Origin of the sequence: Bradyrhizobium zhengyangense (genome assembly GCF_022012435.1) — a bacterium.
Taxonomy (GTDB): domain Bacteria; phylum Pseudomonadota; class Alphaproteobacteria; order Rhizobiales; family Xanthobacteraceae; genus Bradyrhizobium; species Bradyrhizobium zhengyangense.
In genome coordinates this window covers 509726-566511 of the sequence record NZ_JAKLUA010000001.1, presented here as the reverse complement: position 1 = coordinate 566511, position 56786 = coordinate 509726, and the positions used below count along the sequence as shown (strand labels likewise).

Here is a 56786-nt window from a genome sequence, read left to right as displayed (position 1 = left end):
GCGCAAGTGTGCCTGTGTATTGAGATGCAGACAAATAAAGCACCGCGGTTGCCTCTTCCTCGCAAGACCCCGCGCAACGACGGGTGCTGAGAGAACATTGCGTCACACTTCGGGCAGGTGCTCCAGGTCGCAATCGGCTTTCCATAAAATTGCAACCCGCACGTGCAAGAAGTCTTGATCGTCGGTGATTTAGGAGTGATGGCACACCTTGAACGCGGCCGCAGGCGACAGCGACTAATCCAAAGAGTGCATCAGGATCAGTGGAACGTGATCGAGCTCCCCCCTTGTAAAGCACCAAAATGGTGCTTTAGTGCTTTTCATGAGCCCGTCGCCCCGAAACGCGCCATCGGCGCTTCGATACAGGCTTGCCCCTGACCCGGCCGCCAAGGCCGCGATGGAGGCGACGTTTAGGGCCTATGACCGCATGATGGAGATCCTGGATGAGGTCGCCCGGACCCACAATGTGGGCTCCAACGTCGTGCTGCTGCATGCCCATGCCTATGAGCCGATCCGGAAAGAGACCGCGCTGCCGTCACGGCTGGTGACGCTGGGCCTGCGCGACCGCACCGAGTATCGCGCCGCGCAAGGTCGCCGCCTGCCGCTCGACGACAAGCTCGCCAAGATCAAGGGGCCGGCCACCATTTCGATTTCAACCGTTCAAGGGCGCTTCAGCGTGCCCTTCGACTATGTCGGCTACGCGGATGGCTGGGGGCAGAGCGTGCCCGCGCATCTCATCCGCACCGACGACGGTTTCGAGGTTCACTACGGCGTCACGCCGAACAGTCTGCCAGAGGAGGAGAACGCTATGGATACCATCGCAGCCGCTCCCGAGAATTTCCTGTCGCGGGTCGGACGTCTGATCGCCGGCATCGCCTATGACGCGATCGAGCAGGCGGAAGGCAAGAACAAGCTTGGCGTGGTGGGACAGGCCATCCGCGAGATTGAGCGCGCCGAAGGCGAGGCGCGCGATGCGCTCGCGTCTGCGCGGGCCGAGGAATACCGCCTCAACGCCCGGCGAACCGAGATCGAGCGCGAGATGACCGATCTGACTGCGAAGATCGAGGGGGTGATCGCGGACGGGCGCGATGATCTCGCCCGCGCCGGCATCGCGCGGCAGATGGATCTGGAGGCACAGTTCGAGGTGCTCTCCCGCGCCATCGACGAGAACAATGAGAAGATCGAGCAATGCGTGACGTCGCTGCGCGCGGTGCTCTCGGCGCTCCAGGATGCCGAGCAGCGCCGCGCCGATCTCGCAAAGAGCGAGGCGGCTGCGAGCCATCAGGCCGCGACGTCGCCCCGCAAACAGGGCGGCACCTCGGCGGCGGCGAAGGCTCTGCGCGCGGGCAGGGCGGTGGCGCGCGCCACCGGCGTGCCGGCTGCCATCCCGTATTCAAGCGACATTGACGAGCTCAGCACGTTGCATCGCGACAAGGAGATTGCAGCGAGGCTGGCGCGGTTGAAGTCGCGCTCCTGAAGAGTATCGTGTCATGAGCGCATTGCTCGAACACGTCATGGCGCCGGAGGTCAGGCCGTTCGCGATCGCGGCAGCCATGATCCTCATCGTCGGCACGCTCGAAGTGGTCACCATGCTGGTCGGGGCCTCCTTGAGCGAGATGCTCGGCACCAGCATCGATTTCAGCCATCCCAGCGACAATGGCGTGATCAACGCCATCTCCTGGATCAATGTCGGCGGCGTGCCGCTCTTGATCTTCCTGCTGCTGGCGCTGGGCGCCTTCTCGATCACCGGCTTCCTGATCCAGGACGTCGCCCGAATGGTGGCCGGGCCCTTGCCGGCCAGTCTCGCCTCGCTTGCGGCCGTCGTCGTCTCGGTCCCGCTGGTCCGCGGCGCGAGCCGGGGCATCGCGCGGATCATTCCGAAGGATGAAAGCTACGCGATCGGCCTCGGCGATCTCGTCGGCCGCGTTGGCGAGGTCGTCGTCGGCCCGCTCGACCAGGGTCCGCCCGGCCGTGTCAGCGTCGCCGATATCCACGGCAACCGCCACTTCGTCTCGGCGGTGGCCGCTCCCAGCTCAGCGCCTTTGCCGCAGGGCACGCTGGTGCTGCTGGTCGACCGCGTCGATACCCGCTTCGTGGCTGTCAGGGCCGACGATGAACTGAAACCGACCAAACCCGCTCTAAGCAGCAGCTAAGTCATTTTTGGAGAAAGTCATGTTCGACATCGCAGTCCCGGCCATGATCGGCGTCACGCTGATCATCGTCCTCGGGATCATCTTCACCATCCTCTACAAGCGCGCCACCCGCGACGAGGCCTTCGTACGCACCGGCCTTGGCGGCAAGAAGGTCGTGCTCGACGGCGGCGCCATGATCCTGCCGATCTTTCACTCCTATGCCAGCGTCAACCTCAAGACGCTCAGGCTCACGGTCGAGCGCAAGGAGCGGGAGTCGCTCATCACCAAGGACCGGCTGCGCGTCGATATCGTCGCCGAATTCTACGTCCGCGTTCGCCCCGATGACGAGAGCATTGCGCTCGCAAGCCAGACCTTGGGCGCGCTGACCAATGACGCCGAAGCTCTGCGCAACCAGGTCGAGGCGAAATTCGTCGACGGCCTGCGCTCGGTGGCGGCGACCATGACCATCCTGGAATTGCAGGAAAAGCGCAGCGATTTCGTCAAGCACGTGCAGGCGACCGTCGAATCCGATGTGAAGTCCAACGGTCTCGAGCTGGAGTCGGTGTCGCTCACCAAGCTCGACCAGACCGACGTCAAGTTCTTCAACCCCGAGAACTTCTTCGACGCCGAAGGCCTGACCCAGCTCAAGACCATCACCGAGACCCGCCGCCGCGACCGCAACGCGATCGTGCGCGACAACGAGGTCGCTATCGCCCAGAAGGACCTCGAGGCGCGGCAGCAGACCCTGACCATCGAACGCACCAAGAAGGAAGCTGAACTCTCGCAAGAGCGCGACATCGCCAACAAGACCGCGAGCACCCGCGCCGAAGTCGCAACCGCCACGCAGACCGCCCGCCTGACCGAGGAGAACGCGCGCATCGACACCGACCGGGCGGTTGCCGAGAAGGAGGCTGGCGCCAAGCAGGTCAAGGAAACTGCGGTCATCGAGTCCGACCTCGCCATCAACAAGCGCAAGACCGACGCGCAGCGCGAGATCCAGATCGCGACGCAGGAGAACGAGATCCAGATCGCATCCAAGAGCAAACAGACCTCGGAAGCCGTGGCCAACGCCAAGGCGGCCGAAGCACTTGCCGTTTCCGCAGAAGAAAAGGTGGTCACCGCGCGCGCGGTCGAGGTCGCGGATCGCGCCCGTCTGACCCAGGTGCTCGCCGCGCGCACGGAGGCCGAGCGCAAATCGACCGAGCTGATCGTCGCGGCCGAAGCCGAGAAGAAGGCCTCGCTCGACCGCGCCGAGGCCGTCAAGACACTGGCGACCGCCGAGGCTGAATCCAACAAGATCAAGGCGGTTGGTGTCCGCAATATCGGTGAGGCCGAGGCGGCCGTCATCACCATGAAGAACGAAGCGCAGAACAAGCTCGGCGCCAACGTCATCGATTTCGAGATTGCAAAGAAGCGGATCGAGACGATGCCCTCGGCGCTGGCGGAGATGGTCAGGCCGATCGCCAACCTCAAGGACGTCCGCATCCTGCATACCGGCGGCGCGTTCGGCGGCAACGGCGTCGGCGGCGGCAATGTCGGCTTCGGCGAGGGGCTCGCCGGCGAGCTCCTCAAGGTGCACGCCCTGCGGCCGATGATCGACGAGATCCTGCGCCAGAGCGGCTTTGCGACGGGCGACGATCCGGTGAAGACGCTGGTCGGCGCCGTGACCGGCAAGGCCAATGGTGCGGCGGTAACGCCGGCAGCGGTGCCTGCCCCGGAGAAAACAAACTCCGCCGATCTGTGAATGCCGGTTCATTGCTGCTGAGAAATCGAAACGATAAGAAATTGCCCGTGCGCGTCTCGCGTCGCGCACGGCTCCGGAGTGCAGTTCGATCGTGTGTCGAACCTTTCGACTGCGCTCCGGACGAATTTCTCGAGGCAACGCCATTTGTTGCCGCGGCGCCTGCGCCGATCGACGTCAGGCGCTGAGGCCTGTTTCTATCAGGGGATTTTCATATGAAGTATTTTCTCTCCGGACTGATCGCCGTCGGCCTGTCTCTCGCCGCCACGGCGGCCTTCGCCGCCGATTCCCGCAACGTCACCGTCGTCAACGAGACCGGCTACGCCATCAAATTCCTGGGCTTCAATGCCCCTGATGATGGCCTGGACGAATGGGACAACGAACTTGACAAGGTGTTGCAGAACCAGGCGAGCACCTATGTCGAGTTCGACGATGACGACGAGGGGTGCGTTTGGAACATCCGCGTTGACTGGCAGAACTATGACGAGTCCGTCCTGTGGAAGAACGTCAACCTCTGCAAGTTCACAGCGCTGCGGCTGCGCTACGACCCCGGCACCAAGACCACCTCGTTCGTCGCCGAGTAACCCGGCCTGACCCAAGCCCGAGGAAGGGCTGGATCAGCCCTTCCTCGATGCTTTGCGGATGATGACGAATTCGTCCTTTGCAAGCGCAATCGGCTTTGTTATACGCAGCGCGCGCGAACGAACGGTTCGCCCTTTTCCTCGGTAGCTCAGCGGTAGAGCATCCGACTGTTAATCGGATGGTCGCTGGTTCGAATCCAGCCCGGGGAGCCAAATTCCGCTTTATTTTCAGTTGTTTGTAGGCGTGCATTGATGTCGCACGCGATCTAGCTCGATCAATCCCTCAGCGCCGCCACGCCGGTATCCCCCGCAGAATCGCGTTCAAGCGGACGTGTACGCCGAGACGCACACCGCAAAGCAAGCGGCACCAAATCGACTTAATTCACATCGAGCGTTGCTGGGCCGGACTCTTACGGAGCTGATTCCCATGCCCGACATCCAGATCGACCGTGCCCGCCGGGCCCCCTCGATTCTACCGGCCGACGTCCCTGAATTGAGCGACGATGAATGCCTTGCTTGTCTTGCCCGCGCGGTCGAGACCCCCGATTCGGCGCGGCTGGACGAAGTGGCCGCCCTCATTGGCCGTCTGGCAGTTGCGATCGAATAAGCCGTCGCACCTCCATGCTCTAACGTTGCGCAACCGTTGGCTGACCGGCCAACGGACGTGTTGCGTTTTCGCGGAGCCTGTTCCAAAGATGCCGCAAATTCATCTCCGCGGCATCGTCCGCCTTGCAGGGTCCGCAAATGTCCGGTTTCTCGACCGCGCGCCAAAAAATGGTCGATGGCCAGGTGCGCACCAATGATGTCACCGATCGCCGCATTCTCGATGCCATGTTCACGGTTCCCCGCGAGGCCTTCGTGCCGGCGAGCCGACAGGCGCTGGCCTACCTCGACCTCGATCTCGACGTCAGCGAAGGCGCTGCCAAGCGTTATCTGATCAAGCCGCAGCTGACCGGCAAGCTGCTCCAAGCCGCTGAGATCGGCGAGGGCGACAACGTGCTGGTCGTCGGCTGCGCGACCGGCTACCTCGCCGCGCTGACCGCGAAGCTCGCGCGCCAGGTTACGGCCACGGAAGGCGATTCGGCTCTGGTTGCCAAAGCCAAGGACGCGTTTGCCAACCTCGGGCTCACAAACGTGACCTGCAAGGCCGCCGCCTGCGCCGAGGGCGACCCGGCCGCCGCGCCCTATGACGTGATCGTCCTCAACGGCGCGACCGAGGTGACGCCGGATGCTCTGTTTGGTCAGCTCAAAGAAGGCGGACGCCTGGTGGGGGTCTCGGCCGAATCCAGGCCGTCGCGAGCCATGATCGTTACCCGCTCGCACGGCGAATTCGGCTATCGGCCGCTGTTCGATGCGGCTGCCCCGGTGCTGCCCGGCCTGGAACGGGCCGCCGCCTTCGTCTTCTGACGGCTGAAATCCCGTTAAAATCCCGTTCTGAATCAGAAGTGTGGCCGGGATGCTGCACGTGAAGAGTTTCCGCTGGGAACTACTCGGGGGTAGTTCCGTCGCGCTTGACCGCGTCCTATGTTGCTGCGGGGCAACGACTCCACTCGGATACGGTAACCAGGCTCGCGGGCACGAGCTTGGCGTGAGAATGAACGGAATTTCAGGGATGCATAGGGTGAAGCTTTTCACCGGAGCAGCGGTTTCGGTCCTGCTGACGGCGCTTGCCGGGCCGACGCCTGCATTGGCGGATACGATCGAGGCTGCGCTGGTGCGCGCCTATCAGAACAATCCGCAGCTCAACGCACAGCGCGCCCAGGTGCGCTCGACCGACGAAGGAGTGCCTCAAGCTCTGTCGGGCTATCGCCCCACCGTCAAACTGAACCTTAGCAGCGGGTATCAATATCAGGACGTCCAGGCGACGCAGAAGGGCCTCGCCATCCATAGCGATCCGCCCCTTCAGCCCAACGCCGCCAGCGTGACCGTTAGTCAGACGCTCTACAATGGCAATCAGACCGCCAACAAGACGCGGGCAGCGGAGAGCCAGGTCTCCGGTACGCGCGAAGCACTGCGCAGCATGGATCAAAGCGTGCTTCTGAGTGCCGCTACGACCTATATGGACTATCTGCGCGACTCCGCGACCCTTGAAGTCCAGCGCAGCAACGTGCGTGTCCTCGAACAGACGCTGAAGCAGACGCGTGATCGCTTCAACGTGGGCGAGGTGACACGCACCGACGTCGCGCAATCCGAAGCGCAGCTGGCTGCCGGCAAGACTCAAGCGCTGACAGCGGAATCGACTCTCACGACGACGCGCGCGAATTTCCGCCGGGTCATCGGCAACGAGCCGTCGAATCTCGCACCCGGATCCCCGGTCGACCGGTTCCTGCCGCCAACGCTTGCCTCGGCAGTCGAGCTCAGTCTGACGGAACATCCCGATGTCACGGCTGCGATGTATGGCATCGACGTCAACTATCTCCAGGTCAAGGTCAACGAAGGCGCATTGCTGCCGACGGTCACCCTCAATGCGACTGCCAGCACAGCCTACCAGCAGCAGCTGACGGTTTTCCGAACGAATACCGCATCCGCCGTCGCGACGGCCTCCGTGCCGATCTATCAGGGCGGTGCAGAATATTCGCTGATCCGCCAATCCAAGGAAAACCTGGCGCAGCAGCGTCTGAACCTCGAGAAGACTCGTGACACTGTCCGCGCGAACGTGGTGCAGTTCTGGGGGGCTTTGCAGGCCGGCAAGGCGCAGGTGCAGTCCGCGCAGGCGCAGGTCACCGCGTCCGAGATCGCGCTGAACGGTGTGCGCGAGGAAGCCAAGGCCGGTCAGCGCACGACCCTCGACGTCCTCAACGCCCAGCAAGCGCTGGTCAATGCGCGCGTCGCGCTGGTCACCGCACAGCACGATCGGGTCGTTGCGTCCTACAACGTGCTCGCAGCCGTCGGTCGCCTTGCACCGCAGGTGCTCGGCCTAAACACCACCGTCTACGATCCGAGCGTGCACTACCACCAGGTCCGCGACAGCTGGGTCGGCGTGCGTACGCCCGACGGACGCTGATTGCCGTAGTTCTCCGGTCGGCCTCGCAAACTTGCAGAGACCGACCGGCGCTTTGCTTGCAATCGTCAAAAGCCCTGACATAGCCTTGCCAAGAAGCTGCTGGTCGATTCGGCCCGCATCCAATGTTGCGTGCGTAATGCTTGAGTGACGGGGCAGGGGCGCGCCGCCTCACTTTGAGCCGTGATCTGGGGACAAGTCTGGCTGTCGCGACGAAAATGTCGGACGACCCATCCGGAACCGGCCAATGCCGTCGTGCTTGGTGTAAAACAGCGCATGCGAGGGCGTTGATGATGTGGAGTCGGAGATGACGCAGCCTGCAAAGGTCACAGAACCCTCCATGGAGGAGATTCTGGCCTCGATCCGGCGCATCATTGCTGATGACGAGGCGAAGCCGCCGCCGGCAGAGGCTGCAAAGCCCGCACCTGCACCCGCGGCAAAGCCGATGGCCGACATCCCTCCGTCCAAAATCGCGCCTGCAAAACCTGCCGCCGAAAAGCCCGCGCCGCCGCCGGCTGCGAAGCCCGCGCCGCCTCCGTCGCCCGCGCCCGCCGCCGATGCCGGCCCCAACAACCAGGACGACATCGACGCGCTGCTGGCGGGGCTGGACGAGGCCACGTCTGCGCCTGAGGTGCGAGCTCCGGAGCCAGAACCCGAGCCTGAGCCAGAGCCAGAGCCCGACGTGCTCGAGCTGACCGACGAGATGGCGTTGGATCCCGAGCCGACACCGGCGCCGCCCCCGCCGAGCTTCCACAGGGTCGAGCCGCGCGACGATCTCGAATTCGCCGAGGCACCGCCGCCGCGTCCAACGCCTCCGCCGTCCTACGCGCCGGTCGATTACGACGCGCCGCCGCTGCCGCCGCAGCAGCCGATTCTGGCCCAGTCGACCGTCTCGGCGGTCGAATCCGCCTTCAATTCGCTGGCTCACACGGTGCTCAGCAGCAACGCGCGGACGCTGGAGGACCTGGTCAAGGAGATGCTGCGCCCGATGCTGAAATCCTGGCTCGACGACAATCTGCCGGGCCTGGTCGAACGCATTGTGAAGGCCGAAATCGAGCGGGTCTCACGCGGCGGTCGGTGACGGCCGAAGCCAAGCCCTCATAAAGCCCCGCTTGAGCGCCATATTCGGCCTGCCGAACGGGCCGGAAAGCCCTTTTGCCGCTGAGCTTTCCGTTGACTTGAGCCCCGCGCGCGGCTTTCTAGCAGCCCCATGATCGAGAAAAATTACCAGCCCGCCGATATCGAAGCTCGCATGTCCGTGGTGTGGGAGGACAGCCTTGCCTTCAAGGCTGGCCGTCCCGACCGCCGCGACGCAGTGCCCTTTACCATCGTGATCCCGCCGCCGAACGTGACGGGCTCGCTGCACATGGGCCACGCCCTCAACAACACGCTCCAGGACATCCTGTGCCGGTTCGAGCGCATGCGCGGCCGCGACGTGCTGTGGCAGCCCGGTACCGACCATGCCGGCATCGCCACCCAGATGGTGGTCGAGCGGCAGCTGATGGAGCGCCAGCAGCCCGGGCGCCGCGAGATGGGTCGCGAGAAGTTCCTGGAGCGGGTCTGGCAGTGGAAGGCCGAGAGCGGCGACACCATCATCAACCAGCTCAAGCGTCTCGGCGCCTCCTGCGACTGGTCGCGCGAGCGCTTCACTATGGACGAGGGCCTGTCCAAGGCCGTCATCAAGGTGTTCGTTGAACTGCACCGCGACGGCCTAATCTACAAGGACAAGCGGCTGGTGAACTGGGACACCAAGCTGCTCACCGCGATCTCCGATCTCGAAGTGCAGCAGACCGAGGTGAAGGGTCACCTTTGGTACCTGCGCTATCCGATCGAGGGCAAGACCTTCGATCCGGAGGATCGCTCGACCTTCATCGTGGTTGCCACCACGCGGCCCGAGACCATGCTCGGCGATACCGGCGTAGCCGTGCATCCCGAGGACGAGCGCTATCAGAAGCTGATCGGCAAGAACGTGGTCCTGCCGCTGGTCGGCCGCAAGATCAGGATCGTCGCCGACGAATATTCCGATCCGGAAAAGGGCTCGGGCGCGGTGAAGGTGACGCCGGCGCACGACTTCAACGATTTCGAGGTCGGCAATCGCCACGGCCTGCGCCGCATCAGCGTGCTGGACAAGGAAGGATGCCTCGACCTCGTCGACAACGAGGATTATCTGAAAGGCCTGCCGGAAGGCGCCGCGCAATTCGCCGAGGAGTTCAACAAGGTCGACCGCTTCGCGGCGCGCAAGCGCATCGTCGAGCGGCTGGAATCGTTCGGCTTCGTCGAGCGCATCGAGCCGCACACCCACATGGTCCCGCACGGTGATCGGTCCAACAGCGTGATCGAGCCGTATCTCACCGATCAGTGGTATGTCGACGCCAAAACGCTGGCAAAGCCTGCGATTGCGGCGGTGCGTTCGGGCGAGACGACCTTCGTGCCGAAGAATTGGGAGAAGACCTATTACGAGTGGATGGAGAACATCCAGCCCTGGTGCATTTCGCGCCAGCTCTGGTGGGGCCATCAGATCCCGGCTTGGTACGGCCCAGACGGCAAGGTGTTCGTCGCAGAGACCGAGGAGGAGGCGATCAGCCATGCGCTCGGCTATTATGTCGAGCAGGAAGTCATCACGGTCGAACAGGGCCGCGAAATGGCGCTCGACCGCAACAAGCGCGAAGGCTTCATCACGCGCGATGAGGACGTGCTCGACACCTGGTTCTCCTCAGCGCTGTGGCCGTTCTCGACGCTCGGCTGGCCTGAAGATGCGCCCGAGGTGCAGCGCTACTACCCGACCAACGCGCTGGTGACCGGCTTCGACATCATCTTCTTCTGGGTCGCCCGAATGATGATGATGGGCCTTCACTTCATGAAGGAGATCCCGTTCTCGACGATCTACATCCACGCCCTCGTCCGCGACGAGAAGGGCGCCAAGATGTCGAAGTCCAAAGGCAACGTCATCGATCCCCTCAACCTGATCGACGAATATGGCGCCGACGCGTTGCGCTTCACGTTGGCTGCGATGGCCGCGCAAGGGCGCGACATCAAGCTCGCCACCAGCCGCGTCGAAGGCTACCGCAATTTCGCGACCAAGCTCTGGAACGCCTCGCGCTTCGCCGAGATGAACCATTGCGCCGTGCCCGAAGGTTTCGAGCCGGCCAAGGCCAAGGAAACGCTGAACCGCTGGATCGCCCATGAAAGCGCGCACACCACGCGCGAGGTGACCGAAGCCATCGAGGCCTATCGCTTCAACGATGCCGCCGGCGCGATCTACCGCTTCGTCTGGAACGTCTATTGCGATTGGTATGTTGAACTCGCCAAGCCCGTCCTGCTCGGTCCCGATAGCCCCGCCAAGGACGAGACCCGCGCCATGGTCGCCTGGGCGCGCGACGAGATCCTGAAGCTGCTGCACCCCTTCATGCCCTTCATCACCGAAGAGCTGTGGGAGGTAACGGCCAAGCGCGATGGCCTGCTCGCGCTGGCACCATGGCCGCTGAAGCGGGCTGAGCCGACACCGGAGCAGCTTGCGATGCTCGCGGCTGCAGCCGGGCCGACCGATCCGCTGGTCTCGCCGGCGTTCGTGATGCCGATCTTCGACCACGCCGACTTCACCGATCCCAAGGCGGAGGCGGAGATCGGCTGGGTGATCGACCTGATCACGCAGATCCGCTCGGTGCGCGCCGAGATGAATATTGCACCGGCGACGCTGACGGCCCTCGTGCTCGCGGGGGCCTCGGCCGAGACCAGGGAACGTGCGCCACGCTGGACCGACGTCATCAAGCGCATGGCGCGGCTGTCGGACATCTCCTTCGCCGATCGCGCGCCTGACGGAGCGGTTCAACTCCTCGTGCGCGGCGAGGTCGCGGCGCTGCCGCTGAAGGGCGTGGTCGATTTCGCCGCCGAGCGTGCACGCCTCGACAAGGAAATCGGCAAGGCCGACGCCGACATCAAGCGTGCCGAGTCCAAGCTCGCCAACGAGAAGTTCGTCGCCAACGCGGCCGAAGAGGTCGTCGAGGAAGAGCGCGAAAAGCGCGAGGCGGCGCTGGCCCGCAAGGCCAAGCTGCTCGAGGCGCTGGAGCGGCTGAAGCAGGCGTCGTAGGCCTATTTCGGAAACGGCTTGCTGAGGAATTTCGAGCCCTTGACGCCATAGCGCCAGGGTAGCTCGACCGCCTTGGTGATGCCGATCCGGATGCCAGTTGCGACCTCGAGATCCTCCGTCCGCGCATGCAGCGCGATCGGCGGCCGGTCCAAGGGCAGGGTGTTGTGCGCGATGGTGATGCCGAGCGCCTCGGTCAGCTTGCCCGGACCCGAGCACAGTGCGTGCACCTCCTGGAGATGGCGCCGTCGGCGCATTGCGGCGAGGCCATGGGTCGGCTCCAGCGCACGGATCAGCACGGCGCTGGCCGAGCCTGCGGCCTCGCAGACGAAGTTGACGCACCAGTGGATGCCGTAGGAGCGGTAGACATAAGCAAAGCCGGGCGGACCGAACATGATCTGGTTCCGCGGCGTCGGGCCATTGTAGGAGTGCGCCGCCGGCTCGGTATGATGATAGGCCTCGACCTCGACGATGATCCCGCCGACGCCGTCGACCAGCATGGTGGCCCCGATCAGGTCGTGAGCGACCTCGCGGACGTCGCGGTCGAAAAAGCCGCGCTTCAGGGCTTTGCCGAGCCGGGGTGTGGAAGTCTTCGAGACTGGAGCCATTCGAGGTGAGAATCGCCTGAGAACAGAGCAGGATATTGCCCATATCTGCCATGTTCCCTGAAGCGGCGCGAGCCGGGTTGCGGCAGGCAGCCAGACCGACTAGGTAGGACCTGAACAGACCGGACAGATCATGGTCGTTATTGTCGATACCATCACGAACCCGCTGCGCCCGCGCCACCCCGAAAAGGTGAACCGCCCTGATTCCGCTTCGCCGCCGAAGCCGGACTGGATTCGCGTGCGCGCGCCCAACACCCGCGGCTATGCCGACACCCGCAACATCGTGCGTGCCAACGGCCTGCACACGGTGTGCGAGGAGGCCGGCTGCCCGAACATCGGCGAGTGCTGGGACAAGAAGCACGCGACCTTCATGATCATGGGCGACACCTGCACCCGCGCCTGCGCCTTCTGCAACGTCAAGACCGGCCTGCCCAACGCGCTGGATACGGCCGAGCCGCAGAACGTCGCAGAGGCTGTCGCCAAGCTGGGTCTCGCCCACGTCGTCATCACCTCGGTCGACCGCGACGATCTCGCCGATGGCGGAGCCGAGCATTTTGCCCAGACCATCCGCGCCATCCGCGCCGCCTGTCCCTCGACCACCATCGAGATCCTGACGCCGGACTTTTTGCGCAAGGAGGGAGCGCTCGAAGTCGTCGTCGCCGCGCGGCCCGACGTATTCAACCACAATCTCGAGACCGTGCCGTCGCGCTATCTCACGGTGCGGCCCGGTGCGCGCTACTTCCACTCGATCCGGCTGCTGCAGCGGGTCAAGGAGCTCGATCCCACCATCTTCACCAAATCAGGCATCATGGTCGGCCTCGGCGAGGAGCGCCACGAGGTGCAGCAGGTGATGGACGATCTGCGCTCGGCCGACGTCGATTTCCTGACCATCGGGCAATATCTCCAGCCGACCCGCAAGCACCACGCCGTGATGCGCTACGTGCCGCCGGACGAGTTCAGTTCTTACGAGAAGGTCGCCTACACCAAGGGCTTCCTGATGGTGTCGGCGAGCCCGCTGACACGCTCGTCGCATCACGCCGGCGAGGACTTTGCGAGACTGAAGGCCGCTCGGGCCGCGACCGCGCGCTGAACCGATATGCCCAAATTTTCGAGCAAGCGCCGTGTCAATCACAGCGCACCCGAGATGTTTGATCTGGTCGCCGACGTCGAGCGTTACCCGGAATTCGTGCCGCTGTGCAGCGCGCTGAAAATCCGCCAGCGGATGGCGAAGCCCGACGGCACCGAGGTGCTGGTCGCCGACATGACTGTGTCGTTCAAGCTGGTCAAGGAATCCTTCACCAGCCGCGTGACGCTCGACCGCGCGAATCTGAAGATCCTGGTCGAATATCTGCAAGGTCCCTTCAGTAATCTCGAAAATCGCTGGACGTTCGAGGCGAGAGGCCAGCAGGACGGCAATGAATTCTGCGACGTCGGCTTCTTCCTCGCCTATGAATTCAAGAGCCGCATGCTGGCGATGCTGATGGGCTCGATGTTCGACGCGGCGTTTGCGCGGTTTTCAACCGCGTTCGAAAAGCGGGCGGATGCGATCTACGGCCGGCCGAAGCTGGCGTCGTCCTGATCAATCCACGGCTTTGACGACATCCGGCGGCTGCGAGGCGTAATACGCTGCGGCAGCATCAATCTCCTGAGGCGTCATCGCGCGGGCGATGTTGCGCATCTGCTGGCTGATGTCATTGCGGCGCTCGCCTTCGGCAAACGCCTGGAGCTGAGCTTTCATGTAGGCCTCGGACTGTCCTTCCAGCCACGGGCTGCCGGTCTTGTTGTCGAGGCTGCCATGGCAGGCGCCGCAGGGTGCGATGCCGCGCAGCGGCGCACCAAAGATGACGATGTTGGGCTTCGGTAGTTGCGGCGTCGGGTGATAGGCCGGAAGCCGTGGCAAATAAGCATAATAGTTTGAGAGGTCGGCGATTTCATCGTCGGTCAGGTTGACGGCAAACGGCGACATCACGGCATTGCTGCGCGCACCGGAGCGGAAATCGTGCAGCTCCTTGTAGATCACGGCGGCATATTGGCCGGCGAGGTTCGGCGAGTCTGCGCGGCTAATGCCGGTCGGACCGTGACAGATGGCACAGCGCTGCGCCAGCGTCGCACCGCGGCCGATCGCTTCCTGGCTTGGACGCGACAGCGTATGCGAGGTCAGGACGACATCGGACAGACGTTTTGTCTCTTCGGGCGCTGCGACGGTCGCGGTCCGTTGTACCACGCCTGCGGCGCTACAGATCGCGTCCCAGACATTGGCGAACTGGATCCAGGGCTGGGCAAAGGGCAGCACGATAAAGCCGGCAATCGCGGTCACAATCAGGATTGCGGCAATGATGCCGACGCCCCGCGTGAAATGAGGATTGTTGAGGGAGAAAAGGTCGCGGGCGCTCATCACTGCGCTCCCACATAGACGGCTGGCACCGATGTCCCCGTGGTCGCGAGGTTGAGGATCGGATAGCCGTAGTTGGTGATGGTGAGCGCGATCATCAATGCCACCCACAGCGCATGGGTGTTGAGTGCAACGGGCACGGTTGCCGGCTGGTGCACGGCGACCGCAAAGCGATAGGCGCCGGCGTCGACCTGAGGCGCACGCATGCCGCGCGCTAGGATGACAATGAACATGATCCCCGAGGTCAGCAGGACGAAGCCGCCGATCGCGGAGAATATCACCGAAAGCGCCTGCGGCGCGATCGCGGGATCGGCGAAGTCGAAATAGGCCATGCGGCGCGGCATGCCCAAAATGCCGACCCAGTGCCACGGGAAGGTGGTGACGACCATGCCGATGAACCACAGCCACAGCTGGGTGCGGATAAGACGGACATCGATCAGTTCGCGTCCGGTCAGATGCGGCCATAGATCATAGGCGATCGCAAAATACATGATGACGATGGCGCCGCCGAAGATCAGGTGGAAATGACCGGTGATCCACTGGGTGTTGTGGATGGACGCATCGAGCTGATAGCTCATGTTGATGAGCCCGCCGGCGCCGCCAAAGCCGAGCATGACGAACGAGAACGCCAACGCCAGCATCATCGGGTTGTCCCAGGGCAGGGCCCTGAGCCAGCCGAACAGGCCGCGGCCACCGCGAAGCCGCGCCGCGATCTCGACCGAGGCGCAGATCGTGAACACCGTGAGCAACGTCGGCAGCGCCACGAGCGCGGTGAAAGCCGAATGGATGAACTTGAAGCCGGCGCCGACTTGCGGATCGGCGAAGGTGTGGTGCATGCCGATGGGCATGGCCACCACCAGGAACAGGATGAAGGAGATCCGCGCCATGCTGTCCGAGTAGACCCGGCCGCCGATTGCGCGCGGCACGATCGTGTAATAGGCGATGTAGGTCGGCATCAGCCAGAAATAGACGATGGCGTGGAGCGTCCAGGAGAAGAACACCCGGGCAAGCCCCGCATCGATGGTGTTCTTTAGCCCCGCGGCGACGGGAATGATCTGGAGCAGCAACTCGAGCGCTGCGCCGACCGCGGTCCAGGCCCAGAGATAGGAGCCGGCGACATTGGCGAACATCGCGAGCGGCACCGGCGCCCCAGGATGGGCCTTGCGCCAGATGCGCAAGTTAATCGACATCAGCGCGACCCAGATCCAGGAGCCGACCACGACCAGCACGACCCCGAGGTAGTAGAAGATGTTGCCGATCAGCGGCGGATAGAACGTGTAGAGCACGGAGGCGCGCCCGAGCGCGATCGGGATCACCGCCATGATGCTGCCGGCGACGATCAGCCAGAATCCGGTCCAGGCCCAGCGCACGCCGACCAGGCGCTGCTCCAGCGCGGACTCGCTGATGGCATAGCCAAATCCCATCGCGACCAGCGTCGGGAACACGTAGCCCATGACAGTGCCGTGCGCGGTCAGCGAGCGGTAATAGAGTTCGGGGTTGGAGAGCCAGGTGCCGAGCGGGCTACGAATGAACATCTGCCAGGCGCCAAGCGTCAGCGCGACGCCGAACACCGCAAACGCCAGCCAGAAATGGGCGAGAATGAGCTTCCTATTGACCAACACAGCTCAGCCTCCCGCCGGCCTTCGCGCGATTTGCGAAGTCAGTCTTGTCGATCACCTTGATCTTGCCCCACATGCCTTCATGGCCGAAGGAGCAGAACTCCTGGCAGGGCATCAGATAGTCGCCGGTCTTCGTAAAGCGCATCAGCTGCTCGGAGATGTAGCCCGGCACCAGCATGGTGTTGACGTTGGTGCCCTGGACCAGGATGCCGTGCACGACGTCGGCGCTGGTCGCGCGCAGCGTGATCGGCGTATCGACGGGCACCACGATGCAGGCCGGCGTGAAGGAATATTGCTGGCCGATCGCGCGCACGGTGACATTGCCGTTGGCTTCCAGCACGCTGCCGAGATTGCTCTCGACGAACTCGCCCGAGAGATGGATGCGCGAGGGATCGGTGGTCTCGACCCGCGGCTGCGGCATGGTCGCACGATGGATGCCGGCGAAAGCCGCGAGCAACGCCATGCCCACGATGATGATCACGGCAATCGTGGCCCAGCGCCGCTCGACGCGCGCCGCGACCTCGACGCTGCCGTGGGCTTGCCCTGTGCTCATTGCAGCGACCCGCGCGGCAGGAAGACGAACAGATAGAACGCGAGCCACATCGCGACCACGCAGGCCGTGGCGATGCCGGCCAGCACAATCGCCCCTGAAGGCCCCTGGGCAACGACTTCCTCGACGGCCTGATCGGCGGCTGCTGGGCTGGTTGGAGGATCGGAATTGAACATGGCGGATCTCAATTCAAAGGCGCGGAGCGCAGCTCGTTGGCCTCGCGCGCCGAGACCGGCGAGCCACGATTGCCCCAGGCGGTGCGGATGTAGGAGACGACGGCGGCGACCTCGTTGTCGGAGAGGAGGCCCGCGAAGGGCGGCATGCCATAGGGCATCGGGTTGCCCTTGGTACCCGGCGGATAGCCGCCGTTGAGCACCATGCGGATCGGGTTGACCGCCGACTGCATCTCGATCGACTGATTGTTGGCGAGCGGCGGCCAGTGTGGCGGCTTGCCTTCGCCCTGCGTGCCGTGACAGCTCGCGCAATTCTTGTCGTAGACGGTCTTGCCGAGGCTGATCAGCAGGCTGCTCTCGGTGTTGGGCAGAACGGAGCTTGCGGGCGGCGGTGACGAGCCTTCCGCGATGCCCTTGAGGTAGACCGCCATCGCCTTGGTGTCTTCGTCATTGAGATATTGCAGGCTGTTGTGCACGACCTCGGCCATCGGCCCGTAAACCACGCCGCGCGCGGAGACGCCTGTCTGGAGCAGATCGGTGATGTCCTTGATGCTCCAGTCGCCGAGGCCCGCCTCGCGGTTGGAGGTGAGCGAGGGCGCGTACCAGTTCTGCATGGGAATCAGACCGCCCTTGAAGGCGTCGGACTGCGACGTGCCGCCAAGCGCGTTGATCGGCGAATGGCACATGCCGCAATGGCCGAGGCCCTCGACCAGATAGGCGCCGCGGTTCCACTCGGCCGATTTGCTCGGATCGGGCTTGAACTCGCCCTCACTAAAGAACAGCGTGCGCCAGCCGAGGATGAGCTGGCGATTGTCATAGGGGAAGCGCAGATCGTGCTCGCGGTTTCGCTGGTTCACCGGCGGGATCGACTTCAAATAGGCGAAAATCGCGTCGGTGTCGGCGCGTGTGACCTTGGTGTAGGACGCGAAAGGCATTGCCGGATACATCAGTCCACCGTCGGGAAAGCGGCCGTAATGCATCGACTTGTAAAAGTCCTCCGCGGTCCATTTGCCAATCCCGGTCTCCCGGTCCGGCGTAATGTTGGACGAATACAGAGTCCCGAACGGTGTTGGCATGGCGCGCCCGCCGGCGAAGGTTCGGCCCTCCGGCGCAGTGTGGCAGGCAATGCAATCGCCGGCGCGCGCCAGATATTCGCCGCGCGCGACGAGTTTGGTGCCGGCGGGCTCGACCTGCTGCGCCTCCACGGTCGAACCGGCCATGAGCAACAGCCACGTGCCAAGGATTGGTGAGCACCAATGCATCCCCATCTCCTCAATCCCCTTCACTGCCGCAGGCGAATGGCAGCACGTAGGTGCCCTTGGGCACCGGAGCAAGGTTCACCGGGGCCTGACGGCTTGCAAGCCATGCCGCGACTGCCGTGACGTCCTCCTCTGTCAGCCGGGCAGCGACCTGCTGCATGCAGTCCGGGGCCTTCGCGGTGCGGGTGCCGTAGCGCCACGCCCCTAATTGCGCGCTGATGTAGTTCGGCCGCAGTCCGAGCAGGCCCGGAATTCCCGGCTCCATTCCGGTCAAGGCCGGTCCGTGGCAGCTCCCGCAAGCCGGTATCTGGCGCTGAGGGTCACCACGCGACACCAGGAGCTGACCGCGCTGCAGCACCTCCTGGCTCGCATCGTTGGCTGCGACGGGCGGCAAAGGCGGATGCTGATCGGCGAAATACTCCGCCATTTGCTGCAAGTACGGATCGGTGAGGAATTCCAGCAGGTAATTCATCGGCGGGTACTTCCGCCGGCCACTCTTGAAGGCGAGGAGTTGATTGTAGAGATAGCCCGCGGGCTTGCCGGCGAGGCGCGGGAAATAGACATCGCTGGTGCCTTCGCCTTTGTTGCCGTGGCAGGGCGTACAGGCCTCGACCCGCGCCGCCATCGTATCGGGCGGCAGGCTCGCCGTTTGCGCGGCCGCACCATCAAAGGCGGCCAAAGTGGCGACAAGTACGGCTAAGGCCGTGGCGCGAGCGAACACTTTGTCGCCCTCCAGAATGCTGATCCGGTTGATTCCGGATCACAACGTAGGGCAGCATTATTGCGGCAATATTTTTCCGCGCAAGTTCGCAATAGGGCGATGACGTTCGGTCGCGCCGCTGCATCGCGCTTCGCGATCGTTTCGAACAAAATTGTGTGCGTTTTGACAAGAACGCATGTCGCCGCATCCTCGCTGCATGTCTTGCCCGAGCCTTGTTTCATTTCTTCACCCTCTGATGTCAGAGGCGGCTCATCAACTGCGCACATTTGGAGTGACAAGTGCAATTTGTGCCAAAACGCTTTGGACTGACGGAACGCCCCTTGCCGTGGGCGACACACCCGCATCAGCTGCATTCGTGAGAGATGCAATTACAATCCGAGTCGGGCGCAGGGCTTACGTAGCAGGACCAGGAGACATGGCGCGTTGGAAGCAATCGTGGAGCGACGACGACCTCGATCGGCTCAGGAAGCTTGCAGGGACCAAGCCAATCACAATGATCGCGAAGGAGCTCGGTCGTACCACGGGAACCGTGCTCGCGAAGGCAATCGAGCAAAAGCTTCCTGTCATCCCTCGGATCGAGCGAACCTCGCAAGGATCGAACCTGCCTTGAGCGTCGAACCCGTCTCGATCGATTCCCGGATGTCAGGTCGACCCCATCTATGCGATTAAGCCGCTGGCCGGCGGTTGGTATCTCTCCGGTCGGTCGGTTGCGCCTCGCGGTTAGCGCTTCGCGCAGCCGCGAGGCTGACCCACCCTTACGAAAGCCGAGAGAGCGCTCAACCCCGCGGCGACCGTGGCGGCCTGCGCTTTGTCGCATGCCGGCGCGGCGTGCGCGTGACGCGGGGACGCAGGCGGCTCGCGGCGGCGCGTTGCGGCTTGGCGGCAGCTTGCGGGCCGCGGGCGAGCTCCATCAGCATGCGCAGGGCTTCGACCACCGAGCGCTGGCGCACCGCGGTGCGCCCGATCGCGCCAAAACGTTGCTCGCGGTGGATGATGCGGCCGTCGCGCGCCGCAGCGGCGAAATGGACGAGGCCGACCGGCTTGCCCGGCGTGGCGCCGCCAGGGCCCGCGATGCCCGTGATCGCAACGGCAAGGTCGACATCCGCGCGCTCGAGCGCTCCGACTGCCATGGCGGTCGCGGTCTCCTTGCTGACCGCGCCGAAATTGGTGAGCGTGCTTGCCTCGACGCCGAGCATCGCGCGCTTGGCGTCGTTGGAATAGGTGACGAAGCCGCGGTCAATGACGTCGGACGAGCCGGGGATGTCGGTCAACGCACCGGCCACAAGGCCGCCGGTACAGGACTCGGCGGTCGCGATCGTCAGCTTGCGCATCCGGCACAAATCGAGCAGCGAGCGGGAGAGGGCGCGTGCGTCGCTGCCGCCCATGACCTAGACGCTCCAAGTCTTTTCGTTAAATGGCAGGCGGATGGTGGCGCTCGCGGTAGCCGCGATGCCTTCCTCGCGGCCGGTGAAGCCGAGCCGCTCGCTGGTGGTCGCCTTCACCGCGACACGGGAGATGTCGACGCCGGAGATCTCGGCGATGCGCGCGCGCATGGCATCGCGCAGGGGGCCGATCTTCGGCCGCTCGCAGATCATGGTGACCTCGAGATTGGCGATGCGGCCGCCGCGCGCCGTGACGCGCTCGATGGCGTATTTCAGGAACTGGTCGGAGGAGGCACCCTTCCACTTCGCATCGCTCGGCGGGAAGTGCGAACCAATGTCGCCATCGGCGAGCGCGCCGAGGATCGCATCGACCAGGGCATGCAGGCCGACGTCACCGTCGGAATGCGCCAGGAAGCCTTTCGTATGCGGTACACGCACGCCGCAGAGCATCAGATGGTCGCCTTCGCCGAAGGCGTGCACGTCGTAGCCCGTGCCGGTTCTGATATCACCGAGCAGGCTGGCCAGGCGCGCTTCCTCGCGCACGAAATCTTCGGGAGTGGTGAGCTTCATATTGGCAACATCGCCTTCAAAGGTCGCAACCGTCAATCCCGCCCATTCGGCGATCGCAGCGTCATCGGTGAAATCAGATCGCCCGTCCTTGGCCGCGCGACGATGCGCCTCGAGGATGACATCGAAACGAAAGGATTGCGGCGTCTGCGCGACTCGCAAGGACGCCCTATCAGGTGTGTCCTCGACGTCACCGTTCGCACTCGTCACCTTGATCGTGTCAGTGACGGGGACGACTGGGATCGCAGCGCCCGTGCGGCTGGCCGCCTCGATCGCGCGCGAGATCACGCCCGAAGAGACAAAGGGCCGTGCGGCGTCATGAATCAGGACGATGTCGGGCTTGTGCTTCGCAAGCGCTTCGAGGCCTGACAGCACCGAGGCCTGGCGCGTCGCGCCGCCATTGGCCGGTGCCTCGTGCTTGAGGCCTGCGACCGCTGCCGTGAACATGGCGCTGTCGTCCGGGTTCACTACCGGCTGCACGGCGAACACATCGGGATGGGTGCTGAACGCCTCCATGGCGCGGTAGATCACGGGCACGCCGCCTATCTCGCGATATTGCTTGGGGCCACCGGCGCCTGCGCGCAGGCCACGTCCGGCCGCGACGAGAACGACTGCGGTGCGCTGTGATTTCGCCATAGGACTCAAATATTCAACTGCTAAGGGGGGAGTCGGGGAGTGAGGTGACTGCCAGCATGCCTCTAGCACGGCAGGCCCGCAAAAAAAGGGGGTTTCCCCGGATTGTGGGATTCAGCATTTTGCTGCACTGCACTTGAAAGATCTGCAGAACTGTCTAAACTGTAGGCATGACGCTTGACTGCACAAGAATTGTGCGCAAGATAGATCATGGCAGGCGCGATGAGGCGCCGTCCACGCAACGAGACCCCTGTGACCGGCTCGGCAGTATCAGGCTCTAAGCCATTGAAAATAGGCGATATTGAAATCGCCAATCCGGTCTTCCTGGCACCGATGTCGGGAGTGACGGACTCACCCGTCCGCCGTCTGGCCGCCGAGCTTGGGGCTGGCCTGGTCGTCTCCGAAATGACGGCCAGTGACGAGCTCGCCAATGGTCACCGCATGTCGCGGTTGCGCTGCGAAGCGACCGGTGTTGGGCCCCATATGGTCCAGCTCGCCGGCTGCGAGGCGCATTGGATGGCCGAGGGCGCCCGGATCGCCGAAGCCGAAGGCGCCGACATCATCGATATCAATATGGGCTGTCCGGCCCGCCACGTCACCGGCGGCCAGTCGGGCTCGGCCCTGATGCGCGACCTCGATCACGCCGTCGGCCTGATCGAAGCGACGATATCAGCGGTGAAAGTGCCGGTGACGCTGAAGATGCGGCTCGGCTGGGACGATCGCACCCGCAACGCGCCTGAGCTGGCCCGTCGCGCGGAAGCCGCCGGCATCAAGCTTGTCACTGTTCACGGCCGCACCCGTTGCCAGTTCTATAAGGGCGAGGCCGATTGGGATGCGATCCGCGCGGTACGCGAGGCGATCTCCATTCCGCTCGTCGTCAATGGCGACATCACGTCTTACGAGAAAGCGCTCGCGGCGCTCGAGGCCTCCGGCGCCGATGCCGTGATGATCGGTCGCGGCGCCAACGGCCAGCCCTGGCTGCCGGGCGAGATCGGGCGGCGGTTGAAGGGTGGGGCGGCCGAAGCCGCGCCCTCGCTCGCGACGCAGCTGCATTATGTCCGCACGCTTTATGAGGGCGTTTGCGCACTCTATGGCTTGCGTGTCGGCCTCAAGCATGCGCGCAAACATCTTGGCTGGGCGCTCGATGTTGCGGCCGAAGCCAGCGGCGTGTCGGTCGAGACGTTGAAGGCCTGGCGCCAGAAGATTTTGACATCCGAGGATCCGGGCCTCGTCCACCGGTCGTTGCAGGATGCCTTCGACGATTTTGCATGGAGCGCCGCTGCATGAGCTCAGCCGCTGACCATCGCAAACCGGCCGACAGCGAGGCAATTCTCGATGCCTTGCCCAATCCCGTGCTGATGATCGGGCCGGACGGCAAGATCGTCGCCGCCAATATTGCGACCGAAGCGTTCTTCGAAATCTCGACGCAGTTCCTGAAGCGGCAGTCGCTGAAAGAGCTGGTGCCGTTTGGCAGCCCCTTGCTGGCGCTGATCGACCAGGTGCGCTCGTCGAACTCGCCGGTCAACGAATACAAGGTCGATCTGGGCACGCCGCGCATGGGCGGCGACCGCCAGGTCGATCTTCATGTCGCCCCGCTCACCGAGCGCCCTGGCCATATCGTGGTGATGCTCCAGGAGCGCTCCATCGCCGACAAGATGGATCGCCAGCTCACCCACCGCAGCGCTGCGCGCTCGGTGATAGCGCTAGCAGCGATGCTTGCGCATGAGATCAAGAATCCGCTCTCGGGCATCCGCGGCGCGGCGCAGCTCCTGGAGCAGCAGGCGTCGTCCGAAGACCGCATGCTGACCCGCCTGATCTGCGATGAGGCCGACCGCATCGTGACGCTGGTCGACCGCATGGAGGTTTTTGGCGACGAGCGCCCCGTGGTGCGCGGCCCCGTCAACATCCATTCCGTACTCGACCACGTGAAGCGGCTGGCGCAGTCGGGCTTTGCCCGCAACATCCGCTTCATCGAAGACTATGATCCCTCGCTGCCTCCAGTGCTGGCCAACCAGGACCAGCTGATCCAGGTGTTCCTCAATCTGGTGAAGAATGCCGCCGAAGCGCTGATCGACGTGCCTGACGCCGAGATCCAGCTCACCACCGCGTTCCGCCCGGGCGTGCGCCTGTCAGTCCCCGGTCAAAAATCCCGGGTATCCCTGCCGCTCGAATTCTGCGTGAAGGACAATGGACCGGGCGTGCCGGACGATCTTCTGCCCAACCTGTTCGACCCGTTCGTGACCACCAAGCAGACCGGCTCTGGCCTCGGTCTTGCTCTGGTCGCGAAGATCGTCGGCGATCACGGGGGCATCATCGAATGCGAGTCTCAGCCGCGCAAGACCACCTTCCGCGTGCTGATGCCGATGTACTCGACATCGGTCAAACACGCAGATCACAGCAGTCGCGACGGCTCTGCCGGGAAGTCGTCGTCTGCATCACAGGGGGCAAAATGAGGATTAACGATGCCCGCAGGTAGCATTCTCGTAGCTGATGACGACACCGCCATCCGCACGGTTCTCAACCAGGCACTTTCCCGGGCCGGGTATGAAGTCAGGCTGACCGGCAACGCCGCGACGCTATGGCGCTGGGTCAGCCAGGGGGAGGGCGATCTCGTCATCACCGATGTGGTGATGCCGGACGAAAACGCCTTCGACCTGTTGCCGCGGATCAAGAAGATGCGGCCGAATTTGCCCGTCATCGTCATGAGCGCGCAAAACACGTTCATGACGGCGATCCGCGCCTCCGAGCGCGGCGCCTATGAATATCTGCCTAAGCCCTTCGACCTGAAGGAGCTGATCGCGATCGTCGGCCGTGCGCTCGCCGAGCCGAAGGAGCGGGTCGCGACGCCCGACGATGACGCCGAGATGGAGGCTATCCCGCTGGTCGGCCGCTCGCCGGCGATGCAGGAAATCTACCGCGTTCTCGCGCGCCTGATGCAGACCGACCTTACCGTGATGATCACGGGCGAGTCAGGCACCGGTAAGGAGCTGGTGGCGCGCGCGCTGCACGATTACGGCAAGCGTCGCAACGGTCCGTTCGTCGCGGTCAACATGGCGGCGATCCCGCGTGACCTCATTGAATCCGAGCTGTTCGGCCACGAGCGCGGCGCCTTCACGGGCGCCAACACGCGGGCGTCCGGCCGGTTCGAGCAGGCCGAGGGCGGCACATTGTTCCTCGACGAGATCGGCGACATGCCGATGGAGGCGCAGACCCGCCTGCTGCGCGTGCTTCAGCAGGGCGAATACACGACCGTCGGCGGCCGCACCCCGATCAAGACCGACGTGCGGATCGTTGCTGCGTCCAACAAGGATCTGCGTGTGCTGATCCAGCAGGGGCTGTTCCGCGAGGACCTTTTCTTCCGCCTCAACGTCGTGCCGCTGCGGCTGCCGCCCTTGCGCGAGCGTATCGAGGATCTTCCGGATCTCGTGCGTCACTTCTTCGCGCTCGCTGAGAAAGACGGCTTGCCGCCGAAGAAGCTCGATGCGCTGGCGCTTGAGCGGATGAAGCAGCATCGCTGGCCCGGCAATGTGCGCGAGCTGGAGAATCTCGCCCGACGCCTTGCCGCGCTTTATCCGCAGGACGTGATCACCGCATCCGTCATCGACGGCGAGCTGGCGCCGCCCTCTGTCAGCCCGGGTGCCGCCGTCCAGCAAGGTGTCGACAATCTTGGCGGCGCGGTGGAGGCCTATCTCTCATCGCACTTCCAGGGTTTCCCGAACGGCGTGCCGCCGCCCGGCCTCTATCACCGCATCCTCAAGGAGATCGAGGTGCCGCTGCTGACGGCTGCGCTGGCCGCCACCCGCGGCAACCAGATCCGCGCCGCCGATCTGCTCGGCCTCAACCGCAACACGCTGCGGAAGAAGATCCGGGATCTCGATATCCAGGTCTACAGGAGCGGGGGTTAGCCATCGCGACAAACGCTATACACGTTTTCGCGGAGGTGGCTCAGCTCCCCCTACCACAGCGGAGCTGAGCCTGTCCGGATCGCGCTGGCCGTTCGTGGCAGGCGCGGAGATCAGAAGTCCTGATAAGGCTGAAATGTTCCGTTGGAGCATTCGAATTGGTCGTCCCGTCGCAGCGCGCAGTCTCGCACCTACCTGAGCAAGTGAGCTGCGACCGGCTGGATGTTGGCCATCTGCGCGGTCTGGTCCTGCCTGCTCGGCCCGTTGACCAGAAGGTCAGAGGCCACGATCAGCAGCAACACCGCCGAAACCATCGTTGCGAGAAAGAACCTGTCCATGCCGGTTAAGCCGGAAGGGCCGGAATCTGTTCCCGCCGTCGGACATGGTCTTCTTACCTTTTCCCCACAGGGTTCCGCGTAGCGGCTGCGCGCGCAAGGCGCCCACCGTTGACCTATGTCAACGTAGGCCGATGGGGGCTCGCCTTGAATGACCTTGCACGACGACGATGAGGTCGAAGATGGCGATGGAAGATCTGAAACTGCCTGATGGTCCCATGTCGGGGCTGGTCGCCTCGGCCGTGGAGTATCTGGTCGATGCCGGACAGCGCAGCGTGCTGTTTTTGGACATCATGCGCCAGCGCGGCGACCAATATCGCGAGCATGTCGCGCAAACGGCACCGCATGTGCTGCAATATGCTGCCGAATTGATCACGGACGGCCGCAAGCTGGACGAGCCCGTCAATTACGCACTGGTGCGCATCATCCCACCCAAGGATGTCACGATCGACATGACCCGGCGACCATTCGTCGTGGTCGATCCGCGCGCAGGCCATGGTCCCGGCATCGGCGGTTTCAAGGCGGACAGCGAGATCGGCGTCGCGATGAGGGCGGGGCATCCCTGCTATTTCATTGGGTTCCTGCCCGAACCCATGCCGGGCCAGACGATCGAGCGCGTCGCGCGGGCCGAAGCGAAGTTTCTTGAAACTGTCATCAGCCGTCATCCCGACGCGGACGGCAAGCCCTGCGTCATCGGCAATTGTCAGGCCGGCTGGGCGGTCATGATCCTGGCATCGCTGCGGCCGGAACTGTTCGGGCCGCTGATCATCGCCGGCGCGCCGCTCGCCTATTGGGCCGGCGTCCACGGCAAATATCCGATGCGCTATTCGGGCGGCCTGTTGGGCGGAAGCTGGCTTACCGCGCTCGCCAGTGATCTCGGCGCCGGCAAGTTCGACGGCGCCTGGCTGGTGCAAAATTTCGAGAACCAGAACCCGTCGAACACGCTCTGGACGAAGCAGTACAACGTCTATTCCAAGGTCGACAGCGAGGCCGAGCGATATCTCGATTTCGAGCGCTGGTGGGGCGGCCACGTCAACCTCAATGCGGAAGAGATCCAGTTCATCGTCGACGAGCTGTTCATCGGCAACAATCTCGCGGCCGGCCGCATCGAGATGTCTGATGGCCAGAAAGTCGATCTGCGCAACATCCGCTCGCCGATCGTGGTGTTCTGCTCCAAGGGCGACAACGTCACCCCGCCGCAGCAGGCGCTTGACTGGATCCTCGACTGTTATGCCGATGTCGACGAGATCAGGGCCTACGGTCAGACCATCGTCTACACCGTTCACGACAGCATCGGCCATCTCGGCATCTTCGTGTCCGGCGGCGTCGCTAAGAAGGAGCATGCCGAGTTCTCCAGCAACATCGACCTGATCGACGTGCTTCCGCCCGGGCTCTACGAGGCGACGTTCGAGGCGAGGGGCAACGAGACGCTCAATGCCGATCTTGCGGCGGGGCAATGGGTGATGCGCTGCGAGGCACGAACGCTCGACGACATCAGGGCCATGGGCGGCAATTCCCCCGAGGACGAGCGGCGGTTCGCGGCCGCCAAGCGCGTCTCCGAGCTCAATCTGGCGGCCTATCAGAAGTTCGTGCAGCCCTGGATCAAGAAGATGGTGACACCGCAGGTGGCGGATTGGGCGCGCAACATGCATCCGCTGCGGATGCAGTACGAGGCATTCAGCAGCCAGAATCCCTGGATGTCTGCGGTGAAAGCGGTCGCCGATCGCGTCGAGGAGAAGCGCAGGCCGGTGTCGAAGGACAATCCGTTCCTGGCCTTCCAGGAGCAGATCTCGAAGCAGATCGTGCACGCGCTCGACAGCTGGCGCGACACCCAGGAGGCGCTCAGCGAGACCATCTTCCTCAACGTTTATGGCTCACCTGCGCTCCAGGCCGTAGTCGGCATCGATCCCAATTCCGTGCCGTCACGCCGCCGCGAGATGTCGGACGAACATCGCGTCATGCTCGCGAAGCGTGTTGCGGAGTTGAAGGCGAAGATCGGCGAGGGTGGTCTCCGTGAAGCCTCCATCCGCGCGCTGCTCTATGTCGGCTCCGCGCGCGGCATGGTGGACGAGCGCAGCATCGAGGCGCTGCGTCAGCTCAGGCGCGACCATGCCGGCCCCCGGGTGACGTTGTCCGAATTCAAGATGCTGGTGCGCGAGCAGTTCTTCATGCTGCTGCTGGATCGGGAGGGCGCGCTGGCGGCCATTCCGGGTCTGTTGCCTGCCGATATGAACCAGCGGCGCGCGGCCTTCGCGGCGATGCGCGAGGTACTGTCGGCGAGCGAGGACATCACCGGCGAGCGCGCCAATCGCTTGAGCCGTGTTGCCGGGCTGTTCGGCCTGGACGGGGAGGGCGAGGCGGTGTCGAACGTTGCCCCTTTCGACTCGCAGGCAAGAGCGTCGTAGCGCGGATTGGCGGAAACGGGAGTGACACGATGTCGGCCGATACGACGCACAAGACCGGCAGCAAGTACGACCGGCTGATCGCGATGGCGCAGGCCGTGCCCCCGACACCGACCATCGTCGTGCACCCCTGCGACGAGACCTCACTCCGCGGCGCCATCGACAGCGCCAGCGTGGGCATCATCCGGCCGATCCTGGTCGGGCCCGAGAAAAAGATCAGGGATACGGCCGCAAAATTCGATCTCGACGTCTCAGGATTCGAGATCGTCGACGCCGCGCACAGCGACGACGCGGCGGCCAAGGGGGTCGAGCTGATCCATGCCGCCAGAGGCGAGCTGCTGATGAAGGGCAGCCTGCATACGGACGAGCTGATGCGCGCCGTCACGGCGAAGACGGGCGGCCTTCGCACCGACCGGCGCATCAGCCATGTTTTCGTCATGGACGTGCCGGCTTACGCCGAGACGATTTTCGTGACGGATGCCGCGATCAACATCTTCCCCGATCTCGACGCCAAGCGCGACATCATCCAGAACGCGATCGATCTCTACAACCAGGCCGGCTTCGGCAAGACGCCGCGGGTTGCGATCCTGTCGGCGGTCGAAACGGTCACCTCGAAGATCCCATCCACGATCGAGGCCGCGGCCCTCTGCAAGATGGCCGATCGCGGCCAGATCACCGGCGGCGTGCTCGACGGCCCGCTGGCGTTCGACAACGCCATCGATCCGGAAGCGGCGCGGGTCAAGGGCATCGTCTCCGAGGTCGCGGGACGAGCCCAGATCCTGATGGTTCCGGATCTCGAATCCGGCAACATGCTGGCCAAGAATCTCGCTTATTTCGCCAAGGCCGACGGCGCGGGCATCGTGCTGGGCGCACGGGTGCCGGTCGTGCTGACCTCGCGCGCGGACTCGCCGCGCGCGCGCATGGCATCCTGCGCGGTCGCAGCGCTTTACGCATCCGCCCGGCGCCAGAAGGCGCCGACAGTCGCCGCGTGACCGCCATGGACACGATCCTCGTCGTCAATGCCGGCTCCTCGAGTGTCAAGTTCCAGGTCTATTCGATCGAAGGCGAGGGCACGCTGCGCCGGCAGATCAAGGGGCAGATGGACGGCATCGGCAGCCGGCCGCGCCTGCGTGCCGGCGGTGCCAGCGGGCAGTCGCTGGCCGATCGCGCCTATCCGATCGAGGCGGTGCCCGATGTTCCGGCGGCAATGGCCGTTGCCGGAGACTGGCTGCGCAACGAGCTCCAGGTCACGCCCATCGCGGTCGGCCACCGCGTCGTGCATGGCGGCCCGGACTATTCGCGGCCGGTCCTGATCGACCATGGCGTCGTGTCCCGCCTCGAACGATTTGTTTCTCTGGCGCCGCTGCACCAGCCGCACAATCTCGCACCGATCCGCTCGTTGCTGACGAATTTCCCAAAGCTGCCGCAGGTGGCGTGCTTCGATACGGCCTTTCACCGCAACCATGATGCCGTCGCCGATCACTATGCCATTCCGCATCAGCTCCACGCCGAAGGCGTCAGGCGCTACGGATTCCACGGCCTGTCCTATGAGTACATCGCCCGAACGCTGCCGGGCGTCGCGCCCGCGATCGCGAAGCAGCGCGTGATCGTCGCCCATCTCGGCAGCGGGGCCTCGATGTGCGCGCTCATGGACGGCCGCAGCGTCGAGAGCACCATGGGCTTCACGGCGCTGGACGGCCTGCCGATGGGAACGCGACCCGGACAAATCGATCCAGGCGTGCTGCTTTATCTGATCTCCGAAAAGGGCATGCCGCCTTCGAAAGTGCAGGACTTCCTCTACCGCGAATGCGGCCTGAAAGGCCTCTCCGGCATCAGCAACGACATGCGCGAGCTGGAGGCCAGCGACGATCCGCAAGCAAGGCTCGCGATCGACTATTTCGTCTACCGGATCGCCCTCAACGCCGGAATGCTGGCTGCGGCCCTGCAAGGGCTCGATGCCTTCGTGTTCACAGCCGGTATCGGCGAGAACTCGGAATCGATCCGCGCGCGCGTTACAGCCAGGCTCGAATGGCTCGGCGCAGTGCTGGATGCAGGCGAGAACGCCCGCCACGCGCGGCTGATCTCCCATGCCGACAGCCGCATCCCCGTCTATGTCGTTCCGACCGACGAGGAGCTGATGATCGCCCAGCACACGCTGTCGCTACTGATGAACGGACAATCGCACAACGCTAGACCTGAGAGGGTGTCATGATCCCCGTATTTCCGGACAGCAAGGTGGCCCTCAAGGGAAAGAAGGGGCTGATCGTCGGCATCGCCAACGACCAGTCGATCGCCTGGGGATGCGCGCGGGCGTTCCGCGCGCTCGGCGCGGATCTCGCCGTGACCTATCTCAACGATCGCGCCAGGAAGCATGTCGAGCCGCTGGCGCAGGCGCTGGAAGCCCCGATCTTCATGCCGCTCGACGTCATGGCTGAAGGCCAGACCGAGGCGGTGTTCGAACGCATCGCGTCGGAATGGGGACAGCTCGATTTCCTGCTCCATTCCATCGCCTTCTCACCCAAGGAAGCGCTGCACGGCCGCGTCGTCGACGTCGGTCGCGACGGCTTCCTCAAGACCATGGACGTGTCGTGCTGGTCGTTCTTGCGGATGGCCCATCTCGCCGAACCCCTGATGAAGAACGGGGGCACGCTGTTCACCATGACCTATTACGGCAGCCAGATGGTCGTCGAGAATTACAACATCATGGGCGTGGCGAAAGCCGCGCTCGAAGCCTCCGTCCGCTATGTTGCAGCGGAACTCGGTCCGAAGGGCATCCGCGTCCACGCAATCTCGCCGGGGCCGCTTGCGACCCGTGCCGCCTCGGGCATTCCCGAATTCGACGAGCTGATGGACAAGGCGCAATCCAAGGCGCCGTCGCGTAGTCTCGTCAGCATCGACGATGTCGGCAATGCCACCGCTTTCCTCGCGCTCGACGGCGCCAAGCTGATCACCGGCAGCGTGCTGTATATCGATGGCGGCTATCACATCATCGATTGAGCGCGCTCAACGATAATGCAAGGCAATGAGCTCGGCGACGCAGGCGGGCTTCTTGCCGCCCTCGATCTCGATGACGAGATGATAGTTGACGCGCAGGCCATCCGGCGGCACGTCCTCGGCCTCCGCGACTGTGACGCGGCCGCGCAGCTTTGAGCCGGCCGGAACCGGCGCCAGATAGCGGATGCGATCGGCGCCGTAATTCAGCGTGTTGCGCAAACCTTTCAGGCCGATCACGGAGCGGATGAAGAGGGGCGCCAGCGCCAGCGAGAGCAGGCCGTGGGCGATGGTCTTGCCGCCAGGCATCTCCTTGCTGGCGCGCTCCTGATCGACATGGATCCACTGCTCGTCGCAGGTCGCGGCCGCGAACTGGTTGATACGATCCTGCGACACCTCGACCCAGTCGCTGACGCCGATCTCGATACCAATGGCGGATTTGATGTCGTTGAAGTCGCTGAATATCCGCATGGCCTGGCTTCCTCAGATCTTCATTTCCAGCACGGATTGAGGGATCGCGAGCTCGGCTTCGGTCACCGCCAGGACCTCGCCGACGGTGACGCCGGGAGCGGTTTCCAGCAGTGTTGCCTTGCCGTCGGGAAAGCCGATCACGGCCATGTCGGTGACCACCAGATTCACGGGCCGCGCCGAGGTCAGCGGCAGCGTACATTTGGCGACAATCTTGGACTTGCCCTTGGCCGCATGCTGCATGGCGACGATGACGCGCTTGGCGCCCGTCACGAGATCCATCGCGCCGCCCATGCCGGGCACCATCTTGCCCGGGATCATCCAGTTGGCGAGATGGCCGTGCGCATCAACCTGGAGGCCTCCGAGAACGGTGATATCGACATGGCCGCCGCGGATCAGCCCAAACGACATCGCGCTGTCGAAGGTCGCAGCGCCCGGCAGCGCACTGATCGGACGGCCGCCAGCGTCCGTGAGCGTCGGGTGCTCCAGGCCTTGCTCCGGAATTGGGCCGGTGCCGATCAAGCCGTTCTCGGATTGGAAGAACACTTTGAGATCGGCTGGAACGTAATTTGCGACCAGCGTCGGGATTCCGATCCCGAGATTGACGAGGTTGCCGCTTCTCAGCTCCTTGGCGACGCGCCGGGCGATGATGATCTGCGGGTCCATGTGTCACCCGTTGGTGATGAGGTAGTCGACAAGCGGTGCCGGCGTCACGACGTGATCGGGCGCGATAACTCCGACGGGCACGATGTTCTCCGCGGTGACGATGACGGTATCGGCGGCCATCGCCATGACGGGATTGAAATTGCGCGACGTCAGCGCGTAGGCGAGGTTGCCGAGATAGTCGGCGAGGAATGCATGCACCAGCGCGAACTGCGCTCGCAGAGCGGTCTCCAGCAGGAATGGCTTGCCGTCGACCTCGATCTCACGCTTGCCTTCGGCAACCAACGTGCCGACTCCGGTGGGGGTCAGAACGCCGCCGAGACCGCATCCGCCTGCGCGAATGCGCTCGACGAAAGTACCCTGCGGGACGAGATCGACGGCGATCTGGTTCGCCAGCATCTGTTGCTGCGCCTTGGGATTGAGGCCGATATGGGTGGCAGTCAAGCGAGCGACCAGCGCCGCATCGAACAGCTTGCCGACACCCTTGCCCGGGGTGGCTGCATCATTGCAAATCAGGCTTAGCCCGGTCTTCTTCTGCCGCACGAGTTCGTCGAGCAGACGTTCCGGCGTTCCAACGCCCATGAAACCTCCGACCATGAGGCTTGCCCCGGCGGGGATCATCGCAACGGCTTCTTCGATGGAAACGGCCTTCATCGATGGAACTCCGATCGGCAGGAGCGGACATGGTGTTGGAGGAATGTTCCGGGACGGCAGATTTCCATCGTTGATCTGCGTCAAGGCTTCCGATCATTCGCGTATGTCGATGCCGATGCTCGCCAACATCTCGCGCCAGAGCCTGCGCATCTCATTGTGCCGCTGCTCCAGCGTCGCGCTGACGGCATCGCGGAAGGGCACGAGCTCAGGCCTTTTCAGGAACAGGATTTGCGCCTGGAGCAAGCGGCCGCTCTCGAACTCGATGCGACGCAACGCCAGGACGAAGGGATCAGCCGGGCTGGCCTCGGTCGGCAGCAGCGCTGCCGGGCGGATGGCGGCATGAACGGCATGCGCAAGCGTGGCCAGATGGACGGCAGGCGCAAGACTGCGATCCCCGGTCAATTCGATTGCCGGAGGAAGCCAGGTCGTCTCCCACGAAGCGGCCATGTAGCCCAGGGCGATATCCGGCACCCAGGTGGTCGCGCGCTGGAGCAACGAGACGATCTCGGACTCGCGGTAGAACTGGGCGTTCAATTCGGTCTGCCAGGCGGCCTCGATCCGTAACGGCAGCGCCAGCGCGAATTGCCGTGCGAGCGCGCCATGCGCCGAGATCAGGAAAGCAGCCACGCGCGTCTGCTGGTGCGGCGGCACACGACCGTCAGCGTCGAGCGGCCCGAGGAAGCTGCTCATGGCGAGGGCCTCTGCACGGGAATCGCGCGCAGATGGTCGTAGCCGGCCGGAAACGGCGAAAGCTCGCCGCCGGGCTCGTCGGGCGCAATCAAGACCGCCTTGTTGCCCTTCCAGCGCCCGGCCAGCACGTCCTCGGCAAAGCGCGCGAGCAGATCTGCGGTGAGCGCTCCCTTCTCGAGGGTGAAGGCGTGATAGCCCTCCGGAATGATCACCAACGCACTGTCGGGGATTTCGACGCGAAGCGTCTCGTGCAGGGAGCGGGGAGTCAGGAAGTCGAATTCGCCATTCAGGATCATGGTCGGGACGGCGATGGACGAAAGCTGCGAGGTGATCGGATGGAAGTCGAGAAAGGACTCCATCAGGTTTTGCAGCGCATAGACGTCGTTGACGAGCCAACCCTGCCGCTTGACGCTGTCGAGCTTGTCCAGCAGCGGTTCCAGCCATTGGTCAGACAGGTTCATTGGCAGCAGCAGGTCCTGGAGGTAACTGGTGCCACCGAGGATGAGGCCGGTACGCAGTGCGTTGCCGATCAAGAGCAGCTGCGGCGACAGCTCGGCAAAGCAGCTCATCGGCACCAGCCCGGACAGACGCTTGCCGTGTTCGATGGCATAGCGCAGCGCGATCAGGCCGCCGAAACTGATGCCGCTGAGGAAGACGGGTCCGTCGCCGAGCGCGCTGATCAGTTGGTGAAGCACGGCGACATGATCGTCCTGATTGATGAAGAGCGCCGGCTTGTCCGAGACGCCCTGGCCAAGCAGGTCAAATGTGGCGACGCGAAAGTGCCGGGCCAGCAGAGCATCACGATAGGCCGCCCACAGCTCGGCATATTGTGTGAGCCCGTTGACGAGCACATAGGCCGGCGCGTCGGCCGGACCGTCGAGCTCATAGCGAATCCGGTACGAGCCATGACTGAGGAAGGGCATTGCGTTCGCCAGCAGGTTTTGATTGCGCGATCCTTCATCCGACGGGACGCATTCCATTGAGTTAGATCAAAGCTCGCCCGATCGGCCTGCCTAGCGTTCCGTCAAAATGCGCAAGGGAGGAGGACTCCATCATGATCGGGAGAGGATTCGTAAGGCGCGGTTTCGTCGGCCTCATCCTGCTGCTCGTCGGCATGTCGCTGGCAGTTGCACAACCTTTCACGCGGCGTTCGTCGCAAGTGCAACATGATGGTTTGAAGAAGACCTACGAGATCGCGAACTTCAGGCTGGGCGGCAAATATGACCTGTCCGATCGCGCCAAATGGGAGTTTGGCGGCGAGGGCGGCGTCACGCTGGAATCGCTCGGCGCAGGCAAGCTTCGCACCAGTTACATCGCGATCGGCAACGCGCGGCGCAATGCCGCGGGCGAAATCACCAATGCCGTCGTCGTCAATTCCTACTATTCCGGCGACTCCACGGACATGTATGAGCAGTGGGTCAAGGGCGCGCCACTCTCGGGCAGTGTTCCGATCATCGGCCCGGGCCGGCCGATCGACACCGACCGCTACTACGTCATCATGGTCGATCCGCTCGGCACCTGGGGTGCGAGCAAGCCGTCAGACGGTCTTGGCATCAAGTTTCCGCAATACAGCTACTACGACATGGTGCAGGCGAACTATCGCCTGCTACGGGACGAGCTGAAGGTCGCGCGCGTTGCGCTCGTGACCGGCGTCTCCATGGGCGGCACGCAGACCTATGTCTGGGGCGTGATGCATCCGGAATATATCAACGCGCTGATGCCGATCGGCGGCACGACGCAGTCAGACGGCGACGACCCTGTCGGTAACTGGACCTTCCAGATGATGACGGCGGCGATCGAGGGCGACCCGGTCTGGCAGGCGACCAAGGGTGACTATTACAAGCTCCCCAAGGAGAAGCATCCGGTGCCGGGCGTCGCGTTCGGCTGGTCGATCCTGGGAATGACCGGATACGATTTTGCCTTTCGCACGACCCAGGACTGGAAGGCCGTCCAGCCTGAAATCTTCTACTGGGATCCCCCGAACGAGAAGGCGGGCCTGAATGTCACTAACCGCGCCAAGCTCTATGACGCCGTCGATCTCGTCTGGCGCAATCGGGTCGGCGAGACCCACAACATCAATCCCTATCTCGGCCGTATCCAGGCGCGCACGCTGGTGATGCACATCACCAACGATCTCTGGCTCAACTTCAAGCTGGCACAGAAGGCTGTCGATCGCGTGCCGGGGGCAGACCTGATCGCGCAGGAAAGCCCGGTCGCCCATTACGGCGTGTTCCCGATCATCAACCAGCGCAAGAACGATCCCAAGTTCGTCGCCTTCATGGACGATGTGGCGGCGCTCGATCGCGCCCAGTTGTTTGTCGACAAAAATTATCGTGTTCCGGGCGTCGCCGAAAAGATCGATCCGGGCAAATCCTTCTGGAAGGATTTCGTGACCTATCCTTATCCGGTCAAATACGCCAATGCCAAAGACAAGATCGGCAATACCTGGCAGATCGGCTACATGGATGAGTATGCCGGCACCGATAAGGACCCGAAGGTGCTCGTGATCATCCACGGCAAGGGCGCGTTCGGCGGGCACTACGGCAACATCATGCAATATGCGCTGCGGAGCGGCTTGCGCGTGATCGTTCCTGACTTGCCGGGCTACGGCATGTCGGGGCCGGGCAATCTCGACAAGAGCCCGGCGCGCACCATGCAGGACATGCGCGAGACCATCTACGATCTCGTCGTCAACCAGCTTGGCGTCAAGAAGGCCTATTATCTCGGCCACTCGCTCGGTGGCCAGTTCGTGGTGGGCTATGCACTGACCTGGCCGGACGCGGTGCAGGGGCTTGCACTCGAAGCGCCTTCAGGACTCGAGGAATACCCGCGCGACATCACCATTGCGAAGGATAAGAAAGCACCTTTGTTCCAGCCGGGTCTCGGCCGCGACTTCGACAAGTGGAGGCAGATCTGGGACCAGACTGGCATCCTGGCTGCTGAGAAGGCCCGTGACGAGCAGGGCATTCGCGACTTCTTCTATTTCAAGAAGCGTGATCCCGACACCGGCGTGGTGTCGGCGGCGAAGAGCGGCTACTTCTTCAGCGACAGCGAGTATGCGCGCTTCCATACCGAGCAGCGCGTCGGGCTCACCAAGGGCAACCCCAAGGAGCTCGAACAATGGTGCAACGTCTTCATCTTCGACATCTACACAATCGGATCCGAGCTTCAGCAGGATGATCCGAAGAACCTCTACGAGCGGGTCACGGAGATCAAGGCGCCGATCTTCCTCGCGTTCGGCGACAAGGAACCGTTCATTCCGACGCCGGCCTTCAACGGACTGACGGATCTCGGACGCGACGTCATCACGCCGTTCATGTCGCGCATGACCAATGCCGGCAACCGGCCGATGCTCAAGATCTATCCAGAGACGGGGCACTTCATCCACACCGACAACCCGGTGGAGTATTCCGCCGATGTCGTCGACTTCGTGATCAAGGGACGCGTGGACACATCATCGCCACTGGGCACCGACCGCATGATCAAGGGCGCCGTCGCCTCGGCCATCCCCGTGGCGCCGACCCCGCCTGGCGCTGCGCCCACGGCTGGCTTGAACAAATAGGATCGGTTGATGCCACGGGTGCAGGCGGGAGAAGTCCAGCTTGGCTGGCGGGAGTGGGGACAGGGCGACGTCACCGTCGTCTTCATCCACGGCAATCTCGCCAGCAAGGACTGGATCGAGCTCGCCGCACCGCTGTTTCCCTCGGGCCTCCGTGTCATCGGCATCGACTGGCGCGGCTGCGGCGACAGCGATCGGCCGAAGCCTGCGACAGACTATTCAAACTATTCCATGCAGCAGCACGCCGATGACATGATCGCCGCGCTCGATGCGCTGGGGATCGGCTATTGCCATCTCGCCACGCATTCGACCGGCGGCATCATTGCGGCGCGCATGCTGCTGGCGCAGCCCCAGCGCTTTGGCCGCGTGTTCGCGCTCGATCCGGTGACGCCGCTCGGCATGGCCTTCAATGCCGATCAGATCGGCCTGTTTCGGGCGATGATGGCGAATAAGGAGCTGACGCGGACGGTCATGGCGACCGCGGCTTCCTCGCTGTTCGTACCAGACAGCATGGCGCCGAACGCCGTGCCTCGCTTCCGCGAAGGCCTGGGCGAGATCCAGGCGCTGTTCGACCGCATCATTGACCAGACCTTTGGCGTCTCGGAAGGCATCTGGATCGGGACGCCGATCAATCTGACGCGGGAAAGAGAGAGCCGCGAGCTCGAGCGCCGTATGAAAGAGCTGCGGCATCCGCATCTGGTGCTGTGGGGCGAATGGGACGGCTGGATCCCGCCGGCTGACCTACGCACGATGGCAGAAGCAATGCCGGACTGCCGCCTCGTGATCGTGCCCCGGATCGGACATTCGATGAACCTGGAAATGCCGGCGCTCTATGCCGGTTATTTCGGCGCCTGCTTCGGGGGACTTGCCGCATAACCACAGGAGAGAGGCCATGGCTGAGATCAACCCATCCGCAGAAGCAATCCGAACGATGCTCGGAGAGACGCTCGGACGCTTGCGCAAGGCGAATGCGGAATACTTTGATCTGCTGGAGAAGGGGCTTGGCTCTTCGCCCTTGCCGATTTCCGGTCAGGCAAAGGAGATCTGCGCCCGCATGCAGCATAACGTCGCGGCGACGTTCGATCTCGGCGAGAAGCTCATCCAGGCCCAGGACGTGCAGGATGCGCTCAAGATTCAATCCGAGTTCTTCCAGGACCAGATGCGCGCGCTCACCGACCAGGCCAAGACCATGGGCGAGTCCGCGATGAAGGCGGCGAGCGCCATGTTCGGTACCAAAATCTGAGCCACATCATCGGGTTGGAGAAGGTCATGGCTGAAATCAGGAAGCTCTCGGTCGAAAAGACCATCGAGAAGCTGCGCAGCGCCGATCAGCAGGTGTCGAGAGATCAACGGCTCGAGGAAAAGACCGACGAGCTGACGAAGGAGATCGAGCGCATGAGGGCGCAACGAAAACGCCTCGATCGGCGCAAGCAGGATTGAGCTGGCAGCGCCGTGGCAATCAGCTGACATCACCCAAGTCGGGAGTCTCCTACCGGGTCGCGGGAGTCTCACGGCAGGCCGGGAATTGATCTGGCGCGGACCGCGGGCTCGCAGGTCATGGCGGACGGGGCTGGTTCCGTGAGCAGCTGCCGGCGAGGGGCCCTGCCGCGAGGAGCTCTCGAATCCCGGCTTCTCCGTTTTGGGAAATCATGGCTAAAAGAAGAAGTTGAATTCGGCAAGCTACTGAGATCACGTGGCTATTTGACACTGTCGCGTCTTAGCAACAATGTGGTACGAATACATCAGTCTCCGCCCAAGCGGACCCCGTATTCAGCACCCATTGCCGGAATGACCAGCGCAGATACCTCGGCCGCATCCTTTGACTCGGCCCCAGCCGAAGAGCCCCGGCGCTGGTCGGTAAGGCGCTGGCTGGGCCCGTTTGCCGTGGCTCTCGCATTGCTGTCGGCGCTTCTGACCTTCCTGGTTTTAACTGGCCTGACCAGCATCGAGCCAACTCGGGAGGTCGTCAGCTCCTTCCTGGCGATCAATGCGGGCACTATCCTGCTCCTGATCGGGATCATTGTCCGCGAAGTCTGGCAGATGATCCAGGCCCGCCGGCGCGGGCGGGCGGCGGCGCGGCTGCACGTGCAGATCGTCAGTCTGTTCTCGATCGTCGCCGTGCTGCCGGCGGTGCTTGTTTCCGTAGTCGCCAACGTCACTATCGAACGCGGCCTCGACCGATTGTTCTCTGGACCGACCAAAGAAGTCATCCAGAATTCGCTGATCATCGCGCGCGCCTACATGCAGGAGCACGCGCAAGTGATCCGCGGCGACATTCTCGGCATGGCCAACGACATCTCGCGCGTTCCGCTGCTGTTTGACCAGGATCGGCAGTCGTTCCTGCAACTGCTGACCTCGAGCGCAGCGGCACGTAACCTGCCGGGCGCGATGCTGATGGGCAAGGACGCCAATCCGATCCTGTCGGCGGAAACCGGCGGTGTCCCGCTCACCTTCGCGCCGCCTGCGCCGGAGTTTCTTCAGAACGTCAACGAGAACGAGCCCGAAATCGCGGTTCTGCCCGATCAAAATCTGGTGGCAGCCGTGATCAGGCTCAAGGGCTTCACCGATACCTTCCTCTACGTCGCGCGCCCTCTTGATCCAAGGGTCGTCGCGCAACTCAGACAGACCGAGTTGAGCGTTGCCGAATATGCCCAGATTGAGTCGCGCAAGCTCGGAATCCAGGTCGCCTTCGCGCTGATGTTCGCGGTGATCGCGCTGACCATTTTGATGGCCTCGGTGCTGATCGGGCTCAACTTCGCCAACTCGCTGGTGGCGCCGATCCGACGGTTGATGAACGCAGCCCACACCGTCTCGACCGGCGACCTCCATGTGAGGGTGCAGGTGCACAAATCGGAAGGCGACCTCGCCCAGCTTGGCGAGACCTTCAACAAGATGACGCAGGAATTGCGCAGCCAGCGCGACGAACTCGTCAATGCCAGCGATCTCATCGACAGCCGCCGTCGCTTCATCGAGGCCGTGCTGTCGTCGGCCAGCGCCGGCATCATCGGCGTCGACACGTCGGGGAGCGTCGGTATCCTCAACCGCTCCGCCGAGAAGCTGATCGGGCATTCCGAGGCCGAGACGCTCGGCCATCCGCTCTCTGACGTGCTGCCCGAGCTCGACGAGATGATGAAGGCGTCGCGGGAAGGGACTCAGCGCCTGGTGCAAGGCCAGATCACGATCACGCGCGACGGCACCGAGCGTAATCTGTCGGTTCGTGTCAGCGCCGAGAAGAACCAGCCGCACGACAGCTACATCATCACGCTCGACGACATCACCGAACTGGTCTCGGCCCAGCGCACCTCGGCCTGGGGCGATGTCGCGCGCCGCATCGCCCACGAGATCAAGAACCCGCTGACGCCGATCCAGCTCTCGGCCGAACGTATCCGCCGCAAGTTCGGCAAGGACATCACCGAAGCCAAGGACAAGCAGATCTTCGACCAGTGCACCGATACCATCGTGCGTCAGGTCGACGACATCAGGCGCATGGTCGACGAATTCTCGCGCTTTGCGCGGATGCCGAAACCCGTCATGGAAGGTGAGGACGTCGCCGACACCGTGCGGCAGGCGGTGTTCCTGATGAAGGTCGCCCATCCCGAACTCGATATCGAGGCCGAGTTCAGAGAAGATCCGCTGCGCGCCCAGTTCGACCGCCGGCTGATCTCGCAAGCGGTCACCAACATCGTCAAGAACGCGACCGAGGCGATCGAGCAGGTCCCGCCGGAAGAGCTCGGCAAGGGCCGCATCGACGTCGTGGTGTCGCGCGAGGGCGAGGACGTGTTGATCGACGTCATCGACAACGGCATTGGCCTGCCCAAGGTCGCGCGCTCGCGGCTGCTCGAGCCCTACGTGACGACGCGCGCCAAGGGCACCGGCCTTGGCCTTGCCATCGTCGGCCGCGTGCTGGAGGACCATGGCGGTCGCATCGAGCTGAAGGATGCCTCCGACTTCCGCGAAGGCCAGCGCGGCGCCTGGATGCGGATGCGCTTTGCGATCTCCGGACAGGCCAAGAAGGCCGAAGGAGCCGAGCCTGTGCCAGCGGTGACTGATACGGCCAAGGACGCAACCACGCCCGAAATCAAGCAATCGGCGGCAGAGTCCGCCAGGGATTCCGTTACGGCGCAGGAAACAAAAGTGCCGGCGGCCGAAACCAAAGAGCCGGCTGAAAAGACCAATGATTCAACGAAAATCGAAGCCTCAACAGGTAGCTGAGAAGACAGGCGCGACCCATGGCAAGTGAAATTCTGATTGTCGATGATGAGGCCGATATTCGGGATCTCGTTGCGGGCATCCTCGAAGACGAGGGTTTTGTCACGAGGACCGCGCGCGACAGCGACTCGGCGCTGGCCGAAATCGCCAACCGCCGGCCGCATCTGGTGTTCCTCGACATCTGGCTGCAGGGCTCCAAGCTCGATGGCCTGCAGCTCTTGGAGCAGGTCAAGAAGGATAATGCCGATCTGCCTGTGGTGATGATCTCCGGTCACGGCAACATCGAGACCGCCGTCGCCGCGATCAAGCGCGGCGCCTATGATTTCATCGAGAAGCCGTTCAAGGCCGACCGTCTCATTCTGGTCGCCACCAGAGCGCTGGAAAACTCGCGCCTCAAGCGCGAGGTCAAGGAGCTGAAGCAGCTCGCGCCGAGCGCAAGCTCGCTGGTCGGCCGCTCGCCGAGCATGAACCAGCTGCGCCAAACCATCGAGCGCGCGGCCAAGGCCAACAGCCGCATCCTGATCGTCGGTCCCGCCGGCGCCGGCAAGGAACTGACCGCGCGCACGCTGCATACGGCCTCGGGTCGCGCCGACGGCCCGTTCGTCGTCATCAATGCGGCGGCGATGACGCCGGAGCGGATGGAGCACGAGCTGTTCGGCGTCGAGCAGTCCAACGGCGAGCATCCGCGCAAGCCTGGTGCGCTCGAGGAAGCGCATGGCGGCACGCTGTTCATCGACGAGATCGCTGACATGCCGCGCGAGACCCAGAACAAGATCCTGCGCGTGCTGGTGGAGCAGTCGTTCCAGCGCGTCGGCGGCACCGCCAAGGTGCAAGTCGACGTCCGCATCATCTCGTCGACCGCGCGCAATCTCGAGGAGGAGATCGCGGCCGGCCATTTCCGCGAGGACCTCTATCACCGTCTCTCGGTGGTGCCGATCCGCGTGCCCGCGCTGTCGGAGCGGCGCGAGGACATTCCTGAATTGATCGATTATTTCATGGAGCAGATCTCGGCCGGCAGCGGCCTGCCCAAGCGCCAGATCGGCCAGGACGCGATGGCGGTGCTGCAATCGCATGTCTGGCCGGGCAATGTGCGCCAGCTTCGCAACAACGTTGAGAGAGTCATGATTCTGGCCGCGGGCGGTCCGGAGGTGATCATCACCGCCGACATGCTGCCCCAGGACGTCGGCTCGATGGTGCCGGCGATGCCGACCAGCAACAATGGCGAGCACATCATGGGCCTGCCGCTGCGAGAGGCACGCGAAGTGTTCGAGCGCGACTATTTGATTGCCCAGATCAGCCGTTTCTCAGGAAATATTTCTCGTACGGCCGAGTTTGTTGGCATGGAACGGTCGGCACTACACCGGAAGTTGAAAGCGCTCGGAGTTGGCTAAGGCCCGACGTCGCGGCCGCTCTTGCGTGATATCTGAGAAAAATCATCTATTTCCGTAGTTTTTCGGAGAAATAGGGCGCGTTGTGCCGCGCGAAGCGGCTTGCCTAAAATGTCCACCTGTCCTCTAATCGGCCAGCCGTTCCTCCGAGGGGGATCTCATGAGGAGCGGCCACCGGAAGAAGGCCCAATTTTGAAAACAGGGCCGCTCCCGGGCGCAATAAAAAGAAACTCAAAGCGAGAAAAAAACAATGGCGGCAGACCGCGCACAAAACCTACAGGACACCTTCCTCAATCACGTTCGCAAAACTAAAACGCCACTGACGATCTTTCTGGTCAACGGAGTAAAGCTCCAGGGCATCGTGACCTGGTTCGACAATTTCTGTTTGCTGCTTCGGCGCGACGGTCACTCGCAGCTGGTCTACAAGCACGCGATCTCGACCATCATGCCGGGCGCTCCGATCCAGCTGTTCGAAGGCGGCGAGGATCAGCCGGCTTGAGAGTGATCTGATTGGAACCCCGGAATTTCGACGGGGAGGCCGACCGTCCACGGTCGGCTGGGGCTAAGCAAACGGGGCGGGTGCTTGTCGTCGGCCCCTATTTGCGAGCGCGTGCGGGAAGTGCCGACGCGCAATCGGAGAGTCATGTTCAACGCGACGCCGAGGCCCGGCTCGATGAAGCCGCGGGCCTCGCGCGTGCGATCGACCTCGTCATTGCCGACGCCATCATCGCGCCGATCAACCAGATCCGGCCGGCGACCTATATCGGCAAGGGCAAGGTCGAGGAGATCGCGGCGCTCGCCAAGAGCCTCGACGTCGAGCTCGTGGTGATGGATTGCGCGCTGGCACCGATCCAGCAGCGCAATCTCGAGAAGGAATTGCACGCCAAGGTGCTCGACCGCACCGGCTTGATCCTGGAAATCTTCGGCCGCCGCGCCAAGACCAAGGAGGGTTCGCTCCAGGTCGAGCTCGCCCATCTCAACTATCAGCGCTCGCGCCTGGTGCGGTCGTGGACCCATCTCGAACGCCAGCGCGGCGGCTTCGGTTTCATGGGCGGTCCCGGCGAGACCCAGATCGAGGCCGACCGCCGCCTGATCCAGGAGCGCATCACCAAGCTCGAAAGCGAGCTGAAGAAGGTGCAGGCGACGCGCCGCCTGCATCGCGCCGGCCGCCAGCGCGTGCCGTACCGCGTGGTCGCGCTGGTCGGCTACACCAATGCCGGCAAGTCGACGCTGTTCAATCGCCTGACCCGCGCCGATGTGCAGGCTGCCGACATGCTGTTCGCAACGCTCGATCCCACCCTGCGCGCGCTCACGCTGCCGCATGGCGGCAAGGCGATGTTGTCGGACACCGTCGGCTTCATCTCCAACCTGCCGACCCAGCTCGTTGCCGCCTTCCGCGCCACGCTTGAGGAGGTGCTGGAAGCCGACGTCATCCTGCACGTCCGCGACATCTCGCACGAAGACGCGGAGGCCCAGCAGAGCGACGTCGATGCCGTGCTGCGCCAGCTCGGCATAAACCCTGATGACAGCGGCCGCATCATCGAGGTCTGGAACAAGATCGACCGCTACGAGCCTGATAAGCGCGAAGCGTTGTTGAACATTGCAGCGCGCCGGCCGGAAGATCATCCCGCGATGCTGGTCTCCGCCGTGTCAGGCGAGGGGATCGATGCGCTGCTCGCCGCGATCGAGGAACGACTTGCGGCCAAACGCACCACGCTCGATCTCTCGATTGACGCCTCTGACGGCGCCGGCATCAGCTGGCTACATCGCAATTCCGAGGTCCTGGCCAAGGAGCTGCACGACGGCCGTTTTGATATGACCGTGCGGGTGGACGAGACCAAGCGGGACATCGTGGTGAACAGGTTCGACGCCGTGCCGCATCACGTGGCATGAGCCGCGGGCGCCCCGGGTAAGCAGCACAATGTCCGCAGAAGTGATCCGCACAATCTTGCAAGACTTCCCAGGTGAGATTGAGCACGGTCCGGGAGCGTCGGCCGACGAGATCGCCAGTTGCGAGCGCGAACTAGGCGCTCATTTCGTTGGAAGCTTTGCCGACTACCTGCAAGCCTATGGCTGGCTGCGCGTTGGCGCGAACGATATTTACGGTCTTGGCGCGAAGATTCAGTTGTGGTGCCGGCTCAAGGAAATGACGCTGAGCGAGCGGACTGAAATGTACCCGCCGATGCCACCATATCTCATAGCATTCTACAATGACGGCTTCGGAAACCATCATTGTCTTGATGTCCGGGACGTTGTTGACGACGAGCATCGCGTTGTTTTCTGGAATCACGAGGCAGGTCCGGATCAGCACCTGCAACTTGTCGCCAACTCCTTCGCGGATTGGCTCCGCGAGCTGATTGCAGTCGAGCAGAGCTAGCACCCACGGATTCAGTTCGACAGATCGAGGCTCATGAACTGGTTGTGCGGGCTCGCCAGATAGTCGGCGAACGGCGCACACGAGACGAAGCCAACGCTGCGGTAGAGCGCGACGGCCGGAGCGTGCAGCGGCGCCGTGCCGGTCTCCAGGCTGAGACGCGCATATCCGCGCTTGCGGCCTTCAGCGATGATGTGGTTCAGAATCGCGCGCCCGGCCCCGGTCCGCCGCGCAGAGGGCGCGGCACGCATCGACTTCACTTCGCCATGTGTGGCATCCAGCTGCTTCAAGGCCCCGAAGCCAGCCAGCGCGTCGCCTTGCCAGGCCGTCCAGAACGTCACGGACGGGGCAGAAAGACCGCTCGCGTCCAGTGCCTGCGCGTGCTTACCCATGACGCTACGCAGCTCTTCGAGATGATGTGCCAACAAGTCGGCGACATGTGGCGCTTTCGGATCGTCCTGCCTGATGTCCACTGCGTATCCTTGAATCAGCTGGCGGTCTTCGCGGCGTTCCACAGCGCATCCATCTCCGCCAGCGACGCCTGCTCCAGCGTGCGGCCCTGCGCTTCCAGTGCGCGCTCGATATAGGCAAAGCGCCGCTCGAATTTCGCATTCGTCGCACGCAGCGCGGCTTCCGGATCGGCGTCGACATGCCGGGCGAGGTTGACGAGGGCGAACATCAGATCACCCGTCTCCTCCGCGATCTCCTGCTTGTCGTTGCGGTCGAGCGCGGCCTCGATCTCGTCGGCTTCCTCGCGGATTTTTTGCAGCACGGCGCGCGGATCGTTCCAGTCGAAGCCGACGGTCGAGGCCTTGCGCTGCAGCTCCATCGCGCGCGTCAGCGCGGGCTGGCCGGCCTTGACGCCTGACAGCAACGACTTGTGCGGCGGCGTTGCCTCCGGCGGCCGGCGCGCGGCGCGCTCGGCTTTCTCCTCGGCCTTGATGCGGTCCCAGACTTCCTTGACGTGGGAAGAGGCGAGGTTGCCGTCCTTGTCGGCGAAGACATGGGGATGGCGCCGGATCATTTTTCGCGTGATGGCTTCGACGACGTCTCCAAAGGAAAACGCATTCTGCTCCTCGGCCATCTGGGCGTGGAACACCACCTGCAGCAGGAGGTCGCCGAGCTCTTCGCGGAGGTCGTCGAGATCGCCGCGGTCGATGGCGTCGACCACCTCATAGGCTTCCTCGATCGTGTAGGGCGCGATGGTCGAAAAATCCTGCTCGAGGTCCCAGGGGCAGCCGGTCACTGGCGTGCGCAGCGCCGCCATGATCTCGATCAGGCGGGAAATGTCGCGGGAAGGGGTCATTGCTGGGCAGTCTCCTGGGTCCAAAAAGCTTATGCCAAAAGCGGGCCGCCGTTCCCAGCGTCGGCCTGCGGAACAGGTCGATTTCCACCGATTGGCTGATTCGTTCCGCGGTGCTAAAGCGCGGCCCATGAGCGACGCATATTCATCACAAACCGCGCTGGTGCTGTTCTCCGGAGGTCAGGATTCCACCACCTGCCTTGCCTGGGCGCTCAGCCGCTTCGCGCGCGTGGAGACGCTGGGGTTCGAGTATGGCCAGCGCCACGCCGTCGAGCTCGATTGCCGCGACCGCCTGTTCGAGGGCATCAAGGGCCTGCGCGCCGATTGGGCCTCAAAGCTCGGCGAGAGCCACACCCTGTCGATCCCGACGCTGGCCGCGGTGTCCGAGACGGCGCTGACGCGCGATGTCGCGATCACCATGGGCGCCGATGGCCTGCCGAACACTTTTGTGCCCGGCCGTAATCTCGTGTTCCTGACCTTTGCTGCGGCGCTGGCCTATCGGCGCGGCATCACCCACATCGTCGGCGGCATGTGCGAGACCGACTATTCCGGCTATCCCGATTGCCGCGACGAGACCATCCGCGCCATGCAATCAGCGCTCTCGCTCGGGATGGCAAGATCCTTCGAGCTGCACACGCCGCTGATGTGGATCGACAAGGCGGCGACATGGAAGCTCGCCCATGACCTTGGCGGCGACCCGCTGGTCGATCTGATCCGCGAGCAGTCCCACACCTGCTATCTCGGCGAACGCGGCGCGCAGCATGATTGGGGTTACGGTTGCGGCGAGTGCCCGGCGTGCAGCCTGCGGGCGAAGGGGTGGCGGGAGTTTGTGGCGGCCAAGTAGCTGCGTCTCGCTCCGCCGTCATTGCGAGGAGCCCGCGACAAAATTGCGTAGCAATTTTGCGCTGATGCGACGAAGCAATCCAGACTGCCGCCTTTGAGGGATTCTGGATTGCTTCGCTGCGCTCGCAATGACGGGTGAGGCAACTACCGCGCAAAATCCTCCGGCCGCAGTTCGATCGGCTTGCCGTGCGGCGTGCGGTCCGCGGCGTGATCCCACGCATCGCGATAGCGATGCAGCGTGTCCATCGACGCGACGCCCTTGCGTGCGACGAGGCCTTCCAGCGTGGCGAGCCAGTGCAGATAATAGGTCTCGCCCGTATCAGGATCGCCTGCGGCCTGCGCACGCTTGATCTCGTCAGCGAGGGCTGCGGCCCATTCGGGCCACGTGAACACGCCGCGATCGTGCAGGCTCAAGGCCATCGCAAAGGCCTGCGCTTCCCAGGGCGCGCGGAACACCGGGCCATCGTCGTCACGCGGAATGCTTGGAATCGCCGCCGTCGCTGCGGCGGCAGCGCTGCTGCTCATCACGCCGGATCCAGATATGGCTCGAACGCGTCGATCGAGACCTTCAGGGTCGGATCACCATCCGCGCCCCAGAGATCCCGGCCTTCGAACACGACGGTGTAGAGCCATTGCGGGTTCTCGCCGCGCTCCATCGCCGCCGTGTCGGGAAACACGTGGCAACCGTGATTGAGCTCGACCACGCCGACATGGCCGCGGACATAGCGCGGCAGCCGCGTATGCGTGGTCGGATGAATGTTCTTGGCACGCACGCGGTCGCCGATCTTGAATTTTGCCGGCGCTGGAGCAGGGCGGGCGAACTTGCCGCGTACCATGATGCGCTCGACCTGACCGAGATCGAACTTGCCGTGCTTGAGGGCCTTGCCGGGCTTCTTGGCATGGCCCGCGGCGACTTCCTCCCGGGTGAGGTAGCCCTTCTCGATCAGCATCTCCTCGAGGCCGAGGAACCACTTCTTGTAGTAGGAGCTGGAGAGATAGACATGCGGCGGGATCGTCTCGCGATAGAAGCGCGAGGTGTCGATGTTGAAGGCGCCGGCCGCGCCCATCGCGCGCACCATCGCCAGCACCCGGGACTCCCATTCTTCATGAAAGACAGGCTCGTTGGGCTCTGGCTCGACTTTTCCAAAGCCGTCCATGCCGCCCATGTCGTGCACACCGTTCACGACGGAGCTCCGGGCGCCCTGGGGAAGCCGGTCCCGATCATGGAGTCGCGCGTCACGAGCTCGGCAAGCTGCTCTTCGCTCCAGCCTTCCGTTCCAGCCGGCCGCATCGGCAGCACCAGGAAGCGCGTCTCGGCGGTGGAATCCCACACCCGGATCTCGATGTCTTTCGGCACGCTCACGCCGAAATCGGCAAGCACGCCGCGCGGATCCTTCACGGCACGCGAGCGGTAGGGCGAGGCCTTGTACCAGACCGGCGGCAACCCCAGCATTTCCCAAGGGTAGCAGGAGCACAGCGTGCACACGACCATGTTGTGCCGCTCAGGCGTATTCTCGACCACGACGAGATGGTCGCCGACGCGGCTGACATGGCCGAGCGTGCCGATCGCCTTGCTGCCGTCCTCCAGCAGCGCCTGCTTGAACGCCGGATCGGTCCAGGCCTTGGCGACGACGCGCGCGCCATTATGCGGGCCGATCTTGGTCTCGTAGGCCTGGATGATGGCGTCGAGCGCAGCCGGCTCGACATAGCCTTTCTCGGTCAGGACAGTCTCGAGCGCGCGCACGCGCAGCTCGGTCTCGGACAATTCCGAATGGTCGTCGTGATGATGATGGTCGTGATCGTGGCTCATGGCGCGAAAGATTAAGCGCAATGATCCTGTCCTGTCGAGCATTCGTTGCGCTGCATCAGGTCCCATATTCGTGACGCCTGATGTGCGCTACGATCAGGCGAAATTCAGCTTCGGAGGCGTCCCATGAAGGAGTTCGTCAAGATTGAGAAAAGCCTTGGGCCGGATGGACGAATCGCCGTGGTGCGGTTCGATCGCCATGACGGGATCAACGCCCTGTCGCCGGAAGCGCTGCGCCAGCTCACCGCGGCTGCGCGCAGCTTCGAGGATGACCCGACAACGTCGGTCGTGGTGCTGACAGGCAATTCGGGCGCGTTCAGCGCCGGCTTCGATCTGAAGGATGACGAAGGGCGATCGCGCAAGGAAATGGACCTCGGCTCGCTCAGGCGGCATCTCAAGCTTGGGCCGCGCCTGACACGCGCCTGGCAGGAGATGGAGCAGATCACGATCGCGGCGATCGAAGGCTTTTGCATTGGCGGCGGCCTGGCGCTCGCGGTCGCGCTCGACTTCCGCGTGATGGGGAGCGATGCGCATCTGCGCGTGCCCGAGATCGGGCTCGGCATGAACATGAGCTGGCAGAGCATCCCGCGCATGCTGCACCTGATCGGGCCGGCCCGCACCAAGCAGGCGGTGATCCTGGCCGATGAGCGCATCTCCGCTGACGAGGCCTATCAATGGGGCTTGGTCGAGCAGGTGGTCGATCCCGGTTATGCCTTCGATGCCGCCATGGAACTGGCTCGCAAGGTGGCCGCGCAGCCGCCGCTGTCTGTTGCCATGACCAAGCTGACCGTCAACCGTCTCGCGCATGCGTTGGACGATCTCGCCAGCCACATGGACGTCGACCAGTTCGCGCTCGCCAGCCTCAGCGAGGACCACAAGGAGGGTGTCGAGGCATTCCTCGGCCGTCGCAAGCCGCGCTTCCGGGGACGGTAGATCACAGCCCATTGATCACGGCACGGACACTCCGTATACCCCGCCCCGGGGACAAAACGGCCGGCCAACGGGCTATTCCGAAGTTGATTCACGGGGAGGGCGTATGACCGCCAGTTCGCAGGCACCTGAGGCGAAAGGCTTTCGCTGGAAGTTGATCGCACCGCTCGTGGTTTGGCTTGCGATCTATCTGTGGCCGGTGCCGGCAGGTCTCAACGTCAATCAGTGGCACTATTTTGCCGTGTTCGCGGCCGTCATCACCGGGCTGGTCCTGGAATCGATGCCGGTCGGCGCGGTCGGCCTGATTGGCCTTACGGTCGCAGGCATCAGTGGCTATATCGATCCCGATCCCAATAAATCGCTGCGCTGGATGCTGGCGGGCTTCGCCGAGAGCACGGTGTGGCTGATCGTCGGCGCCTTCGTGTTCTCGATCGGCTATCGCAAGAGCCAGCTCGGCCGGCGCATCGCGCTGGTGCTGGTGCGACGCCTTGGCACCAGCACGCTCGGCCTCGGCTATGCGGTGGCGATGTCGGACTTCCTGCTGGCGCCGGCAACGCCCTCCAACACCGCGCGCAGCGGCGGCATCGTCTATCCCATCATCAGCAACATCCCACGCATCTATGGCTCAGAGCCGGGGCCGACCGCCGGCAAGATCGGCACCTATGTGATGTGGACCGCGTTCGCGGCAACCGCGATCACGAGCTCGCTGTTCTTCACGGCGCTGGCACCGAACGCGGCGGCGCTCGCGATCGCCAAGAAGACCGTTGGTGTCGAGGTGAGTTGGGGCCAGTGGTTCGTCGGCTTTGCGCCGCTCGGCATTCTGCTGATGCTGCTCGTTCCGCTGCTCAGCTATGTCATCTGCCGTCCGGAGGTGAAGCGCAGCCCCGAGATTTCCGACTGGGCGGCGAAGGAGCTCAGCGAGATGGGCCCGATGTCGCGCAACGAGTGGATCATGCTGGTGCTGATCGTGCTCGCGATGTTCCTATGGATCGCGGGCTCGAGCCCGGACATTCACATCCCCTTGCTCGGCTCGAACTTCGTCAATGCCACGACCGTCGTGTTCATCGTGATCTCGCTGATGCTGGTCACGGGCGTGATCGAATTTGCCGACATCGTCAGCGAGAAGAGCGCCTGGGAAGTGTTCTTCTATTTCACCTCGCTGCTGACGCTGGCCTCAGGCCTCAACGAGATCGGCTTCATCAAATGGTTCGCCAATGAATTCGCAAAGCCGCTCGCCGGGCTCTCGCCGTCGACCGCGATGATCCTGCTGGTCGCGCTGTTCTTCTGGATCCACTATTTCTTCTCGAGCATCACCTCGCATGCCGCGGCCGTGCTGCCGGTGGTGCTCGCGGTCGGCTCCGGTATCGCCGATTTGCCGGTAACGACGCTTGCCATGCTCTGCATGTATTCGCTCGGCCTGATGGGCGTGATCTCGCCTTACGCCACCGGGCCGGCGCCGATGTATTACGGCAGCGGCTATATCGGGAAGGGCCAGTTCTGGGGCTTTGGCCTGATCTTCGGGGTGCTCTATTTCGCCGGACTATTGGTCATCGTCCTGCCCTGGCTGTCCATGGTCCGGTGAGCTTCCTCGGAGACAAATATCCTCGGCAGGAGAATTTTCTTCCCCGGCGAGTGATTGGGAAAACTTCGCCCAATCCCCCGCAAATATCTGAAATTGCAAGAAAGACTGGAAAAGGCGATGATCCGCTGCAATGCAGCGTCGCCATCGGGCGCCTGTCTTGGTTCCACCCATCGTAGCCTAGATCGCGAACTGGCCTCGCGTGCGCCTTTCGGGCGGGCGGGCTAAATATCCTGCATGAAAGCCGCTTCCATGAATGCGCACCCATCGCTCGTGATCGGAGAGCCGGTCGAAATCCAGGACACCGCGGCTCAGCCAGACGCGATGGTACGCTTCGAGAACATCTCGAAGATCTATCCGGCCTATCGCGGCAAGCCCGGCGTCAGCGCGCTGCAAGGCATCGAGTTTGCGATCGCACGCGGCTCCATCACCGGCGTGATCGGTCGCTCCGGCGCCGGCAAGTCGAGCCTGGTTCGGCTCATCAACGGGCTGGAGAAGCCGAGCACGGGCCGCGTCGTGGTCGACAACAGAGACATCTCCGCGCTCACGGGCCGCGAGCTGCGGCTGGCACAGCGCTCGATCGGCATGATCTTCCAGCACTTCAATCTGCTGTCCTCGCGCACCGCGGCCGACAACATCGCGTTGCCGCTGGAGATCGCCGGCTGGTCCAAGGCCGACATCAAGGCACGCGTGACCGAATTACTTGCCCTGGTCGGCATCGCCGACAAGCATGACCGCTATCCGTCAGAGCTGTCAGGCGGCCAGAAGCAGCGCGTCGGCATTGCCCGCGCGCTCGCGACGCGGCCGGACGTGCTGCTGTCGGACGAGGCGACCTCGGCGCTCGATCCGCAGACAACGCGCGCGATCCTCGATCTGCTTGCGAACATCAACCGCGAGCTCGGCGTAACCATCGTGCTGATCACCCATGAGATGTCCGTGGTGCGCCAGCTCGCCAAGGAAGTTGTCGTGCTCGATGCCGGCCGCGTCGTCGAGAACGGCCATGTCGCCGACATCTTCACCCATCCCAAGCATCCGATCACGCAGTCCTTCCTGGCGGACGGCGACAGCCTGCCGGTCTCACTCGTCAGCCGGATCGTGCGGGAGCCGGGCAGCCATGCCGTGATCCGTGTCCAGGTGCGCGGGGCAGGGGCCGGCGACACGCTGGTCGCGCGGCTCGCGCGCGAGCTCGGCCTCGACGTCTCGCTGCTATCGGCGCGCATCGATGAGATCGGCGGCCAGCATGTCGGCTCGCTGGTGCTCGGAATTCCTCTTGATGATTCTGGGGGCGAGGGCGCGGCGACGCGCGCGCTGGCTTGGCTGTCTCAATATCAGATCTCGGCGGAGCGTCTCGGCTATGTCGCCTGAACTCATCAACCTGATCATCCAGGCCACCTTCGAAACCCTGTTCATGGTTGGGATCGCGGCGGCGCTCGGCACCGTGTTTGGCCTGCCGCTGGGCGTGTTCCTTGCCACCAGCCGCAAGGGCGAGCTGTTTGCAGCCCCCGCCGTCAACGCAGCACTTGGCATGGTCGTCAACGCGACCCGCTCCACGCCCTTCATCATCCTGGTCGTGGCCATCATCCCATTCACGCGTCTTGTCGCGGGCACGTCGATCGGATCGACGGCGGCGATCGTGCCGCTGACCATCGCCTCGACGCCCTTCATCGCGCGCCTGGTCGAGGCTGCGATCCGTGAGGTCGATGGCGGCTTGATCGAGACTGCGTCGTCGTTTGGGGCTTCACCGCTCCAGATCGTGTTCAAGGTACTGATCCCCGAGGCGCTGTCCGGCCTGCTGCTGGCGCTGACGCTCGCAGTGGTCAGCCTGCTCGGTTACTCCGCCATGGTCGGCGCGGTCGGCGGCGGCGGCTTGGGCGATCTTGGCATCCGCTACGGCTACCAGCGTTTCATGCCGGAGATGATGCTGGCCGTTGTGGTCGTGCTGATCGCGCTGGTGCAGCTCGTGCAGAGCGCCGGCGACTATCTGGCGCGGCGGGTCAACCGCCGGCTGCGGCACCGCTGAGGTAACTCAGGCCGACAGCTTTGCGCGCCGCAGCGTCTCCGAGGGCAACTGAGAGAAGTGGCGCTTGTAGTCGAGCGAGAACTGGCTGAAGTGCCAGAAGCCGTGCTGCACGGCGACGTCGTAGACTGAGGTTCCGTCGCCGCGCTTGAGGTCACGCCGCACGCGGTTCAGCCGCATCGCACGCCAATAGTGCATCGGGCTCGTCCCCAAGACCTCCTGGAAGCAATAGCCGAGCTTGCGCGGGCTGGCGCCGACCGCCTTGCAGATCTCGAGCAATGAGAGCGAGCGGTCGCCGCTGCCATGCATCAGCGCGCGGGCGCGATCGACGGCGCGCTTGCGCGCCACGGCACTACGGCCAGGATCGTCGGAACGCGCCGTCGGCAGCATGTCCATGATCTCGACGAGGAGGGCATCCTCCAAGGCTTGCCGGGTGGCTGCATCGTCGAAACGGTCCGGCGCGGTCGTGATCGTGTCCTGGATCGCGGCGAGGTGCGCGCGCAACCGAGCGACCGGCGCCTCCGCCATCTCCATCGCCCGCAGCTGGTGCCAGACCGTACGCGGCAGCTCGATGTTGAGGCGAGCGGCCAGTTCCTCGATCAGCGCCGCGCTGGTGACGACGCCACGAAACTCGAACGCTTTCGGCGTGCACATGTCGACCTCGGCGTCGATGCAGGTGATCACGTGCGTGCCCGCAACACTGGCGCCGTTGCAATTAATCTCGCCGTCGCCGTGCCAGGGCAGGCCGATGCCAAAGCTGTCGGCGCCTAACTGGCCGTATTGGCGGACCTGCTGGCTGGTGATCTCGCGGAACACGTCAATGCGGGGCAAGGAAAGCTGGGTGAAGCTGCCGCGGAATGTGCCCGCGCTGATCTGGTCGTAGCTGAGCCGCCAGTGGCCGAGCGCGGCGCAATGCTCGTCCACGTCCGTGCTGCTCGCCTGAAACAGGTTGGCAGCCGAGTCCTGAATCGGAAGAGTTTCGCTTAAGGCCATGACAGCACGTCGGAATTCAGTCGCCAAGCAGCTAGCAAGGACGACGCCAGACTGGCACGGCCACAGGCCCTGTCCAGCGAAATATTGCCGGATCTCGATAACGCCTGGCCGTGACGCTGTGCAGTCTTCCCCATGACCACTCGCGGCACCGGAGCCGGGATGGCTTGCGGAGGAATCGAGATGCGACCGACCGAAATCATGCGCGGCAGCCCGCCGGCGCCGGAGGCCCAGGTGACTCGCGCCAACTGGCGCAGTTTTCCTGCTATCCGCTGGGGCTTCACCCACACCCGCGAAGTGCTGCCGACCGCCGAGATCCGTCGCTCCGCGCAGCCGACGTCGATCGCAAGCGCCCCGCGCGAGCTGGCAAAGCTCGGCTTCACCGCGCCTGACGGTCAGGCGACCACGATCGAGGCGACGCTCCGCGAGACTTTTGCCGATGCGCTGTTGGTCATGCATCGGGGCACGCTGGTCCACGAATGGTACGGCGACGGCATGAGCGTGACCACGCCGCATCTGATCTGCTCGATCAGCAAGGCGATATCAGGCACGGTCGGCGGTGTCCTGGCCGCGCGCGGTCTGGTCGATCCCGAGGCGAGGGTGGTGCGCTATGTGCCGGAGCTGGAGAGCTCTGTCTACGGCACCTGCACGGTCCGCAACCTGCTCGACATGGCCGTCGCCATCCAGTTCGAGGAAGACTACGAGGACCCAGCAGGCGATGTCGCCCGCTATCGCTTCTCCTCAGGCTGGGACCTGCCGCCGGCTGGCATCGAGCCCAGCCATCAGCGTGCCTATCTGATGACGCTCCGTGGCACCGGCAAACCGCACGGCAAGATGTTTCACTACGTCTCGACCAACACCGAGGTGCTCGGCTGGGTCTATGAGCGCGCCTGCGGCATGCCCTATCCGCGCATTCTGTCGGAATATCTCTGGCAGCCCCTGGGCGCGGAGGAGGACGGCTCGCTCACGCTCGACAGCCATGGCATGGGCCGCATCGCCGGCGGCATCTCGGTCACCGCGCGCGACCTGCTGCGCTTCGGCGAGATGATGCGGAATCGCGGCGTGGTCGAGGGGCGGCAGGTGGTGCCCGGCTGGTGGATCGACGATATCAGGGAGAACGGCGACCCCAAGGCCTGGGCCGACGGCGACCTCGCGGAGTTCTTCCCGGGTGCGCGCTATCGCAGCAAATGGTTCACGATCGATCCGGCGCGCAATGCGCTGACCGCGATCGGAATCCACGGCCAGCATCTCTATGTCGATCTCGAAGCGGACACCGTCATCGTCAAGCTCGCGACTCAGCCCAAGGCGATGGATGTGCCGGTCGATCAACGCTGGTTCGCGGCCTTCCGGGCGATCGTCACACATCTGGCTCCGCGCTGACCTCCGGACATCACCATGCTCGATACAGTCAAAGCCACTTCATCAACGCAGATCGCGACGCCGCATCCGCTGGATCCGTTGACAACGGAGGAGATCACGGCCGCCTGCACGCTGGTGCGTGCGGCAGCCGCTTCGCCGGAGAACTGCCGCTTCCCGACCGTGCGGCTGGAAGAGCCGACCAAGCAGGAATTGGCCGCGGGCGGGACGCCACGCTGTGCCTTCGCGCTGACCCTCGACGTTGTGACGGGCGAGGCGATCGAGCACATCGTCGATCTCGGCCGCAACGAGATCGTCGCGCGAAATGTGATTCCGAACCGCGAGGCGCCCTATGGGCAGCCATCGGTGATGCTCGAGGAATTCTTCAAGTGCGAGGCCGTGGTCAAGGCCGATCCGGGCTGGCGCGCGGCGATGCATCGGCGCGGGCTCACCAACAAGGACATCGAACTGGTCCAGGTTGACCCGTTCTCCTCGGGCTTCTTCGATTTCGAATATGAGCGCGGCGCGCGCATCGTTCGTGCCGTCAGTTTCTTCCGCGAGCATCCGCAGGACAACGGCTACGCCCATCCGATCGAGGGCGTGGTCGCGGTCGTCGACCTGATCGGCGGCAAGGTCATCGACCTCACGGACGCAGACCCGATCGTGCCGATCCCGCGCAAGAAGCGGAACTATGGCGCGCATGAAGTTGCGAACCCGCGCACCGACATCAAGCCGCTGCATATCGAGCAGCCGGAAGGGCCGAGCTTTGCGGTCGACGGCTGGAAGGTCGACTGGCAAAAATGGAGTTTTCGGGTCGGCTTCACGCCGCGCGAGGGATTGGTGCTGCATCAGCTCGCGTACCAGGACGGCGCGCGCAAGCGCTCGCTGA

General features: G+C 63.8%; 55 protein-coding genes and 1 tRNA gene (1 of these 56 cut by a window edge). 35 read left to right on the top strand and 21 right to left on the bottom strand.

Annotated features, from left to right (window positions below):
- The first annotated feature begins 310 nt into the window (after positions 1–310).
- The 10 genes from L6637_RS02675 to L6637_RS02630 all read left to right on the top strand — a co-directional run bounded on the left by L6637_RS02675 (position 311) and on the right by L6637_RS02630 (position 11539).
- Positions 311–1474, top strand: coding sequence for a PspA/IM30 family protein (locus L6637_RS02675; RefSeq protein WP_237869045.1), 1164 nt, complete (start codon positions 311–313; stop codon positions 1472–1474).
- 13 nt (positions 1475–1487) lie between these two features.
- Positions 1488–2150, top strand: coding sequence for an OB-fold-containig protein (locus tag L6637_RS02670; protein ID WP_237862470.1), 663 nt, complete (start codon positions 1488–1490; stop codon positions 2148–2150).
- A gap of 19 nt (positions 2151–2169) precedes the next feature.
- A complete protein-coding gene (locus L6637_RS02665) occupies positions 2170–3873 on the top strand; it encodes a flotillin family protein (RefSeq protein WP_237862469.1) in 1704 nt (567 codons plus the stop codon).
- Positions 3874–4085: 212 nt separating this feature from the next.
- The gene (locus L6637_RS02660; protein ID WP_237869043.1) at positions 4086–4454 is read left to right on the top strand and encodes a hypothetical protein; all 369 of its coding nucleotides are present in this window, start codon (positions 4086–4088) and stop codon (positions 4452–4454) included.
- Between the two features lie 135 nt (positions 4455–4589).
- Positions 4590–4664, top strand: a tRNA-Asn gene (locus L6637_RS02655).
- A 214-nt stretch (positions 4665–4878) separates the two neighbouring features.
- Positions 4879–5058, top strand: coding sequence for a hypothetical protein (locus L6637_RS02650; protein ID WP_237862467.1), 180 nt, complete (start codon positions 4879–4881; stop codon positions 5056–5058).
- Positions 5059–5195: 137 nt separating this feature from the next.
- Entirely contained in the window at positions 5196–5858 is a 663-nt protein-coding gene (locus L6637_RS02645) for a protein-L-isoaspartate O-methyltransferase family protein (RefSeq protein ID WP_237862466.1), read from the top strand.
- Positions 5859–6063: 205 nt separating this feature from the next.
- The gene (locus L6637_RS02640) at positions 6064–7455 is read left to right on the top strand and encodes a TolC family outer membrane protein (protein WP_237862581.1); all 1392 of its coding nucleotides are present in this window, start codon (positions 6064–6066) and stop codon (positions 7453–7455) included.
- A gap of 304 nt (positions 7456–7759) precedes the next feature.
- Positions 7760–8533, top strand: a complete 774-nt coding sequence (locus tag L6637_RS02635; RefSeq protein WP_237862465.1) for a PopZ family protein — start codon at positions 7760–7762, stop codon at positions 8531–8533.
- Between the two features lie 129 nt (positions 8534–8662).
- A complete protein-coding gene (locus L6637_RS02630) occupies positions 8663–11539 on the top strand; it encodes a valine--tRNA ligase (protein ID WP_237862464.1) in 2877 nt (958 codons plus the stop codon).
- Between the two features lie 2 nt (positions 11540–11541).
- On the opposite strand, the gene L6637_RS02625 is transcribed toward L6637_RS02630, so the two are convergent.
- On the bottom strand, positions 11542–12144 hold the full coding sequence (locus L6637_RS02625) for a DNA-3-methyladenine glycosylase (protein WP_237862463.1): 603 nt from the start codon (positions 12142–12144) through the stop codon (positions 11542–11544).
- Positions 12145–12274: 130 nt separating this feature from the next.
- On the opposite strand from L6637_RS02625, the gene lipA reads away from it, so the two are divergent.
- Together lipA and L6637_RS02615 are read left to right on the top strand one after the other, a co-directional pair.
- Complete coding sequence (gene lipA, locus L6637_RS02620) at positions 12275–13231, top strand: lipoyl synthase (RefSeq protein WP_237862462.1); 957 nt, start codon at positions 12275–12277, stop codon at positions 13229–13231.
- A 6-nt stretch (positions 13232–13237) separates the two neighbouring features.
- Positions 13238–13720, top strand: coding sequence for a type II toxin-antitoxin system RatA family toxin (locus L6637_RS02615; RefSeq protein WP_237862461.1), 483 nt, complete (start codon positions 13238–13240; stop codon positions 13718–13720).
- Here L6637_RS02615 and L6637_RS02610 read toward each other — a convergent pair whose 3' ends face one another.
- From L6637_RS02610 to L6637_RS02575, 8 genes are all read right to left on the bottom strand, one after another.
- The gene (locus L6637_RS02610; protein ID WP_237869042.1) at positions 13721–14536 is read right to left on the bottom strand and encodes a c-type cytochrome; all 816 of its coding nucleotides are present in this window, start codon (positions 14534–14536) and stop codon (positions 13721–13723) included.
- Positions 14536–16155: a b(o/a)3-type cytochrome-c oxidase subunit 1 gene (locus tag L6637_RS02605; protein WP_237869041.1), complete on the bottom strand. Its 1620-nt coding sequence runs from the start codon at positions 16153–16155 to the stop codon at positions 14536–14538. Before L6637_RS02605 ends, L6637_RS02610 begins: the two co-directional genes overlap by 1 nt.
- Positions 16142–16705, bottom strand: a complete 564-nt coding sequence (locus L6637_RS02600; protein WP_237862458.1) for a cupredoxin domain-containing protein — start codon at positions 16703–16705, stop codon at positions 16142–16144. Before L6637_RS02600 ends, L6637_RS02605 begins: the two co-directional genes overlap by 14 nt.
- Positions 16702–16878 carry a hypothetical protein gene (locus L6637_RS02595; RefSeq protein ID WP_211395848.1) on the bottom strand — a complete coding sequence of 59 codons (177 nt, stop codon included), beginning with the start codon at positions 16876–16878 and terminating at the stop codon, positions 16702–16704. Before L6637_RS02595 ends, L6637_RS02600 begins: the two co-directional genes overlap by 4 nt.
- Positions 16879–16886: 8 nt before the next feature.
- Positions 16887–18095 (bottom strand): cytochrome c, encoded by a 1209-nt coding sequence (locus tag L6637_RS02590; protein WP_237869040.1) that lies wholly within the window; start codon positions 18093–18095, stop codon positions 16887–16889.
- A 52-nt stretch (positions 18096–18147) separates the two neighbouring features.
- A complete protein-coding gene (locus L6637_RS02585) occupies positions 18148–18855 on the bottom strand; it encodes a c-type cytochrome (protein ID WP_237862456.1) in 708 nt (235 codons plus the stop codon).
- 776 nt (positions 18856–19631) lie between these two features.
- The gene (locus L6637_RS02580) at positions 19632–20240 is read right to left on the bottom strand and encodes a CinA family protein (protein WP_237862455.1); all 609 of its coding nucleotides are present in this window, start codon (positions 20238–20240) and stop codon (positions 19632–19634) included.
- A 3-nt stretch (positions 20241–20243) separates the two neighbouring features.
- Positions 20244–21440, bottom strand: a complete 1197-nt coding sequence (locus tag L6637_RS02575) for a bifunctional 2-C-methyl-D-erythritol 4-phosphate cytidylyltransferase/2-C-methyl-D-erythritol 2,4-cyclodiphosphate synthase (protein ID WP_237869039.1) — start codon at positions 21438–21440, stop codon at positions 20244–20246.
- Positions 21441–21722: 282 nt separating this feature from the next.
- On the opposite strand from L6637_RS02575, the gene dusB reads away from it, so the two are divergent.
- From dusB to ntrC, 3 genes are read left to right on the top strand one after another with little or no spacing between them, the layout of a single operon-like run.
- Positions 21723–22724 carry a tRNA dihydrouridine synthase DusB gene (gene dusB / locus L6637_RS02570; protein ID WP_237869038.1) on the top strand — a complete coding sequence of 334 codons (1002 nt, stop codon included), beginning with the start codon at positions 21723–21725 and terminating at the stop codon, positions 22722–22724.
- Positions 22721–23890, top strand: coding sequence for a two-component system sensor histidine kinase NtrB (locus L6637_RS02565; protein WP_237862452.1), 1170 nt, complete (start codon positions 22721–22723; stop codon positions 23888–23890). Before dusB ends, L6637_RS02565 begins: the two co-directional genes overlap by 4 nt.
- A gap of 9 nt (positions 23891–23899) precedes the next feature.
- Positions 23900–25342, top strand: a complete 1443-nt coding sequence (gene ntrC / locus L6637_RS02560) for a nitrogen regulation protein NR(I) (RefSeq protein WP_237862451.1) — start codon at positions 23900–23902, stop codon at positions 25340–25342.
- A gap of 188 nt (positions 25343–25530) precedes the next feature.
- Here the strand turns inward: ntrC and L6637_RS02555 are convergent, their stop codons facing one another.
- Positions 25531–25677 carry a hypothetical protein gene (locus tag L6637_RS02555; RefSeq protein WP_237862450.1) on the bottom strand — a complete coding sequence of 49 codons (147 nt, stop codon included), beginning with the start codon at positions 25675–25677 and terminating at the stop codon, positions 25531–25533.
- Positions 25678–25856: 179 nt separating this feature from the next.
- Here L6637_RS02555 and L6637_RS02550 point away from each other — a divergent pair, with 179 nt between their 5' ends.
- Genes L6637_RS02550 through fabI form a run of 4 tightly spaced genes read left to right on the top strand, consistent with a single transcriptional unit; the run spans position 25857 to position 31073 of the window.
- Positions 25857–28079: a DUF3141 domain-containing protein gene (locus L6637_RS02550; protein WP_237869037.1), complete on the top strand. Its 2223-nt coding sequence runs from the start codon at positions 25857–25859 to the stop codon at positions 28077–28079.
- Between the two features lie 29 nt (positions 28080–28108).
- Positions 28109–29068 (top strand): phosphate acetyltransferase, encoded by a 960-nt coding sequence (locus L6637_RS02545; RefSeq protein ID WP_237869036.1) that lies wholly within the window; start codon positions 28109–28111, stop codon positions 29066–29068.
- A gap of 5 nt (positions 29069–29073) precedes the next feature.
- A complete protein-coding gene (locus tag L6637_RS02540; RefSeq protein ID WP_237869035.1) occupies positions 29074–30288 on the top strand; it encodes an acetate/propionate family kinase in 1215 nt (404 codons plus the stop codon).
- Entirely contained in the window at positions 30285–31073 is a 789-nt protein-coding gene (gene fabI / locus L6637_RS02535; RefSeq protein WP_237869033.1) for an enoyl-ACP reductase FabI, read from the top strand. Before L6637_RS02540 ends, fabI begins: the two co-directional genes overlap by 4 nt.
- A 6-nt stretch (positions 31074–31079) precedes the next feature.
- Here the strand turns inward: fabI and L6637_RS02530 are convergent, their stop codons facing one another.
- The 5 genes from L6637_RS02530 to L6637_RS02510 all read right to left on the bottom strand — a co-directional run bounded on the left by L6637_RS02530 (position 31080) and on the right by L6637_RS02510 (position 34465).
- Positions 31080–31538 (bottom strand): MaoC family dehydratase, encoded by a 459-nt coding sequence (locus L6637_RS02530; RefSeq protein WP_237862445.1) that lies wholly within the window; start codon positions 31536–31538, stop codon positions 31080–31082.
- 12 nt (positions 31539–31550) lie between these two features.
- Positions 31551–32201, bottom strand: coding sequence for a 3-oxoacid CoA-transferase subunit B (locus tag L6637_RS02525; RefSeq protein WP_237862444.1), 651 nt, complete (start codon positions 32199–32201; stop codon positions 31551–31553).
- A 3-nt stretch (positions 32202–32204) separates the two neighbouring features.
- Positions 32205–32852 carry a CoA transferase subunit A gene (locus L6637_RS02520; protein WP_237862443.1) on the bottom strand — a complete coding sequence of 216 codons (648 nt, stop codon included), beginning with the start codon at positions 32850–32852 and terminating at the stop codon, positions 32205–32207.
- A gap of 93 nt (positions 32853–32945) precedes the next feature.
- Entirely contained in the window at positions 32946–33542 is a 597-nt protein-coding gene (locus L6637_RS02515; RefSeq protein WP_237869031.1) for a hypothetical protein, read from the bottom strand.
- Positions 33539–34465, bottom strand: a complete 927-nt coding sequence (locus L6637_RS02510; protein WP_237862441.1) for an alpha/beta fold hydrolase — start codon at positions 34463–34465, stop codon at positions 33539–33541. The genes L6637_RS02515 and L6637_RS02510 overlap by 4 nt, the downstream gene beginning before the upstream one ends.
- A gap of 131 nt (positions 34466–34596) precedes the next feature.
- Between L6637_RS02510 and L6637_RS02505 the strand changes: the two genes are divergently transcribed.
- From L6637_RS02505 to L6637_RS02465, 9 genes are all read left to right on the top strand, one after another.
- Positions 34597–37104, top strand: coding sequence for an alpha/beta hydrolase (locus L6637_RS02505; RefSeq protein ID WP_237869029.1), 2508 nt, complete (start codon positions 34597–34599; stop codon positions 37102–37104).
- Positions 37105–37113: 9 nt separating this feature from the next.
- A complete protein-coding gene (locus L6637_RS02500; protein ID WP_237869027.1) occupies positions 37114–37977 on the top strand; it encodes an alpha/beta fold hydrolase in 864 nt (287 codons plus the stop codon).
- A gap of 16 nt (positions 37978–37993) precedes the next feature.
- Entirely contained in the window at positions 37994–38344 is a 351-nt protein-coding gene (locus L6637_RS02495; RefSeq protein WP_237869025.1) for a phasin, read from the top strand.
- A 26-nt stretch (positions 38345–38370) separates the two neighbouring features.
- A complete protein-coding gene (locus L6637_RS02490; RefSeq protein WP_237869023.1) occupies positions 38371–38541 on the top strand; it encodes a hypothetical protein in 171 nt (56 codons plus the stop codon).
- A 348-nt stretch (positions 38542–38889) separates the two neighbouring features.
- The gene (locus L6637_RS02485) at positions 38890–41313 is read left to right on the top strand and encodes a sensor histidine kinase NtrY-like (protein ID WP_237869021.1); all 2424 of its coding nucleotides are present in this window, start codon (positions 38890–38892) and stop codon (positions 41311–41313) included.
- 17 nt (positions 41314–41330) lie between these two features.
- Positions 41331–42701 carry a nitrogen assimilation response regulator NtrX gene (ntrX, locus tag L6637_RS02480; RefSeq protein ID WP_237862435.1) on the top strand — a complete coding sequence of 457 codons (1371 nt, stop codon included), beginning with the start codon at positions 41331–41333 and terminating at the stop codon, positions 42699–42701.
- Positions 42702–42948: 247 nt separating this feature from the next.
- On the top strand, positions 42949–43197 hold the full coding sequence (gene hfq, locus L6637_RS02475) for an RNA chaperone Hfq (protein WP_007591126.1): 249 nt from the start codon (positions 42949–42951) through the stop codon (positions 43195–43197).
- 11 nt (positions 43198–43208) lie between these two features.
- A complete protein-coding gene (hflX, locus tag L6637_RS02470; protein ID WP_237869020.1) occupies positions 43209–44591 on the top strand; it encodes a GTPase HflX in 1383 nt (460 codons plus the stop codon).
- A gap of 28 nt (positions 44592–44619) precedes the next feature.
- The gene (locus L6637_RS02465) at positions 44620–45075 is read left to right on the top strand and encodes an SMI1/KNR4 family protein (protein WP_237869019.1); all 456 of its coding nucleotides are present in this window, start codon (positions 44620–44622) and stop codon (positions 45073–45075) included.
- 11 nt (positions 45076–45086) lie between these two features.
- Here the strand turns inward: L6637_RS02465 and L6637_RS02460 are convergent, their stop codons facing one another.
- Together L6637_RS02460 and mazG are read right to left on the bottom strand one after the other, a co-directional pair.
- Positions 45087–45545: a GNAT family N-acetyltransferase gene (locus tag L6637_RS02460; protein ID WP_237862432.1), complete on the bottom strand. Its 459-nt coding sequence runs from the start codon at positions 45543–45545 to the stop codon at positions 45087–45089.
- A 14-nt stretch (positions 45546–45559) separates the two neighbouring features.
- A complete protein-coding gene (gene mazG / locus L6637_RS02455) occupies positions 45560–46378 on the bottom strand; it encodes a nucleoside triphosphate pyrophosphohydrolase (protein ID WP_237862431.1) in 819 nt (272 codons plus the stop codon).
- Positions 46379–46505: 127 nt separating this feature from the next.
- On the opposite strand from mazG, the gene queC reads away from it, so the two are divergent.
- Positions 46506–47219 carry a 7-cyano-7-deazaguanine synthase QueC gene (gene queC / locus L6637_RS02450; protein WP_237869018.1) on the top strand — a complete coding sequence of 238 codons (714 nt, stop codon included), beginning with the start codon at positions 46506–46508 and terminating at the stop codon, positions 47217–47219.
- Between the two features lie 143 nt (positions 47220–47362).
- On the opposite strand, the gene L6637_RS02445 is transcribed toward queC, so the two are convergent.
- Genes L6637_RS02445 through nthA form a run of 3 tightly spaced genes read right to left on the bottom strand, consistent with a single transcriptional unit; the run spans position 47363 to position 49028 of the window.
- Entirely contained in the window at positions 47363–47743 is a 381-nt protein-coding gene (locus tag L6637_RS02445; protein WP_237862429.1) for a nitrile hydratase accessory protein, read from the bottom strand.
- Complete coding sequence (gene nthB, locus L6637_RS02440) at positions 47743–48402, bottom strand: nitrile hydratase subunit beta (RefSeq protein WP_237862428.1); 660 nt, start codon at positions 48400–48402, stop codon at positions 47743–47745. Before nthB ends, L6637_RS02445 begins: the two co-directional genes overlap by 1 nt.
- Entirely contained in the window at positions 48399–49028 is a 630-nt protein-coding gene (nthA, locus tag L6637_RS02435; RefSeq protein ID WP_237869994.1) for a nitrile hydratase subunit alpha, read from the bottom strand. Before nthA ends, nthB begins: the two co-directional genes overlap by 4 nt.
- A 123-nt stretch (positions 49029–49151) precedes the next feature.
- Here nthA and L6637_RS02430 point away from each other — a divergent pair, with 123 nt between their 5' ends.
- The 4 genes from L6637_RS02430 to L6637_RS02415 all read left to right on the top strand — a co-directional run bounded on the left by L6637_RS02430 (position 49152) and on the right by L6637_RS02415 (position 53554).
- Complete coding sequence (locus L6637_RS02430; protein ID WP_237869017.1) at positions 49152–49958, top strand: enoyl-CoA hydratase/isomerase family protein; 807 nt, start codon at positions 49152–49154, stop codon at positions 49956–49958.
- A 103-nt stretch (positions 49959–50061) separates the two neighbouring features.
- Entirely contained in the window at positions 50062–51537 is a 1476-nt protein-coding gene (locus tag L6637_RS02425) for a DASS family sodium-coupled anion symporter (RefSeq protein ID WP_237869016.1), read from the top strand.
- A 249-nt stretch (positions 51538–51786) separates the two neighbouring features.
- Positions 51787–52899: a methionine ABC transporter ATP-binding protein gene (locus L6637_RS02420; RefSeq protein ID WP_237869015.1), complete on the top strand. Its 1113-nt coding sequence runs from the start codon at positions 51787–51789 to the stop codon at positions 52897–52899.
- A complete protein-coding gene (locus tag L6637_RS02415) occupies positions 52889–53554 on the top strand; it encodes a methionine ABC transporter permease (RefSeq protein WP_237869013.1) in 666 nt (221 codons plus the stop codon). Before L6637_RS02420 ends, L6637_RS02415 begins: the two co-directional genes overlap by 11 nt.
- A gap of 6 nt (positions 53555–53560) precedes the next feature.
- On the opposite strand, the gene L6637_RS02410 is transcribed toward L6637_RS02415, so the two are convergent.
- Positions 53561–54544, bottom strand: coding sequence for a helix-turn-helix domain-containing protein (locus L6637_RS02410; protein ID WP_237869011.1), 984 nt, complete (start codon positions 54542–54544; stop codon positions 53561–53563).
- Positions 54545–54724: 180 nt separating this feature from the next.
- Here L6637_RS02410 and L6637_RS02405 point away from each other — a divergent pair, with 180 nt between their 5' ends.
- Both L6637_RS02405 and L6637_RS02400 read left to right on the top strand, forming a co-directional pair.
- Positions 54725–55921: a serine hydrolase domain-containing protein gene (locus tag L6637_RS02405; protein ID WP_237869009.1), complete on the top strand. Its 1197-nt coding sequence runs from the start codon at positions 54725–54727 to the stop codon at positions 55919–55921.
- 15 nt (positions 55922–55936) lie between these two features.
- On the top strand, positions 55937–56786 hold the beginning of the coding sequence (locus tag L6637_RS02400) for a primary-amine oxidase (RefSeq protein ID WP_237869008.1). It continues 1142 nt past the right edge of the window; 850 of the gene's 1992 nt are visible here — the first part of the coding sequence; its start codon is at positions 55937–55939; the stop codon falls past the right edge of the window.

Bases quoted from the DNA above. Each gene is read 5' to 3' on its own strand.
- L6637_RS02670 (WP_237862470.1), top strand. From the start codon at position 1,488: ATGAGCGCATTGCTCGAACACGTCATGGCGCCGGAGGTCAGGCCGTTC.
- L6637_RS02665 (WP_237862469.1), top strand. From the start codon at position 2,170: ATGTTCGACATCGCAGTCCCGGCCATGATCGGCGTCACGCTGATCATC.
- L6637_RS02660 (WP_237869043.1), top strand. From the start codon at position 4,086: ATGAAGTATTTTCTCTCCGGACTGATCGCCGTCGGCCTGTCTCTCGCC.
- L6637_RS02650 (WP_237862467.1), top strand. From the start codon at position 4,879: ATGCCCGACATCCAGATCGACCGTGCCCGCCGGGCCCCCTCGATTCTA.
- L6637_RS02645 (WP_237862466.1), top strand. From the start codon at position 5,196: ATGTCCGGTTTCTCGACCGCGCGCCAAAAAATGGTCGATGGCCAGGTG.
- L6637_RS02640 (WP_237862581.1), top strand. From the start codon at position 6,064: ATGCATAGGGTGAAGCTTTTCACCGGAGCAGCGGTTTCGGTCCTGCTG.
- L6637_RS02635 (WP_237862465.1), top strand. From the start codon at position 7,760: ATGACGCAGCCTGCAAAGGTCACAGAACCCTCCATGGAGGAGATTCTG.
- L6637_RS02630 (WP_237862464.1), top strand. From the start codon at position 8,663: ATGATCGAGAAAAATTACCAGCCCGCCGATATCGAAGCTCGCATGTCC.
- L6637_RS02625 (WP_237862463.1), bottom strand. From the start codon at position 12,144: ATGGCTCCAGTCTCGAAGACTTCCACACCCCGGCTCGGCAAAGCCCTG.
- lipA (WP_237862462.1), top strand. From the start codon at position 12,275: ATGGTCGTTATTGTCGATACCATCACGAACCCGCTGCGCCCGCGCCAC.
- L6637_RS02615 (WP_237862461.1), top strand. From the start codon at position 13,238: ATGCCCAAATTTTCGAGCAAGCGCCGTGTCAATCACAGCGCACCCGAG.
- L6637_RS02610 (WP_237869042.1), bottom strand. From the start codon at position 14,536: ATGAGCGCCCGCGACCTTTTCTCCCTCAACAATCCTCATTTCACGCGG.
- L6637_RS02600 (WP_237862458.1), bottom strand. From the start codon at position 16,705: ATGAGCACAGGGCAAGCCCACGGCAGCGTCGAGGTCGCGGCGCGCGTC.
- L6637_RS02595 (WP_211395848.1), bottom strand. From the start codon at position 16,878: ATGTTCAATTCCGATCCTCCAACCAGCCCAGCAGCCGCCGATCAGGCC.
- L6637_RS02590 (WP_237869040.1), bottom strand. From the start codon at position 18,095: ATGGCCGGTTCGACCGTGGAGGCGCAGCAGGTCGAGCCCGCCGGCACC.
- L6637_RS02580 (WP_237862455.1), bottom strand. From the start codon at position 20,240: ATGGGCGGCAGCGACGCACGCGCCCTCTCCCGCTCGCTGCTCGATTTG.
- L6637_RS02575 (WP_237869039.1), bottom strand. From the start codon at position 21,440: ATGGCGAAATCACAGCGCACCGCAGTCGTTCTCGTCGCGGCCGGACGT.
- L6637_RS02565 (WP_237862452.1), top strand. From the start codon at position 22,721: ATGAGCTCAGCCGCTGACCATCGCAAACCGGCCGACAGCGAGGCAATT.
- ntrC (WP_237862451.1), top strand. From the start codon at position 23,900: ATGCCCGCAGGTAGCATTCTCGTAGCTGATGACGACACCGCCATCCGC.
- L6637_RS02555 (WP_237862450.1), bottom strand. From the start codon at position 25,677: ATGGACAGGTTCTTTCTCGCAACGATGGTTTCGGCGGTGTTGCTGCTG.
- L6637_RS02550 (WP_237869037.1), top strand. From the start codon at position 25,857: ATGGCGATGGAAGATCTGAAACTGCCTGATGGTCCCATGTCGGGGCTG.
- L6637_RS02545 (WP_237869036.1), top strand. From the start codon at position 28,109: ATGTCGGCCGATACGACGCACAAGACCGGCAGCAAGTACGACCGGCTG.
- L6637_RS02540 (WP_237869035.1), top strand. From the start codon at position 29,074: ATGGACACGATCCTCGTCGTCAATGCCGGCTCCTCGAGTGTCAAGTTC.
- fabI (WP_237869033.1), top strand. From the start codon at position 30,285: ATGATCCCCGTATTTCCGGACAGCAAGGTGGCCCTCAAGGGAAAGAAG.
- L6637_RS02530 (WP_237862445.1), bottom strand. From the start codon at position 31,538: ATGCGGATATTCAGCGACTTCAACGACATCAAATCCGCCATTGGTATC.
- L6637_RS02525 (WP_237862444.1), bottom strand. From the start codon at position 32,201: ATGGACCCGCAGATCATCATCGCCCGGCGCGTCGCCAAGGAGCTGAGA.
- L6637_RS02520 (WP_237862443.1), bottom strand. From the start codon at position 32,852: ATGAAGGCCGTTTCCATCGAAGAAGCCGTTGCGATGATCCCCGCCGGG.
- L6637_RS02515 (WP_237869031.1), bottom strand. From the start codon at position 33,542: ATGAGCAGCTTCCTCGGGCCGCTCGACGCTGACGGTCGTGTGCCGCCG.
- L6637_RS02510 (WP_237862441.1), bottom strand. From the start codon at position 34,465: ATGCCCTTCCTCAGTCATGGCTCGTACCGGATTCGCTATGAGCTCGAC.
- L6637_RS02505 (WP_237869029.1), top strand. From the start codon at position 34,597: ATGATCGGGAGAGGATTCGTAAGGCGCGGTTTCGTCGGCCTCATCCTG.
- L6637_RS02500 (WP_237869027.1), top strand. From the start codon at position 37,114: ATGCCACGGGTGCAGGCGGGAGAAGTCCAGCTTGGCTGGCGGGAGTGG.
- L6637_RS02495 (WP_237869025.1), top strand. From the start codon at position 37,994: ATGGCTGAGATCAACCCATCCGCAGAAGCAATCCGAACGATGCTCGGA.
- L6637_RS02490 (WP_237869023.1), top strand. From the start codon at position 38,371: ATGGCTGAAATCAGGAAGCTCTCGGTCGAAAAGACCATCGAGAAGCTG.
- L6637_RS02485 (WP_237869021.1), top strand. From the start codon at position 38,890: ATGACCAGCGCAGATACCTCGGCCGCATCCTTTGACTCGGCCCCAGCC.
- ntrX (WP_237862435.1), top strand. From the start codon at position 41,331: ATGGCAAGTGAAATTCTGATTGTCGATGATGAGGCCGATATTCGGGAT.
- hfq (WP_007591126.1), top strand. From the start codon at position 42,949: ATGGCGGCAGACCGCGCACAAAACCTACAGGACACCTTCCTCAATCAC.
- L6637_RS02465 (WP_237869019.1), top strand. From the start codon at position 44,620: ATGTCCGCAGAAGTGATCCGCACAATCTTGCAAGACTTCCCAGGTGAG.
- mazG (WP_237862431.1), bottom strand. From the start codon at position 46,378: ATGACCCCTTCCCGCGACATTTCCCGCCTGATCGAGATCATGGCGGCG.
- queC (WP_237869018.1), top strand. From the start codon at position 46,506: ATGAGCGACGCATATTCATCACAAACCGCGCTGGTGCTGTTCTCCGGA.
- L6637_RS02445 (WP_237862429.1), bottom strand. From the start codon at position 47,743: ATGAGCAGCAGCGCTGCCGCCGCAGCGACGGCGGCGATTCCAAGCATT.
- nthA (WP_237869994.1), bottom strand. From the start codon at position 49,028: ATGAGCCACGATCACGACCATCATCATCACGACGACCATTCGGAATTG.
- L6637_RS02430 (WP_237869017.1), top strand. From the start codon at position 49,152: ATGAAGGAGTTCGTCAAGATTGAGAAAAGCCTTGGGCCGGATGGACGA.
- L6637_RS02425 (WP_237869016.1), top strand. From the start codon at position 50,062: ATGACCGCCAGTTCGCAGGCACCTGAGGCGAAAGGCTTTCGCTGGAAG.
- L6637_RS02420 (WP_237869015.1), top strand. From the start codon at position 51,787: ATGAATGCGCACCCATCGCTCGTGATCGGAGAGCCGGTCGAAATCCAG.
- L6637_RS02415 (WP_237869013.1), top strand. From the start codon at position 52,889: ATGTCGCCTGAACTCATCAACCTGATCATCCAGGCCACCTTCGAAACC.
- L6637_RS02410 (WP_237869011.1), bottom strand. From the start codon at position 54,544: ATGGCCTTAAGCGAAACTCTTCCGATTCAGGACTCGGCTGCCAACCTG.
- L6637_RS02405 (WP_237869009.1), top strand. From the start codon at position 54,725: ATGCGACCGACCGAAATCATGCGCGGCAGCCCGCCGGCGCCGGAGGCC.